At 60.6% G+C, this 57671-nt stretch carries 50 protein-coding genes and 3 pseudogenes (1 of these 53 running past the window's edge); 29 read left to right on the top strand and 24 right to left on the bottom strand.

What is annotated here, in order from left to right; translation table 11 throughout:
• Positions 1–1159, bottom strand: the 5' portion of a protein-coding gene (locus tag AC0L2P_RS23680; protein ID WP_473504548.1) for a bifunctional 2-C-methyl-D-erythritol 4-phosphate cytidylyltransferase/2-C-methyl-D-erythritol 2,4-cyclodiphosphate synthase. It extends 62 nt beyond the left edge of the window; only the first 1159 of its 1221 coding nucleotides appear in the window; it begins with the start codon at positions 1157–1159; its stop codon lies beyond the left edge, outside the window.
• A 180-nt stretch (positions 1160–1339) separates the two neighbouring features.
• Here AC0L2P_RS23680 and dusB point away from each other — a divergent pair, with 180 nt between their 5' ends.
• The 8 genes from dusB to hflX all read left to right on the top strand — a co-directional run bounded on the left by dusB (position 1340) and on the right by hflX (position 11457).
• On the top strand, positions 1340–2365 hold the full coding sequence (gene dusB, locus AC0L2P_RS23675) for a tRNA dihydrouridine synthase DusB (protein WP_473504546.1): 1026 nt from the start codon (positions 1340–1342) through the stop codon (positions 2363–2365).
• Complete coding sequence (locus AC0L2P_RS23670) at positions 2362–3501, top strand: two-component system sensor histidine kinase NtrB (RefSeq protein WP_473504544.1); 1140 nt, start codon at positions 2362–2364, stop codon at positions 3499–3501. The genes dusB and AC0L2P_RS23670 overlap by 4 nt, the downstream gene beginning before the upstream one ends.
• On the top strand, positions 3498–4958 hold the full coding sequence (gene ntrC, locus AC0L2P_RS23665) for a nitrogen regulation protein NR(I) (RefSeq protein ID WP_352466165.1): 1461 nt from the start codon (positions 3498–3500) through the stop codon (positions 4956–4958). Before AC0L2P_RS23670 ends, ntrC begins: the two co-directional genes overlap by 4 nt.
• Positions 4959–5085: 127 nt before the next feature.
• Entirely contained in the window at positions 5086–7371 is a 2286-nt protein-coding gene (locus AC0L2P_RS23660; protein WP_473504542.1) for a sensor histidine kinase NtrY-like, read from the top strand.
• Positions 7361–8722 (top strand): nitrogen assimilation response regulator NtrX, encoded by a 1362-nt coding sequence (gene ntrX / locus AC0L2P_RS23655; protein WP_473504540.1) that lies wholly within the window; start codon positions 7361–7363, stop codon positions 8720–8722. The genes AC0L2P_RS23660 and ntrX overlap by 11 nt, the downstream gene beginning before the upstream one ends.
• A gap of 88 nt (positions 8723–8810) precedes the next feature.
• Entirely contained in the window at positions 8811–9674 is an 864-nt protein-coding gene (locus tag AC0L2P_RS23650; protein WP_473504538.1) for a D-amino-acid transaminase, read from the top strand.
• Positions 9675–9819: 145 nt separating this feature from the next.
• Positions 9820–10065, top strand: coding sequence for an RNA chaperone Hfq (gene hfq, locus AC0L2P_RS23645; protein WP_006202172.1), 246 nt, complete (start codon positions 9820–9822; stop codon positions 10063–10065).
• Entirely contained in the window at positions 10066–11457 is a 1392-nt protein-coding gene (gene hflX / locus AC0L2P_RS23640) for a GTPase HflX (RefSeq protein ID WP_473504536.1), read from the top strand.
• A gap of 6 nt (positions 11458–11463) precedes the next feature.
• Here hflX and mazG read toward each other — a convergent pair whose 3' ends face one another.
• Together mazG and AC0L2P_RS23630 are read right to left on the bottom strand one after the other, a co-directional pair.
• Positions 11464–12288, bottom strand: a complete 825-nt coding sequence (gene mazG, locus AC0L2P_RS23635) for a nucleoside triphosphate pyrophosphohydrolase (protein ID WP_473504534.1) — start codon at positions 12286–12288, stop codon at positions 11464–11466.
• A gap of 160 nt (positions 12289–12448) precedes the next feature.
• Positions 12449–13633, bottom strand: coding sequence for an amino acid aminotransferase (locus AC0L2P_RS23630; RefSeq protein WP_473504532.1), 1185 nt, complete (start codon positions 13631–13633; stop codon positions 12449–12451).
• 228 nt (positions 13634–13861) lie between these two features.
• Here AC0L2P_RS23630 and AC0L2P_RS23625 point away from each other — a divergent pair, with 228 nt between their 5' ends.
• The 4 genes from AC0L2P_RS23625 to AC0L2P_RS23610 are packed head-to-tail and all read left to right on the top strand — an operon-like array spanning position 13862 to position 16472.
• Positions 13862–14383, top strand: coding sequence for a sigma-70 family RNA polymerase sigma factor (locus AC0L2P_RS23625; RefSeq protein ID WP_473504530.1), 522 nt, complete (start codon positions 13862–13864; stop codon positions 14381–14383).
• Positions 14380–15153 (top strand): anti-sigma factor family protein, encoded by a 774-nt coding sequence (locus tag AC0L2P_RS23620; protein ID WP_473504528.1) that lies wholly within the window; start codon positions 14380–14382, stop codon positions 15151–15153. Before AC0L2P_RS23625 ends, AC0L2P_RS23620 begins: the two co-directional genes overlap by 4 nt.
• A 24-nt stretch (positions 15154–15177) precedes the next feature.
• On the top strand, positions 15178–15885 hold the full coding sequence (locus tag AC0L2P_RS23615; RefSeq protein ID WP_473504526.1) for a Bax inhibitor-1/YccA family protein: 708 nt from the start codon (positions 15178–15180) through the stop codon (positions 15883–15885).
• Positions 15886–15917: 32 nt separating this feature from the next.
• Positions 15918–16472, top strand: coding sequence for a DUF2076 domain-containing protein (locus AC0L2P_RS23610; RefSeq protein WP_473504524.1), 555 nt, complete (start codon positions 15918–15920; stop codon positions 16470–16472).
• A gap of 102 nt (positions 16473–16574) precedes the next feature.
• Here AC0L2P_RS23610 and AC0L2P_RS23605 read toward each other — a convergent pair whose 3' ends face one another.
• The 10 genes from AC0L2P_RS23605 to AC0L2P_RS23560 all read right to left on the bottom strand — a co-directional run bounded on the left by AC0L2P_RS23605 (position 16575) and on the right by AC0L2P_RS23560 (position 27131).
• Positions 16575–17165 (bottom strand): hypothetical protein, encoded by a 591-nt coding sequence (locus AC0L2P_RS23605; RefSeq protein WP_473504522.1) that lies wholly within the window; start codon positions 17163–17165, stop codon positions 16575–16577.
• Positions 17166–17415: 250 nt separating this feature from the next.
• Complete coding sequence (locus AC0L2P_RS23600; RefSeq protein ID WP_473504520.1) at positions 17416–18234, bottom strand: MBL fold metallo-hydrolase; 819 nt, start codon at positions 18232–18234, stop codon at positions 17416–17418.
• Between the two features lie 3 nt (positions 18235–18237).
• Positions 18238–19032 carry a TatD family hydrolase gene (locus AC0L2P_RS23595; protein ID WP_473504518.1) on the bottom strand — a complete coding sequence of 265 codons (795 nt, stop codon included), beginning with the start codon at positions 19030–19032 and terminating at the stop codon, positions 18238–18240.
• Positions 19032–20618: a methionine--tRNA ligase gene (gene metG / locus AC0L2P_RS23590; protein WP_473504641.1), complete on the bottom strand. Its 1587-nt coding sequence runs from the start codon at positions 20616–20618 to the stop codon at positions 19032–19034. The genes AC0L2P_RS23595 and metG overlap by 1 nt, the downstream gene beginning before the upstream one ends.
• Before the next feature lie 121 nt (positions 20619–20739).
• Positions 20740–21795, bottom strand: a complete 1056-nt coding sequence (locus AC0L2P_RS23585) for a DNA polymerase III subunit delta' (RefSeq protein ID WP_473504516.1) — start codon at positions 21793–21795, stop codon at positions 20740–20742.
• Positions 21792–22466: a dTMP kinase gene (tmk, locus tag AC0L2P_RS23580; protein WP_473504514.1), complete on the bottom strand. Its 675-nt coding sequence runs from the start codon at positions 22464–22466 to the stop codon at positions 21792–21794. Before tmk ends, AC0L2P_RS23585 begins: the two co-directional genes overlap by 4 nt.
• A 64-nt stretch (positions 22467–22530) precedes the next feature.
• Entirely contained in the window at positions 22531–23691 is a 1161-nt protein-coding gene (locus tag AC0L2P_RS23575) for a D-alanyl-D-alanine carboxypeptidase family protein (protein WP_473504512.1), read from the bottom strand.
• 96 nt (positions 23692–23787) lie between these two features.
• Positions 23788–25011 (bottom strand): septal ring lytic transglycosylase RlpA family protein, encoded by a 1224-nt coding sequence (locus AC0L2P_RS23570; protein ID WP_473504510.1) that lies wholly within the window; start codon positions 25009–25011, stop codon positions 23788–23790.
• Positions 25012–25574: 563 nt separating this feature from the next.
• Positions 25575–26000: a hypothetical protein gene (locus tag AC0L2P_RS23565; RefSeq protein WP_473504508.1), complete on the bottom strand. Its 426-nt coding sequence runs from the start codon at positions 25998–26000 to the stop codon at positions 25575–25577.
• 987 nt (positions 26001–26987) lie between these two features.
• Entirely contained in the window at positions 26988–27131 is a 144-nt protein-coding gene (locus AC0L2P_RS23560) for a hypothetical protein (protein ID WP_473504506.1), read from the bottom strand.
• A gap of 1015 nt (positions 27132–28146) precedes the next feature.
• On the opposite strand from AC0L2P_RS23560, the gene AC0L2P_RS23555 reads away from it, so the two are divergent.
• From AC0L2P_RS23555 to AC0L2P_RS23540, 4 genes are read left to right on the top strand one after another with little or no spacing between them, the layout of a single operon-like run.
• Positions 28147–28473 (top strand): hypothetical protein, encoded by a 327-nt coding sequence (locus AC0L2P_RS23555; RefSeq protein WP_376704475.1) that lies wholly within the window; start codon positions 28147–28149, stop codon positions 28471–28473.
• Complete coding sequence (gene hxsB, locus AC0L2P_RS23550) at positions 28430–29923, top strand: His-Xaa-Ser system radical SAM maturase HxsB (RefSeq protein WP_473504504.1); 1494 nt, start codon at positions 28430–28432, stop codon at positions 29921–29923. Before AC0L2P_RS23555 ends, hxsB begins: the two co-directional genes overlap by 44 nt.
• 1 nt (position 29924) lies before the next feature.
• Entirely contained in the window at positions 29925–31088 is a 1164-nt protein-coding gene (gene hxsC / locus AC0L2P_RS23545) for a His-Xaa-Ser system radical SAM maturase HxsC (protein WP_473504502.1), read from the top strand.
• Between the two features lie 9 nt (positions 31089–31097).
• On the top strand, positions 31098–31661 hold the full coding sequence (locus tag AC0L2P_RS23540; RefSeq protein WP_473504500.1) for a class I SAM-dependent methyltransferase: 564 nt from the start codon (positions 31098–31100) through the stop codon (positions 31659–31661).
• 1413 nt (positions 31662–33074) lie between these two features.
• Here the strand turns inward: AC0L2P_RS23540 and AC0L2P_RS23535 are convergent.
• Together AC0L2P_RS23535 and AC0L2P_RS23530 are read right to left on the bottom strand one after the other, a co-directional pair.
• Positions 33075–33209 carry a hypothetical protein gene (locus AC0L2P_RS23535; RefSeq protein ID WP_473504498.1) on the bottom strand — a complete coding sequence of 45 codons (135 nt, stop codon included), beginning with the start codon at positions 33207–33209 and terminating at the stop codon, positions 33075–33077.
• Between the two features lie 542 nt (positions 33210–33751).
• Positions 33752–34480: a major capsid family protein gene (locus AC0L2P_RS23530; protein WP_473504496.1), complete on the bottom strand. Its 729-nt coding sequence runs from the start codon at positions 34478–34480 to the stop codon at positions 33752–33754.
• Between the two features lie 1388 nt (positions 34481–35868).
• Between AC0L2P_RS23530 and AC0L2P_RS23525 the strand changes: the two genes are divergently transcribed.
• Entirely contained in the window at positions 35869–36573 is a 705-nt protein-coding gene (locus AC0L2P_RS23525) for an excalibur calcium-binding domain-containing protein (protein WP_473504494.1), read from the top strand.
• Between the two features lie 209 nt (positions 36574–36782).
• Here the strand turns inward: AC0L2P_RS23525 and AC0L2P_RS23520 are convergent, their stop codons facing one another.
• Together AC0L2P_RS23520 and AC0L2P_RS23515 are read right to left on the bottom strand one after the other, a co-directional pair.
• Positions 36783–37406, bottom strand: a complete 624-nt coding sequence (locus AC0L2P_RS23520; protein WP_473504492.1) for a glutathione S-transferase family protein — start codon at positions 37404–37406, stop codon at positions 36783–36785.
• A 314-nt stretch (positions 37407–37720) separates the two neighbouring features.
• Positions 37721–38413, bottom strand: coding sequence for a recombinase family protein (locus AC0L2P_RS23515; RefSeq protein ID WP_473504490.1), 693 nt, complete (start codon positions 38411–38413; stop codon positions 37721–37723).
• A gap of 637 nt (positions 38414–39050) precedes the next feature.
• Here AC0L2P_RS23515 and AC0L2P_RS23510 point away from each other — a divergent pair.
• The gene (locus tag AC0L2P_RS23510) at positions 39051–39902 is read left to right on the top strand and encodes a hypothetical protein (RefSeq protein WP_473504489.1); all 852 of its coding nucleotides are present in this window, start codon (positions 39051–39053) and stop codon (positions 39900–39902) included.
• 95 nt (positions 39903–39997) lie between these two features.
• Here the strand turns inward: AC0L2P_RS23510 and AC0L2P_RS23505 are convergent, their stop codons facing one another.
• The gene (locus AC0L2P_RS23505; protein ID WP_473504487.1) at positions 39998–40531 is read right to left on the bottom strand and encodes a methyltransferase family protein; all 534 of its coding nucleotides are present in this window, start codon (positions 40529–40531) and stop codon (positions 39998–40000) included.
• 619 nt (positions 40532–41150) lie between these two features.
• Positions 41151–42644: pseudogene (gltS, locus tag AC0L2P_RS23500) on the bottom strand (sodium/glutamate symporter).
• 672 nt (positions 42645–43316) lie between these two features.
• On the opposite strand from gltS, the gene AC0L2P_RS23495 reads away from it, so the two are divergent.
• Together AC0L2P_RS23495 and AC0L2P_RS23490 are read left to right on the top strand one after the other, a co-directional pair.
• A complete protein-coding gene (locus AC0L2P_RS23495) occupies positions 43317–43508 on the top strand; it encodes a hypothetical protein (RefSeq protein ID WP_473504485.1) in 192 nt (63 codons plus the stop codon).
• 99 nt (positions 43509–43607) lie between these two features.
• Positions 43608–44051, top strand: a complete 444-nt coding sequence (locus AC0L2P_RS23490; protein WP_473504483.1) for a hypothetical protein — start codon at positions 43608–43610, stop codon at positions 44049–44051.
• A gap of 469 nt (positions 44052–44520) precedes the next feature.
• Here the strand turns inward: AC0L2P_RS23490 and AC0L2P_RS23485 are convergent, their stop codons facing one another.
• Positions 44521–44820: a hypothetical protein gene (locus tag AC0L2P_RS23485; RefSeq protein WP_473504481.1), complete on the bottom strand. Its 300-nt coding sequence runs from the start codon at positions 44818–44820 to the stop codon at positions 44521–44523.
• Between the two features lie 897 nt (positions 44821–45717).
• Between AC0L2P_RS23485 and AC0L2P_RS23480 the strand changes: the two genes are divergently transcribed.
• Entirely contained in the window at positions 45718–47397 is a 1680-nt protein-coding gene (locus AC0L2P_RS23480; protein WP_473504479.1) for a SulP family inorganic anion transporter, read from the top strand.
• A gap of 46 nt (positions 47398–47443) precedes the next feature.
• Positions 47444–47567: pseudogene (locus AC0L2P_RS23475) on the top strand (glucoamylase family protein); the annotation flags it as partial.
• 80 nt (positions 47568–47647) lie between these two features.
• Here the strand turns inward: AC0L2P_RS23475 and AC0L2P_RS23470 are convergent.
• Positions 47648–48475 carry a universal stress protein gene (locus AC0L2P_RS23470; RefSeq protein WP_473504477.1) on the bottom strand — a complete coding sequence of 276 codons (828 nt, stop codon included), beginning with the start codon at positions 48473–48475 and terminating at the stop codon, positions 47648–47650.
• Between the two features lie 472 nt (positions 48476–48947).
• Here AC0L2P_RS23470 and cax point away from each other — a divergent pair, with 472 nt between their 5' ends.
• From cax to AC0L2P_RS23455, 3 genes and pseudogenes are all read left to right on the top strand, one after another.
• Entirely contained in the window at positions 48948–50033 is a 1086-nt protein-coding gene (cax, locus tag AC0L2P_RS23465; protein WP_473504475.1) for a calcium/proton exchanger, read from the top strand.
• Between the two features lie 20 nt (positions 50034–50053).
• Complete coding sequence (locus tag AC0L2P_RS23460) at positions 50054–50761, top strand: VIT family protein (RefSeq protein WP_473504473.1); 708 nt, start codon at positions 50054–50056, stop codon at positions 50759–50761.
• A pseudogene (locus tag AC0L2P_RS23455) lies at positions 50758–50898 on the top strand (SulP family inorganic anion transporter); the annotation flags it as partial. The gene AC0L2P_RS23460 and the pseudogene AC0L2P_RS23455, both read left to right, overlap by 4 nt.
• A gap of 91 nt (positions 50899–50989) precedes the next feature.
• Here the strand turns inward: AC0L2P_RS23455 and AC0L2P_RS23450 are convergent.
• Positions 50990–51259: a hypothetical protein gene (locus AC0L2P_RS23450; protein ID WP_473504646.1), complete on the bottom strand. Its 270-nt coding sequence runs from the start codon at positions 51257–51259 to the stop codon at positions 50990–50992.
• A 203-nt stretch (positions 51260–51462) separates the two neighbouring features.
• Here AC0L2P_RS23450 and AC0L2P_RS23445 point away from each other — a divergent pair, with 203 nt between their 5' ends.
• The 3 genes from AC0L2P_RS23445 (at position 51463) to AC0L2P_RS23435 (ending at position 52340) form a co-directional block, all read left to right on the top strand.
• On the top strand, positions 51463–51684 hold the full coding sequence (locus tag AC0L2P_RS23445) for a hypothetical protein (RefSeq protein ID WP_473504472.1): 222 nt from the start codon (positions 51463–51465) through the stop codon (positions 51682–51684).
• A 148-nt stretch (positions 51685–51832) separates the two neighbouring features.
• Positions 51833–52045, top strand: coding sequence for a hypothetical protein (locus tag AC0L2P_RS23440; protein WP_473504470.1), 213 nt, complete (start codon positions 51833–51835; stop codon positions 52043–52045).
• Between the two features lie 4 nt (positions 52046–52049).
• Entirely contained in the window at positions 52050–52340 is a 291-nt protein-coding gene (locus AC0L2P_RS23435; protein WP_473504639.1) for a hypothetical protein, read from the top strand.
• Between the two features lie 137 nt (positions 52341–52477).
• Here the strand turns inward: AC0L2P_RS23435 and AC0L2P_RS23430 are convergent, their stop codons facing one another.
• Together AC0L2P_RS23430 and AC0L2P_RS23425 are read right to left on the bottom strand one after the other, a co-directional pair.
• Positions 52478–52849, bottom strand: a complete 372-nt coding sequence (locus AC0L2P_RS23430; protein ID WP_473504468.1) for a hypothetical protein — start codon at positions 52847–52849, stop codon at positions 52478–52480.
• Positions 52850–53513: 664 nt separating this feature from the next.
• Positions 53514–56150, bottom strand: coding sequence for an SH3 domain-containing protein (locus tag AC0L2P_RS23425; RefSeq protein WP_473504466.1), 2637 nt, complete (start codon positions 56148–56150; stop codon positions 53514–53516).
• Positions 56151–56619: 469 nt separating this feature from the next.
• On the opposite strand from AC0L2P_RS23425, the gene AC0L2P_RS23420 reads away from it, so the two are divergent.
• Positions 56620–57309, top strand: coding sequence for a CBS domain-containing protein (locus AC0L2P_RS23420; protein ID WP_473504464.1), 690 nt, complete (start codon positions 56620–56622; stop codon positions 57307–57309).
• The last annotated feature ends 362 nt before the right edge of the window (positions 57310–57671 follow it).

The following is a 57671-nucleotide window of genomic DNA, read 5'->3' as shown; positions in this document are numbered from 1 at the left end:
CACGGCCGACGAAGCCGAGCCTCTCATTGGTCGTCGCCTTGATCGAGATGCGATCGCGCGAGATTCGCAGCATTGCCGAAAGCGCTTCGGTCATCGCCTCGCGATGCGGGCCGACGCGCGGCGCCTCGCAAATCAGCGTGATATCGGCGTTGGCGATGCGCCCTCCGCGCGCGCGCACCAGCTTGGCCGCGTGTTCGACGAAGATGCGTGAAGCGGCCCCCTTCCACTGCGGGTCGGATGGCGGGAAATGCGTGCCGATGTCGCCGACGCCGCAGGTGGCGAGCAGCGCGTCGGTTAACGCATGCAGGCCTACATCGGCATCCGAATGGCCGGACAGCTTCTTGCCGTGCGGTATAGCGACGCCGCACAGGGTGACATGGTCGCCGGGCTCAAACGCATGGACGTCATAGCCATTGCCGGTTCGGATGTCCGGAAAACGTGGGGCGTTGGAAAGCCGCTGATCCGCCATTGCAATATCCCGTGCCCAGGTCAGTTTGACATTGTCCGGAGAGCCGGGAACGATTTTCACCGGAATATGTGCCCATTCGGCGATTGCTGCATCGTCGGTGAAATCCGCTTTGCCCAGATGATGAGCCTTTTCATGCGCAGCCAGGATTGGCCAGAACGGAAAGCCTTGCGGTGTCTGTGCGGCGTGGAGCCCGGCCCTCGACACCGTTTCGCCGATCATGCCTTCGGCCGTTTCGCGCTTGAGCGTATCGGCAACGGGCAAGGCAGGCAGTGCTCCCTGGCGCTCGCCAATGGCGGCGATCGTGCGATCTATCAGTTCCGCGTCGACAAACGGCCGAGCCGCATCATGGATCAGGACCCGGCCCGGCGCATGGCTTCTCAACGCCAGCAGTCCAAGGCGGACGGACTCCTGCCGTGACGTACCACCGGTCACAGCGACGACACGGTCGGCATTTGCGCCGGCGGCGTGATGGAAAAGCGCGCCGTCATCGGCATGGATAGCAACGACGACAGGTCCAATCTTCGGGTGCTTCAGAAAGGCGTCGAGCGTGCGTGCGATAACGGCGCCGCCGCCAATCTGCTGATACTGCTTCGGCCCATTGGCCTGTCCGGCGCGCGCGCCGCGACCGGCGGCAACAATGACCACGGCGACCTTGCCATCCGCAGCTTGCTTTTCGCTCACATCTCTCATGCGAGACGCTTAGCGCATGATCCCGAAAAGTGGTATCGCTTTCAGAAGACCCAGGATTGATGCCGATCCGGCGATCCGTTTTTTCCCAAATGCGCCTTAATGTCACGACATTGCGCGTTGCACATTGCCGTCGTTCTGGCTAGAGAATGTGCAACAACCGAACGTGCTTGGTTTTTGTGCATGCTTGATGTGACCAAATTGGCTTCGCCGCTGGACGTGGGTGGGGTGAGAATCCGCAACCGCGTGTTTCTCGCGCCGATGTCGGGCATCACCGACGAACCGTTCCGGCAGCGCGCCCATGCCCATGGCGCCGGGCTGGTCGTATCGGAGATGGTGGCGAGCGGCGAGCTTGCAAAGGGCAGGGCTGGTTCCGGCCTGCGCATCCGTCATTCCGGGCTGCCTGTCCACATGGTCCAGCTTGCCGGCCGCGAGGCGGTGCACATGGCCGAGGGCGCGCGAATCGCGGCCGGCGAAGGCGCCGACTTCATCGACATCAACATGGGCTGTCCAGCCAAGAAGGTGACGGGCGGCTATGCCGGTTCGGCACTGATGCGAGACCTCGACCACGCGCTGTCGCTGATCGAAGCGCTAGTCGGGGCGGTCGAGGTGCCGGTCACGGTCAAAATGCGGCTCGGCTGGGACGAAGGCGCGCTCAACGCGCCGATGCTGGCGCGACGCGCCGAGCAGGCCGGCGTCAAGATGGTGACGGTGCACGGCCGCACACGGTGCCAGTTTTATCAGGGCAAGGCAGACTGGCGTGCCATCGCACGTGTCAAGCAGGCCGTCTCGATCCCGGTCGTCGCCAATGGCGATGTCGGCTCGCCGGCGGAGGCGGCGTCGATCCTCGACCAGTCTGGCGCCGACGCGGTGATGATCGGCCGTGCGCACTATGGCGCGCCGTGGATTGCCGGCAGCATTGTAGCCGCCGCGCTGACCGAGCCGGTAGCCGGCATGCCGGACAGCCCGCAAGCGCTGAGCGACTACGTCATTGCCCATTACGAAGACATGCTGACGCTCTATGGCGTGGAAAGCGGATTGCGCCAGGCGCGCAAGCATCTCGGCTGGTATCTCGACCGCCACGCCGCGACAAGCGACGACCGGCGCAGAGCGATACTCACGTCCTTGGAGCCTGGGCGTGTCATTGCCTTGCTGCGCGACATGTTTTCAAGCGCTCCCGAAGCGGCGAACCTGCGGAGCGCGGCATGAACGCCACCGTCACACAGAGCACGGATATGGCGGACGCCGCGCACATTGTGCTCAACACCATTCGCCGGCCGGTGATCATGGTCGATCCGCAAGGCTTCATCACCTTCGCGAATGCCGATGCCGAGGATTTTTTCCGCTCGAGCGCCACGATGCTTGCCCGAAACACGCTGCACAAGCTCATTCCTTTCGGCAGTCCGCTGCTGACGCTTGTCGACCAGGTGCGCGAGCGGCGGGCGCCGGTCAACGAATACCGGGTCGACGTGTCGTCGCCACGTCTCGGCATCGAGAAGGTAGTCGATCTCTACGTCGCGCCGGTGGCGGAATTTCCAGGCTCCGTCGTGGTGATGTTCCAGGAACGCTCAATGGCCGACAAGATCGACCGGCAGATGACGCATCGCGGTGCGGCGCGCTCGGTCACCGGCCTTGCCGCGATGCTTGCCCATGAGATCAAGAACCCGCTGTCCGGCATTCGGGGTGCCGCGCAGCTGCTTGAACTGTCGGCGTCCGACGAGGATCGCGCACTGACCAGGCTGATCACCGACGAGACCGACCGCATTGTCTCGCTGGTCGACCGCATGGAAGTTTTTTCGGACGAGCGGCCGATCGACCGCTATCCCGTCAACATCCATGTCGTGCTCGACCATGTCAAGGCAATCGCCAAGAACGGTTTTGCCAAGCGGATCAAGATATTGGAGGACTATGATCCATCATTGCCTCCGGTTTTTGCCAATCGCGACCAGCTCATTCAGGTGTTCCTCAATCTGGTAAAAAATGCCGCCGAGGCGATCGGCAGCGATCCGCAGGGCGAAATCGTGCTGTCCACCGCCTTCCGTCCGGGCATCCGCGTTTCCGTGCCGGGGACGCAGGACCGCGTATCACTGCCATTGGAATTCTGCGTGCGCGACAACGGTTCGGGTGTCTCCGAGGATATTTTGCCGATCCTGTTCGATCCCTTCATCACCACCAAGCCGAACGGCTCCGGTCTCGGTCTAGCGCTGGTCGCAAAGATCGTCGGCGAGCATGGCGGCATCATTGAATGCGAATCTACCCCGCGCGGCACCACCTTCCGCATCCTGATGCCGGCGTGGAAAGAAACCCAGTTTGGCACCGACGACGGTGAAGGAGACCGCAAATGACCGTTCGCGGCAATATTCTCGTCGCCGACGACGATGCGGCCATCCGCACTGTCCTCAACCAGGCGCTTTCGCGCGTCGGCCACGACGTGCGTGTCACCTCCAACGCTTCGACGCTGTGGCGCTGGGTTGCGGCGGGCGAGGGCGATCTGGTCATTACCGACGTTGTCATGCCTGACGAGAACGCCTTTGACATGCTGCCGCGCATCAAGAAGGCGCGGCCGGAACTGCCAGTCATCGTGATGAGTGCGCAGAACACGTTCATGACAGCAATTCGTGCCTCCGAAACCGGGGCCTACGAGTACCTGCCGAAACCGTTCGACCTGACCGAGCTGCTCAACATCGTCAACCGCGCGCTTTCCGAGCCGCGGCGGCCGAAGATCGATACGCGTGCCGACGAGCCGCCTGAAACGATGCCGCTGGTCGGCCGCTCGGCGGCGATGCAGGACATCTACCGCATGCTGGCGCGCATGATGCAGACCGACCTGACGGTCATGATCAGCGGAGAGTCGGGTACCGGTAAGGAACTGGTGGCGCGCGCGCTGCATGAATACGGCCGCCGCCGAGGCGGTCCCTTCGTCGCCATCAACATGGCGGCGATCCCGCGCGACCTGATCGAATCGGAGTTGTTCGGGCACGAGAAGGGCGCCTTTACCGGCGCGCAGAACCGCTCCACCGGCCGTTTCGAGCAGGCCGAAGGCGGCACGCTCTTCCTCGACGAGATCGGCGACATGCCGATGGAAGCGCAGACGCGGCTGCTGCGTGTGTTGCAGCAGGGCGAATACACCACGGTCGGCGGCCGCACGCCGATCAAGACCGACGTGCGCATCGTCGCTGCCACCAACAAGGACCTGCGCACGCTGATCAATCAGGGGCTTTTCCGCGAGGACCTGTTCTACCGCTTGAACGTTGTGCCGCTCAGGCTGCCGGCGCTGCGCGAGCGGTCGGAGGACATTCCGGACCTCGTCCGGCACTTCTTCAAGCTCGGCGCCAGTGAAGGCCTGCAGACCAAGCGCATTTCCACCGGCGGCATCGAGCTGATGAAGCGCTATCCATGGCCCGGTAATGTGCGCGAACTCGAAAACCTCATCCGCAGGCTGGCTGCACTGTATTCGCAGGACGAGATTTCCGCCGAGATCATCGAGGCGGAGTTGAAGACCGGCGAAAGGCCTGTTGTTCCAGGTGGCGGCAACCTCATTCCCGATGACCTTTCCATCGGCCAGGCGGTGGAGCATTTCCTGCAGCGCTATTTTGCCTCGTTTGCCGGCGACTTGCCGCCGGCCGGGCTCTATCAGCGAATCCTCTCCGAGGTCGAATATCCGCTGGTCCTCGCCTCGATGACCGCAACGCGCGGTAACCAGATCAAGGCTGCCGAACTGCTGGGGCTCAACCGCAACACGCTGCGCAAGAAGATTCGCGAACTCGGCGTCAACGTCTACAAGTCCTCCAGGCAGATCTAGACGAACCCCTTACGAGCGCTTTCCAGGGGATCGCTCGTCGAAAGATTTCCGTCTCGGCCACACTTGTTGCATAATCGCCACAATGCGTTGCATAGATCCGACGCAATCACTGGCTCCAGACGGCGACATGGCCCTGCACGCACCGACACTGAGCAAACCGCTTTTCAGCAATACCGGCGCGCGCGATGGTCGCCGGCTGCTTGCGCTGCCCGGCGTGATCGCCGTTGCCGGTGCTCTGGTGACGGCGGCGATCTCCTTCGCCATTCTGGTTGGCGCGACCCCGATCACGCCCGACGCGAGGACGACGCTGGCGCTGATTGCGCTTAATGCGGCGTTCGTCCTGTTTCTGATTTTGCTGGTCGGCCGCGAGGTGCATCGCATCCTAATGGCACGCCGGCACGGCAAGGCTGCGTCGCGCCTGCACGTGCGCATCGTTGCGATGTTTGCGCTGGTCGCCGCCATTCCCGCGATCATGGTGGCGATCATCGCGTCGATCACGCTCGACATCGGCCTCGACCGCTGGTTCGAGATCCGCACCAAGACGATCGTCAATTCGTCGTTGTCGATCGCCGACGCCTATGTGCAGGAAAACGCACGAAATCTTCAGGGCACGACGTTGTCGATGGCTTACGACCTCGACGCTTCGCGCACGCTCTACGGTCTTGATCGCACAGGTTTCCTCGACCTCATGAACAAGGAGGCGGTGGGACGTTCGCTGGCACACGCAGCGCTTATCAAGCCCGATGGTTCCTTCGTCATGAGTGCCAAGACCGACGCGGACTTTGCCATGCCGGAGCCGCCTGAGGGCGCCGTGGCAAGCGCTGCCGATGGCAAGCCAGTGCTGATAGAGCCGCGCACCCGCAACATCATGGGTGCGATCGTCAAGCTGCGCGAGATCGACGGGCTCTATCTCTACACCATCCGCCTCGTCGATCCTGAGGTGATCAAGGCACGGCAGATCGTCAAGTCCAATACCGCCGAATATCGCGGTCTCGAAGACAATCGCCGCACCTCGCAAGTGGCTTTCGCACTTCCCTATCTGTCGCTGACGCTGATCATCATTCTGTCCGCTATCTGGACTGGCATTGCGGTGGCCGACCGCCTGGTGAGGCCGATTCGTCAGCTCATCGGTGCGGCCGATGAGGTCGCTACCGGCAATCTCGACGTAGCCGTGCCTGTCCGCCCCTCCGATGGCGATGTCGCCTCGCTCGGCGACACATTCAACAAGATGCTGATGGAGTTGAAATCGCAGCGCAACGAGATCCTGTCGGCCAAGGATCTGATCGATGAACGGCGGCGCTTTTCAGAGGCGGTGCTTGCCGGCGTCACCGCCGGGGTCATCGGCGTCGATCCATATGGCATCGTCACCATCGTCAACCGTTCGGCCGAAACGATGCTGGCCATATCCGCCACGGCAGCGCTTGGGCAGAACCTTTCCGCCGTGCTGCCGCATGTCGGCCGCGTCTTCGAGATCGGTCGCAAGTCGGGCAAGCCGGTCTATCGCGAACAGGTCACCTTCTATCGTGCCGGCACTGAACGAACCTTCAACGTGCAGATCACCATCGAAGCCGGCGACGACGGTTCGGAGGATAAATCCTACGTCGTGACAGTCGATGACATTACCGATCTGGTCCAGGCACAGCGTTCCTCCGCATGGGCCGACGTGGCGCGGCGCATTGCCCACGAGATCAAGAACCCGCTGACGCCGATCCAGCTTTCGGCCGAGCGCATCAAGCGCCGGTACGGCAAGGTCATCACCGAGGACCGTGAGGTTTTCGATCAATGCACCGACACCATCATCCGGCAAGTGGAGGACATCGGCCGCATGGTCGACGAGTTCTCGGCGTTCGCCCGCATGCCGAAACCGGAAATGAAGGCAATCGATCTGCGCGATTCGTTGCGCGAGGCCTCGTTCCTGGTCGAAGTGAGCCGCGCCGACATCACCTTCCAGCGCGTCTTCGGCAGTGAGCCGCTCAAAGGCACGTTCGACAGCCGCCTGATGGCGCAGGCGTTCGGCAACGTCATCAAGAATGCTGCCGAAGCCATCGACGGACTTGATGCAGAGGATCGTCCGCACGGCATAATCCGGATTCAAGCCGGGCGTCAGAATGGCGCGATTCGAATCGACGTCATCGACAACGGCAGGGGCTTGCCGCGTGAAAACCGGCAGCGTTTGCTCGAGCCGTACATGACGACGCGCGAGAAAGGCACCGGGCTTGGCCTCGCTATCGTCAAGAAGATCGTGGAGGACCATGGCGGGCGACTCGAATTGCACGATGCACCAGCGGACTTCCACAATGGGCGGGGTGCAATGATCAGCATCATCCTGCCGGTTGCCGCCACCGTTCCGATACGCGGCGACGGCAAGACGGAACACGAAAAAGAAACTGAAAAGGTCGGTAATGGCGTCTGATATTCTCATCGTCGATGACGAGGAAGACATCCGCGAACTCGTCGCCGGTATCCTTAGCGACGAAGGGCACGAAACACGCACGGCGTTTGATGCCGACAGCGCGCTGGCGGCGGTCGCCGACCGCGCACCCAGGTTGATCTTCCTCGATATCTGGCTGCAGGGCTCACGGCTCGATGGCCTGGCCTTGCTGGACGAGATCAAGACGATGCACCCGAACCTGCCGGTGGTGATGATCTCGGGCCACGGCAATATCGAAACGGCAGTTTCGGCCATCCGCCGCGGCGCCTATGATTTCATCGAAAAGCCTTTCAAGGCCGACAGGCTGATCCTCATTGCCGAACGGGCGCTTGAAACCTCCAAATTGAGACGCGAGGTTTCGGATCTCAAGCTGCGCAGCGGCGAGACTTTCGACCTCATCGGCATGTCGTCGGCAATGAGCCAATTGCGCCAGACCATCGAGCGCGTCGCGCCGACCAACAGCCGCGTCATGATCATCGGTCCCTCTGGCTCGGGCAAGGAACTGGCGGCGCGCGCCATCCACGCGCTCTCGGCGCGCAAGAGTGCACCGTTTGTGACACTGAGCGCCGCCAACATCACGCCAGAGCGTATGGAAATCGAGCTGTTCGGCACCGAATCGAACGGCGTCGAACGCAAGGTCGGTGCGCTGGAGGAGGCCCATCGCGGCATTCTCTACATCGATGAAGTGGCCGACATGCCGCGCGAGACGCAGAACAAGATCCTGCGCGTGCTGGTCGAACAGCAGTTCGAGCGGGTAGGGGGCACCAAGCGGGTCAAGGTCGACGTGCGCATCATCTCGTCAACCTCGCAGAACCTGGAAGCCATGATCGCCGACGGCCGTTTCCGCGAGGACCTTTATCATCGCCTGGCCGTGGTTCCGGTCGTGGTACCGGGACTGGCCGAGCGTCGCGAGGACATTCCTTACCTGGTGGACAATTTCATGAAGCAGATCGCTCGCCAGGCCGGCATCAAGCCGCGCCGCATCGGCGACGACGCGCTGGCGGTGTTGCAGGCGCACAACTGGCCGGGCAACGTTCGGCAGTTGCGAAACAATGTCGAGCGCCTGATGATCCTGGCGCGCGGCGACGATGTCGATGCGCCGATCACCGCTGACCTCTTGCCTGCCGAGATCGGCGACGTCATGCCGCGCACTCCAAACAAGTCCGATCAGCACATAATGGCGCTGCCGCTGCGTGAAGCACGCGAACAATTCGAAAAGGATTATCTGATCGCCCAGATCAACCGTTTTGGCGGCAACATCTCGAAGACGGCAGAGTTTATCGGCATGGAACGCTCTGCATTGCACCGCAAGCTGAAGTCGCTGGGCGTCTGACAGCCAACGGTAGTGGCCCACGCAATTATCGGTTACGGCGGCCTTGGAATCGCATAAGAAAGCTGGGACTTCTTCCAGGGGTTTAGCCATGCCGCGCATTGCCTATGTGAACGGGCGCTACGTCGCTCACGCCGAAGCTTCCGTGCATATCGAGGACCGTGGCTATCAATTCGCCGACGGCGTCTACGAGGTCTGCGAGGTGGCACGAGGCTTCATCGTCGACATGCCGCGCCATCTCGCCCGATTGAACCGCTCACTTACCGAACTCTCGATCGATTGGCCGATCACGCGCGGCGTGCTGCCGCTCGTCATGCGCGAAGTGGTGCGCCGCAACCATGTCGTCGACGGCCTGGTCTATGTCCAGGTGACACGCGGTGTCGCCAGCCGCGAGTTTTTCTTCCCGCCGGCGGGCACGAAGCCGTCGCTGGTGGTGACCGCCAAAAAAGCCGATCCTGCAGCTGCCGCGAAGCGTGCCGAGAGCGGGATCCGGGTTATCACGGTGCCGGAGAACCGCTGGGATAGGGTCGATATCAAGTCGGTCGGCCTATTGCCGAACGTGCTGGCCAAGCAGAAAGCCAAGGAAGCCGGCGCTCAGGAGGCCTGGTTCATCGATGTCGACGGCACCGTCAAGGAAGGTGGATCGTCGAACGCCTGGATCATCACCAGGGACGGCGTGCTGGTGACGCGTCCCGCCGAGCACGGCATCCTGCGCGGCATCACCCGCACGACGCTGTTCGATGTCGCCGCCAAGCTCGGCCTGAAGATCGAGGAGCGCGGCTTTTCGGTTGCCGAGGCCAAGGCCGCACGCGAGGTTTTCATCAGCTCCGCGACCACGATTGCCATGCCGGTGGTGGCGATCGATGGCGCTCCCGTCGCCAACGGCCACCCGGGCTCGATAACAGTTTCATTACGGCAGGCCTTTTTTGACGTTGCGGAAAAAAGTCCAGCCTGATAACCGCACAGATGGAATGAACATCAATATATCTCGTTCTGCTTGTCGTTACTGACGGCAAGATGGTGTTTGCGTGCTTGACATGTGCCGGCTAATTTGGCGCATTGGCCTGCAAACCGAAGGGGATCGGCGAAAGACAAGAACAATGGCGGAACGATCGCAAAATCTTCAGGACCTGTTCCTGAATTCAGTTCGCAAGAGCAAAAACCCACTCACCATCTTTCTCATCAACGGCGTCAAGCTGACCGGCGTGGTCACTTCGTTCGACAATTTCTGCGTTCTGCTGCGTCGCGACGGCCATTCCCAGCTTGTCTACAAGCACGCTATTTCCACGATCATGCCGAGCCAGCCGGTTCAGATGTTCGATGGTGAGGAAAGCCAGGGCGCCTGATTGGCACGTGAGAAAGACGCGGACCGCAGCGTTCGCGGAAAACCAGCGCATCAGACCGGGACAGAGGCCAACGGTCCGACCCGGGCGGTGGTCATCGTGCCGGTGCTTACCCGACAGCTGCGTGGCGACGACGACACCAACCGCCCGCGCCTGACCCGTTCCGCCGACGCTCGTCACGACGAAGCGGTCGGCCTCGCCAGCGCCATCGACCTTGACCTGGTCCACACGGCGGTGGTGACCGTCAACGATCCACGCCCGGCGACCTTGCTCGGCAGCGGCAAGGTGGCGGAGTTCGTCGAGATCGTCAAAGGGGCTCACGCGGAAGTGGTCATTGTCGATCATCCGTTGACCCCGGTACAGCAGCGCAATCTCGAAAAAGAGTTGAATGCCAAGGTGCTCGATCGCACCGGGCTGATCCTGGAGATCTTCGGCGAGCGCGCCCGCACCAAGGAAGGCACGCTGCAGGTCGATCTTGCCCATCTCAACTACCAGAAGGGCCGCCTTGTGCGGAGCTGGACCCACCTTGAGCGCCAGCGCGGCGGCGCCGGCTTTCTCGGCGGTCCTGGCGAGACCCAGATCGAGTCGGATCGGCGTGTGCTGCAGGACAAGATCACCAAGCTGAAGCATGAGCTCGAAACCGTGCGCCGCACCCGCGAACTGCACCGCGCCAAGCGCAAGAAGGTGCCGTTTCCGGTGGTGGCGATCGTAGGCTACACCAATGCCGGCAAGTCGACGCTGTTCAACCGGCTGACCGGAGCAGGGGTGCTGGCGGAAGATATGCTGTTTGCCACGCTCGACCCGACGCTGCGCCGCGTGCGCCTGCCGCACGGCACGCCGATCATCCTTTCCGATACGGTCGGCTTCATTTCCGACCTGCCAACGCATCTGATCGCGGCCTTCAGGGCGACGCTGGAGGAGGTGGTCGAGGCAGACCTCGTTATTCATCTGCGTGACATCTCCGACCCCGATACGGCCGCGCAGGCCGAAGATGTCGAGCGCATCCTTGCCGATCTCGGCGTCGATGCCCGTGATAGCAAGCGCGTCATCGAAGTATGGAACAAGATCGACCGACTCGACGAAGGCAACCGGGCGCGGCTGCTTGCCGATGGTGCTGACGGCAAGAAGGCGCCGCCGATCGCCATATCGGCGGTGACCGGCGAGGGCATCGATGCCCTGAAGGCCATTATCGAGACGATGATGTCGGGCGAACTGGAGACGTTCACCGTCACACTCAAGCCCGACCAACTCGGCGTCTCCGACTGGCTTTACCGCAACGGCGACATCGTCTCGCGCGACGACAATGAGGACGGCAGCGTGACCATCGCGCTCAAGGCCACGCACAGCGCCCGGCAGGAGATTGAAAGCCGATTGCGCCGTCACAACAACGGGTAGGGGCGTTTACTTCGTGCTTTTTGCCTGCTGCCAGAGCGCTTCCATCGCGTCAAGTGTCGCTTCTTCGAGGCTGTTCCCCGACGCTTGCAGCGTCCGCTCGACATAGTGGAAGCGCGACCGGAATTTTTCATTGGTGCCGCTGAGTGCCGCTTCGGAATCGATTTCGAGGTGCCGGCCGAGATTGACGATCGCAAACAGCATATCGCCGAACTCGTCCTTGATCGGCGCGCTGTCGCCTTTGGCCAGCGCTTCGCGTAATTCGCCGATCTCCTCTTCGATCTTTTCGAGGATCGGTGCCGCCTCGCTCCAGTCGAAGCCGACGCGGGCGGCCTTTTCCTGCAGTTTGAGCGCCCGGGTCAGTGCGGGCAGCGCGACCGGCACGCTGTCGAGAAAGCCCTTGCCATGGTCTTCCGGGTCGAGCCCACGGGTGAGGCGCGCACTGCGCTTCTCCGCCTTTTCCTCTGCCTTGATCTTTTCCCACATGCCCTTTGCCATGCCGGCGCTGCGCGCCTTGTCGTCGCCGAAGACGTGTGGATGACGGCGGATCATTTTTGTGGTGATGGCCTGGACCACATCGCCGAATGAAAATTCGCCGGTCTCCTCGGCCATTTGCGCGTGGTAGACCACCTGCAGCAGGAGATCACCGAGTTCATCGCGCAGATCGTCCAGGTCGCCGCGCGCGATGGCGTCCGCCACCTCGTAGGCTTCCTCCACGGTGTATGGCGCAATTGTCGAAAAGTCCTGCTCGATATCCCACGGGCAGCCGGTATCCGGCGCCCGCAGCGCTGCCATGATCTCGATCAGTCGGGAAATGTCTTTCGAGGGTTTCATCTGGAAAAGGCTATCCTGTACACGGCTGTGCGGCGAACGGCTTCAGCCGGCGAGGGCGTCTTGTCCACAGATGGGCGGCCAGGCCATGTCCCAAACCGAAGGACCGCGTCAGCGAAAAGTGGAAGCCCGTTTCGGAAAAGATCATGGCCAAGCAAAACTATCAGTCGAGGACGGAGACGATCGCCTTGGCGAGTGCATCCATGCCGTCCTCGGGCAGGCCGGCAACGTTGATGCGGCTGTCGCCGACCATGTAGATGGCATGCTCGGCGCGCAGCCGCTCGACTTGCGCTTCCGATAGGCCAAGCCGGGAAAACATGCCGCGATGGCTGGCGACGAAATCGAAACGGTCGGAGTTGGACTGCCGGCGCAACGCCTCGGCGAATTGGACGCGCAGCCGTAGCATACGCAGCCGCATCTCTTCAAGCTCAGCCTCCCAGTCGGAACGCAATGCGGGGTCTTCAAGTACGATGCGCACCGCCGCAGCGCCGTGGTCCGGCGGCATCGAATACATCGCGCGAGCCGCCGACAGCATCTGGCCCATCGCCATATCCGCCTGCGCGCCGTCTTTCGCCATGATCAGCGCTGCACCGACGCGGTCGCGATAGACGGCAAAATTCTTCGAGCAGCTCGAGGCAACGACCATTTCCGGAACTTTCACCGCCAGCAGGCGCAAGCCGGCGGCGTCCGCATCAAGCCCCTCGCCAAAGCCCTGATAGGCAATGTCGACAAAGGGCAGCAGACCGCGCTCAACGACAAGATCGGCAACGGCAGCCCATTGCGAGATGTCCAGATTGGCGCCCGTCGGGTTATGGCAACAGCCATGCAACAGTACGACGTCGCCGGGATTCGCAGTTCTCAATGCATTCAGCATGTCGTCGAAGCGAACCGCACCAGAAGCAGCGTCGAAATAGGGATATTCGCGTATCTGCAGGCCAGCGGCGCGCATCACCGGCATGTGGTTCGGCCATGTCGGGTCCGACAGCCAGACGGTCGCGTCGGCGCGGGTCCTTTTCAGCAGCTCTGCCACCAGCCTCAGAGCGCCTGAGCCGCCTGGCGCCTGCGCCGCACGAATGCGTCTCATGCCGGCGGTTTGGCCGAACACCAACTTGGTCATCGCCGCGTTGAAGGCGGTATCGCCGGCAAGGCCGAGATAGGTCTTGGTATCCTGGCCTTGCAGCAGCCGCTTCTCGGCTTCGCGCACCGCCCGCATCACCGGCGTCCTGCCGTCGCGATCCCTATAGACGCCGACCCCAACATCGACCTTGTCGGGACGTGGGTCGGCACGATAGAGGCCGATCAAGGCAAGAATCTTGTCGGCGGGCGCTGACTGGAGATTTTCGAACATCGATAAGGTTCCGTTGGCGGCGGAGTGATACGCAAACCGGCCGTGCTTTGCCAGCGGTTTATATGCGCCAACTCGGCGTCGGTTTGCCTCAAGGACGGCCGATACTATCTGCCGGCGAAGGCAGGCGCGATATCTTCCAACAGACCGCAGCGAGCCGCGCACGAAAAAATTGAGGAGGAACGGGATTAAAATCCCGACTGGCTCCGTAAACAGGGCATGAAACGGCCGATGCCACGCTTTGATGTTCTGGGACAGCTCGGTTCGCTGCGCCGCTATGCACGCTCGCTGACACGCGATAGCGCCGATGCAGAGGATCTGGTGCATGATGCATTGGTGCGTGCCTATGAGCGACGCGGCAGCTTCCGCTTCGGCGGAAACCTTCGCGTATGGCTGCTGTCGATCGTCCATAATGCATTCATCGACGGCCTGCGGTCCCGCAAATCCGAAGCAATGCGCATTGAACAGGCCGGGTATCTCGCCGAGGCGAATGTCCAGGCTCCGCAGGAACATTCGGTCCGTCTGACGCAGGTGCGCGACGCTTTTTTTATGTTGCCGGAAGAGCAACGTTGCGCGCTGCATCTCGTCGCCATCGAGGGGCTTAGCTACAGCGAGGCGGCCGAGGTCAGTGGCGTGCCGCTTGGCACGCTGATGTCGCGCGTCGGCAGGGCGCGTGCGGCCCTGCGCGAGATGGAGGATGCGGCACCGGTATGCGCGAAAGGCCATCTGAAGATCGTCGGAGGTGGATCATGAATCAACTGCGCGATCCCGTGACCGACACCGATCTCGACGCCTATGTCGACGATCAGCTGGACGTGGCTCGTCGTATCGAGGTCGAGGCGTTCCTTTCGGCCCGCCCGGAAGCGGCCGCACGGGTAATGTCCGACCTGCGGATGCGTGACGAATTGCGCGTGGCGCTTGCCGGATCGAAAGGCATGGCGCGGCCCGCGACGGCCGATGCGGCGCGGCGGCTGGAGCGGGGATTGGCGCGCGGCCGCGTCCTTGGTGCTTTGCAGCGAGCGGCGGCGGTCGCTGTTTTCGTCGCCGCCGGCTGGCTTGCGAACGTGCTCATCGGGCCGATATCGGTGACGGAAGTCGTCGCTTCGACCCATCCGCCCGCCTATGTGGAAGAGGCGGTGCGGGCGCACCGGACGACACTCATGCGCGAGGCGATGTCGTCGCAAGCCGAAGCGCCCGACTACAATGCCGACGAAATCCGCGCCGCGACGGCGATCATCATGCCATCGCTGCCAGCGGACTGGACGGTCCGTGACGTGCAGATCTACCCGTCGCAGTTCGGCCCGAGTGTCGAGATGGCTGTCGAGACGAAGGAGATGGGGCTGGTCTCGTTGTTCGCGATCAGGCCCGGAACATTCGACGTCGTCAAGCCGACTGTCGTTCCCTCGGGCGAAGTTTCCTCGGCCTATTTCCAGATCGGCGAGGTCGCCTACGCGGTCGTCGCAAGTAGCGACATCCAAGGCATAGATCGCACGGCCGAAGTGCTCTCCAAAACGCTTTACTGATCGACCTTCCAGAAGGAGAACCACATGAACAATCTCGGATATATCGGGGCTGGAGGCCGAGCCGCAGCCGTCTACGACGAAGGCCTGCGCCGGCACATGCTGCGAGTCTATAACTATATGGGCCTTGGCCTCGTCGTTACGGGCGTGATCGCGTTCGTGGTGGCTTCCACGCCCGCTCTTTACGTGCCGATCTTCTCCACACCGCTGAAATGGGTGGTGATGCTGGCACCTCTGGCCTTTGTGCTCTTGTTCTCGTTCCGGATGCAGACAATGTCGGCAGCCGGTGCTCAGGCGATGTTCTGGGCGTTCTGTGCGGTGATGGGCCTGTCGCTGGCTTCGGTGTTCCTGGTTTTCACCGGCACCAGCATCGCGCGTACCTTCTTCATCGCCGCCACCATGTTCGGCGCGACCAGCCTTTACGGCTACACGACTAAACGCGACCTGACGCAGTTTTCGTCGTTCCTGATCATGGGCCTGATCGGCGTGGTGATCGCGAGCATCGTCAACATCTTCCTTGGCTCGACCGCGCTCCAATTCGCGATCTCGGTGATCGGCATCGCCGTCTTCATCGGCCTCACCGCCTGGGATACCCAGACTATCAAGGAACAGTATGCGGAAAACTTCGGTGCGGAATCGCAGCAGAAACTCGCTGTCTTCGGTGCATTCTCGCTTTATCTGAATTTCATCAACATCTTCCAACTGCTGTTGAACTTCACCGGCGAGCGCGAATAGCCGGCGTTGGACCAAGACCGGAGTTGGACATCATGGACAGAAACGATCAGCAAGCGATCGGACAGCTCTTCGAGAAGTTGGCAAGTGTCGAGCGCCAGGCGCCGCCGCGCGATGCCGAAGCAGAGCGCTTCATCCAGGACCAGATCACCCAGCAGCCTGGGGCGCCATATTACATGGCCCAGACGATCGTGGTGCAGGAGCAGGCCCTGCGCGCAGCGCAGGCACGCATCGAAGAACTGGAAGAGCAGACGCGGCAGCCGGCCGGCGGTGGACCGCTCAGCGGCTTGTTCGGCCGCAGCGGCGGCAGGCGCTCAGGCTCGGTTCCGCGGGTGGGGCGCACCGCCTCCGTTGCAACTGAAGGGCTGGAAGACACGCAACAGCGGGCAGGCGGCGGTTTTCTTGCCGGCGCCGCGCAGACCGCGATGGGCGTGGCCGGCGGCGTGCTGCTCGTCAACGCGATCGCCGGCATGTTTGGCGGCAGCGAAGCCAAGGCAGCCGAACCGCCGACCCCGCAGCCGGACGAAGCCGATCAGGCAGGCAATTCCAACTCCGATAGTGGCGGGGACTTCGGTGATATGGAGTTCTGACGAGCGACCCAGACCGTGCCTGTGCTGGCGCTGGTGACGATTGCCGGTCAGCATAGGCGAGGGGGCGAGGGCAACATCCGGGAAGCGAGCCCTCGCCGGCGGCTAATAGCCCAGGTGCGTCAGTTCAGCCTTGACCGCCGCGATCGTCTTAAAGCGGAAATGCTTCCTTGTGCCGTCGCGCCAATGGCAATCGCATGTGGCATCGAACTTCCGGCTCGCTTTCAATTGGGTCAGCGCCTTCTGGCCCGGCTTGGGACCATCGAACATGCGAACTTCGTAGAGCGTTCCTTCGACATCGTAGTGCATCTGAGCCCAGGAAAGTATCACGACCAGTTCCTTTGCCGGGTCGTGGTCGGCGTTGGCCAGGCCGAGCGCTATGTCCGGTGTGTCGCCCTCTTGTTCACCGACCGTGACCTGGATTGCGCGATACCGGTCGTCAGCTAGCCGTTGCAGCGCGACGAGCGGGCGCTCCGGATAGTCCTCTGCGGTCTGATAATCGACGAAGAGCGTCTGAATGCCGTTCCAGGTCACAGGTGTGGTGTGCGGATCAGCATTGTCGGTGAACCCGACAACACGTTTCGCGAAAGCCAGGTCGGTCTCGCCTGCAGCACGATCAAAGTCCTGCGCTCGCGCGTCGGCGAGCGCGCAGGCGAGAGTTAGGACAAAACTTGTAAAATGCCAAAGTCGCTTCATGATTCGCAACCCTAGCATGCCGGTTGCGAATCTTCGCGCCTGGCCGTTGCTTCAGCAGCGGACAGAAACTTGTCCGGCCACCATGCTCCAAAACCTGCCGTACGATGTTACCGATCACATTGAGCACTCAAGGCCAGATCCGAAAGTCGCATAAGATAGATTATGGAACTGTCATGGCCGATTGGATGTGGCGTGAAAATGGCACCTCGCGAGATCCAACCCGGGAACCCAGCCGTAAAAACTTGGTCCTTCACGCTGATTCGTAAGGGATTTCGATCGTCATGCCGTCATAAGCAGGCTCGACGTTATCAGGCGTCTCGGCCATTACCGTAGCGTAGTCCAGTGGCACATGCATATGCGTCAGCACCGCGTTCTTCGGCGCCAGTCTTTCGATCCAGCCAAGCGCCTGGCCAAGCGACAGATGGCTCGGATGGACGGTGTATTGCAGCGCGTCGATGACCAGCATGTCCAGCCTGCGCAAACGCTTGGCGGTCGCCTCCGGAAAGTCGCTGACGTCAGGGCAATAAGCTAGCCCGCCGATGCGGAAACCCAGCGAGGTGATGTCGCCATGGAGCTGCAGCAGCGGTTCGAGGGTGAGGGCGCCGCCCTCGCCTTCGATCACCACCGGCCTGTCGTGGTCGATGATATGGGCGTTGACGATCGGCGGATACGAACTGCCCTTCGGTGTTTCGAAACAGTAGCGGAACGCCTCGCGTAGGCGCAGCATGGTGGCCTGATCGGCATGGATGTCGATCCGGTGGCGCTGCTCGAGCACGAAGCCGCGCAAATCGTCTATACCGTGGATATGGTCGGCATGCGGATGTGTATAGACCACCGCATCGATGCGCTTGACCGATGCCAGCAGCATCTGCTCGCGGAAATCCGGGCCGGTGTCGATGACGACTGTGGTCCGGGCGCCATTCGCCGCGATCCGCTCGACGAGCGCTGCGGTGCGCGTGCGCCGGTTCCGGGGATTCGCGGGATCGCAATTGCCCCAGTCGCCGGTGATGCGTGGCGTGCCCGGCGATGAGCCGCAGCCGAGGACGGTAAGACGCAGCCGGTCGCTCATGCGTCAGAGGCCCGGCGCGCTCGGGCGCGGCATTTTCCTGAACAGCCGGAAGAAATTATCCGTGGTGATATCAGCGATCTCGGCCTCGCTGACGCCGATCGTCTCGGCCAGCACCTTGGCTGTATGCGCAACGTAGGAAGGCTCATTGCGCTTGCCGCGAAACGGGATCGGCGCAAGATATGGCGCGTCGGTTTCGACCAGCAGACGGTCGCGCGGCACATCGGCGGCGACGGCGCGCAGCTCGGCCGAGTTCTTGAAGGTCAGGATACCGGAAAACGAAACGTAGCCGCCGAGCGCCACACCAATCTCGGCTAGCCTGCGTCCGGACGAAAAACAGTGCAGGATGAAGGGGAAGGCGCCCTTCCCTGTTTCTTCTTCGAGGATATCAGCCATGTCATCGTCGGCGTCGCGCGAATGGATGACCAGCGGCAGACCGGTCTCGCGCGCCGCGGCGATGTGGGTGCGAAAGCTCTGCGCCTGTGCGTCGCGCGGCGCATGATCGTAGAAGTAGTCGAGCCCGGCCTCGCCGATCGCCACCACTTTGCGATGAGTAGAGAGCCGCACCAGGTCATCGACAGTCACATCAGGCTCTTCAGCCGCATTGTGCGGATGAGTACCGACAGAGCAATAGACTTCATCAAAAGTTTCTGCAATCTCAATGACTTGGTTAAATCGCTTTACCCCCGTTGAGATCGTCACCATTCGGCCGATGCCGGCCGCGAGGGCACGGGCGACGATGGCCGCCCGCTCCTCGGCGAAGTCCGGAAAGTCGAGATGGCAGTGACTGTCGACCAGCATCAGGCGCTTGTATCCGTTTGCTCGACATAACGTGGAAATACCGGTTCCGGCGCCGGCAGAGCCGTGCCTGAAACCAGCGCGTGAGCCTCGGCGACATGCGCGAAGTCGCGGCTGTCTGGAGGCACTGCCAGCAGGTCGAGCAGCTTCGCCGCCGAAGTCGGGACCACGGGCTGGCAAAGGATCGCGACACGCCGGATCGCCTCAGCGGTCGTCCACAACACCGTTTCCATGCGCGCTGGATCCGTCTTCTTCAGCGCCCATGGCTCCTGCCCGGCGAAATAGCGGTTGGCTTCGGCCACCACGCCAAAGATCGCCGCCAGAGCCAGATGAATACCCTGGTCGGCCATCGTCCTGCGCGCCGTGACAAGGGCGGTATCTGCCTGATCGAGGATCGCCTTGTCCGCATTGCTCAATTCGCCGCGCTTGGGCACCACGCCGCCACAGTTCTTGGCTATCATCGACAGCGAGCGCTGCGCCAGATTGCCGAGATCGTTGGCGAGGTCGGCATTGGTGCGATTGACGATGGCATCATGGCTGTAGCTGCCGTCCTGGCCGAACGGCACTTCGCGCATGAAGAAATAGCGCACCTGGTCAAGGCCGTAGTGCTCGATCATCGCGAACGGATCGACGACATTGCCGACCGACTTCGACATTTTCTCGCCACGGTTGAACAGAAAACCATGCGCGAACACGCGCTTCGGCAATTCGATGCCAGCCGACATCAGGAATGCCGGCCAGTAGACCGCGTGGAAGCGGATGATGTCCTTGCCGATGACGTGGACGTTTGCTGGCCAGAAAGACCATCTCTCATTAGCCGGATCCGGATAACCGGCGGCGGTGATGTAGTTGGTTAGGGCATCGACCCAGACATACATCACATGCTTCTCATCGCCGGGCACCGGCACGCCCCATTTGAATGTGGTGCGCGAGATCGACAGATCCTTCAGGCCGGATTTGACAAAGCTGATGATTTCATTGCGCCGCTCCGCCGGTCCGACGAATTCGGGGCTGTTCTCGTAGAGCGCGAGCAGTCTGTCCTGATAGGCGGAAAGGCGGAAGAAATAGCTCTCTTCCTCGGTCCATTCGACAGGCGAGCCGAGCGGTTCGCGGCGCACGCCGTCGTCACCGACCTTGGTTTCGGCCTCGTCGAAATAGGCTTCCTGCCGCACCGAATACCAGCCGCTGTAGCGGTCGAGGTAGATGTCGCCATTCTCAGCCATACGCGTCCAGATCGCCTGGCAGGCCTTGTAATGACGCTCCTCGGTGGTGCGTATGAAAACGTCGTTCGAGCAACCGGTCGCTTCGAGCATCGAGCGGAAGATCGCCGAGTTGCGATCGGCAAGCGCTTTCGGCGTTAGGCCTTCGGCGTCCGCCGTCTGCTGCATCTTCAAACCGTGCTCGTCGGTTCCCGAGACGAAGAAGACGTCCTTGCCGTCGAGCCGCTGGAAGCGGGCCAGCGTGTCGCTGGCGATGACATTGTAGGCATGGCCGATATGCGGCTTGCCGTTCGGATAGAAAATCGGCGTCGTGACGTAGTATTTTTCGCGTGCCATGGATGAGCCGTCATGAATGTCTGAATGAAAGATGTCGCGGTGAGATATCGCATCGAAACGGCAATTGCCATCCGACGCCAATGTGGTGGCTTCGAAGTTCCTGCGATTGATTGGGATCAATGCTCAAGGGACTTCAAAGCCACGCCAGCGGCCGTCACATTCGCATTGCAGAATTCAGGCGGTCGATCATGGTCAGGGCGTGCTGCTTTTTGTCGAGATTGTAGGTCTCGGTTTCAGATATAGCGTTCAAAGCCTCGTGCCAAGTATCCGACAGCGTTTTGGCCTGCGCGAGGTCGCCGGCCAGCGCGGCCTGGCTGGCGCCGGCCGACAGCAGGTCGAGCGCGCGGCGATTGAATATCTCGAACGGGATCGCCTGGTCGCGGCCGGCGACCGCCTCGGCAAGACGGTAGGCGCCTGCGACATCTATCTTGTTGGACATCACCAGGGCGTCGAGGGTGGCGGCGATCTCAAGCCCGCCATACTGCGTCAACAGGATCGCGTTGCGCGCGCTGCCCCCTGCCCGCTGCGCCAGCGCCGCGCGCGCCGCAGGATCCTCCGGGGGCGGCGGCTCGATGCCCTCCAGAACCGTCATCAAGCTCTCGGCATCGAGCGGCGCCAACCGCACCATCTGACAGCGCGACCGGATCGTCGGCAGCAGACTGCCCGGCGCATGGACGATGAGGATGAACAAGGTGCGCGCCGGCGGCTCTTCAAGATTCTTCAGCAAAGCATTGGCAGCATTGGTGTTCATGTCGTCGGCAGGATCGACGATAACCACCCGGTAGCTGCCGTCGTGCGACGTCAGCGACAGAAAACGGCTGACCTTGCGGATTTCGTCGACCGTGACCACTGTCTTGAAGCTCTTGGTCTTGTCGTTCGCGGGGCGTGTAAGATGCAGCACTGAAGGATGTGCCCCGGTGGCGATCTGGCGAAACAGCGACGAAGCCGGATCTGGAACGGCAAGGCTTTCCGGCGCCTGCGCGAAGGCCGGGTGCTTCAACAGATGATGCGCCAGGTGAAAGGCCAGTGTCGCCTTGCCGATGCCAACTGGTCCTGCAAAGATCAGTGCGTGCGGCAGCTTTCTCGAGCGGTAAGCGGCGGCGAGCATGTTGGCCGCCTGCAGGTGACCGACGAGACGCGGCGTTTCGGATGGCTCGGGCACCCCGTCCAGCGTATCGTGCTGTTCGGGCGCGATGCGTTCGAAAATCATGCCGGCGCCGCCTGCCTTCTTTGCGCCGGCATCATCCTCTCGAGAGCCGCGAAGACCGTGGCGGTAACGACATCCTCCACCGCATCTAGGTCGGCTGACGCATCGACGACGACGCAGCGTTCGGGTTCAGCTGCGGCGATCGCGAGAAACGCCTCGCGCCGGCGTTGGTGGATGGCCAATGTTTCCTTCTCGAAGCGGTCCGGTCCGTCACTGCTGCCCCGCCTGGCGGTAGCGCGCCTCAGGCCCTCGGCAGGGTCGATGTCGAAGATCAGTGTCATGTCCGGCACCATGCCGTTGATGGCGACCTTCTCCAACGCGTCCATGAATGCCGGGTCGAGGCCGCCGGTGACGCCCTGGTAGACGCGCGAGGAATCCATGAAGCGGTCGCAAAGCACGACTGAGCCGCGCTCGACTGCCGGCCGGATGACCTGTTCGACATGGTCGGAACGCGCAGCGGCGAAAAGCAGCGCTTCCATCTTGGGGCCGAACGGCTCGGCTGCGCCTGAAAGCAGGACATGCCTGACCGCCTCCGCGCCGGGCGAGCCACCCGGCTCACGCGTCACCAGCACATCGTATTTCTTGGCGCGCATCTTCCTTGCCAGCCGCTCGATCTGCGTCGACTTGCCTGCTCCTTCGCCGCCTTCAAAAGTGATGAAAAATCCGCGCGCCAAAGCCTTTGTCCATACTTCGGGGACCGTATAGTCCCCGCGGGAAAAAAGGTCCACCGCGACGGTGCTAACGCAGCCAGCCGACGGCCAGTTCCTTGGCGGCATCGAGCGCGCGCTGCGGCAGCGAACCGACACCGATCGACTCGGCGGCAAACAGCGGCGTTTCCTGGCTCAGCGTATCGCCGATCCAGACGCGCAGCGCACCCACCGGCTGCCCCTCCTCCACCGGCGCTGCCACCGGTCCGTCATAGACGATCCTGGCGGTGAGCTTGTCGCGGTTGGTGATCGGCAGGAATATCTGCACCGGTCCTTTTGCCTTTAACGCGACACCGGACTTGGCGCCGCCAAAGACCTGGGCTTCGCCAACCACTTCGTCCTTGGCGAATATTTCAGTCTTCTCGAAGGAGCGAACGCCCCAGTCGAGCAGCTTTCGCGCTTCCTCAGCACGCTCGTGGTCGTTTGCCAGGCCGCTCATCGCCGCGATCACCCTTGTGCCATTGTGGCTGGCCGAGCCGACGATGCCGAAGCCGGATTGCTCGCTGGCGCCGACCGCGAGCCCGTCGGCCCCTATATCCATGGCCAGCAGCGGATTGCGGTTCCTCTGGGAAATCTTGTTCCAGGTGAAATCCTTCTGGCCGTAATAGCGGTAGAGATCCGGGTAGTTGCGCCAGATATGGAGGGCCAGAAGCGCGAGTTCGCGAACGTTCGTTTGCTGCCCATCGGCCGGCAGACCGGTGGAATTGACGAAGGTCGATTTCTGCAAGCCGATCTGGCGGGCACGCTCGGTCATCTGCGCCGCGAAGTTTGCCTCGGACCCGGCCATCCCTTCAGCGATGACGATACAGCCGTCATTGGCCGCCTGCACGGTCACGCCCTGGATCAGGTCTTCAAGCCGGATCGTCGACTTGAGCTTGGCGAACATGGTCGATGTCCCCGAAGGAGCGCCGCCTTTGCGCCAGGCGTTCTCGCTGACCACGAAGGTGTCTTCGAGCGTCATGCGCCCTGATTTGATGGCGTCGAACACCACTTCCATCGTCATCAGCTTGGCCAGCGAGGCCGGCGGGATCAACCTGTCGGCGTCCTTCGAAAACAGCACGGTTCCGGTTTCGGCATCGATCATGAAGGCCTGCGCGGCCTTGGTCTCGAAAAGCTGTGCTGAGGCCGGCGCAAGCGAGAGCAGCAGCAGGCCGAGCGCCATAAGCCCGGTGAAAGGGTGCAAAAATTTCATCAGGTTCGACCAGTGAGACGGCGCTTTGCAAGTTGGCAGAAGCTATCAGGCTTTTGCCTGGCGGATCAATCGCGCACGAAAAAACCAGCCCCGAGCTCAGTTGCGTACAGCAAGCGCATCCGGCGCACCATGCGACCACGCTGCCTGCAGCATCTCGTCCAGGCTGCCACGGCCGTCGGCATAGAGGTTGACCGAGTACCAGTCACTGCCGTCAAGTTCCGAGCGCTGGATCTCGGTCTTGCCGAAGCTGGAAAGCTGGGCAGCCACCTGCTCGGCTTCGGCGGCATTCTCGAACGAACCCGCCGCGACATAGGCAGTGGGGGACCCGGCTGGAGGAACTTGCTGCTTCCACGATTGAAGAATTTCGGCGGGCGACATGCCGGCGCCATCCAGCCCGGCAAACGCGTTCGAGGCGCGCTGCACGCGCTCGTCGGCATAAGACAGCGACGCCACGGTGAACGGCGATTGCGCCGGCAGGTTGATCTCCGGACGCTCCGGCACGATCGGGCCGAAATCGGGCAGTAGAATGTCTCCCGAGGCTGATGCTTGCACCGCCATGACAGGCCCTGAATCGGATACCTGCCCGGAATTCGTCAGCTGACCGGGGAACGGCACGGCAGCAGCGCTCACCGGCAGGCTTGGCGACGGCCCATTCATTGCGACCATGACACCGCTGGGCAGACCGTCCGACGGATCCGGCGCCCTGTTGCCCGGACGATACGAAGCCATAAGATACTGCCCGTCATTGCCTTCGAGCGGCGCACGGCCGACATATTCGACCTTCACCTCGGCCGTACCGATATTGGCATAGTCGAGCATTTCAGCAGCGCGCTTCGACACATCGATGATGCGTCCATCATGATAGGGCCCGCGATCGTTGACGCGCACGATTACCGAGCTGCCGGTCTCCATATTGGTGACCCGCGCATAGCTCGGCAGCGGCATGGTCGGATGCGCCGCCGTCAGATCTGCCATGTCGTATACTTCGCCGTTGGCGGTCAACCGGCCGTGGAACGCCTCACCGTACCAGGACGCGAGGCCAACCTTAGCGTAACGTCTGTCTTCCTTCGGATAATACCACTTGCCGCGCACCTGATAGGGCTTGCCGAGCTGGTCGCGTCCCCGAGACGTCTTGAACATCACGCGCGGGCTGGCTTTCACGCCATACTCGGCTTCGGAAAAATATTCCTTGGAGCGAGGTTTCTTGTTGATCATCGCCTTTTGCTGCGGCGCGGCACACGCCGCAAGAAAGGCTGCCGATAAGGCAAACAGCGCGAAAGCGGAAGCGCGACGAAGACGCGGGCGCGCCGTGGTCTGCATATTTGATTGTCCCCTATAGTCTCGACGAAAGCACCGTAGCGTGAACGTCAGCGGTGCCAAAACACCCACGCCAGAAACGCCGGCGACGCCCTACCCCAATCCTTTTTGTGCGCAGGAATTGTTTATTACCGTATTAACCGATTGTGGTCGGAACCGGGCGAGATTGTGGCGCGAACCGTCTCGCCGCTCGGCGTGAAAGTCAGCAACGCCATTCGTGGCGCGCTTTGCCCCTGGCTTGGCCTGTCCGCGAGCGCAGATTCATGGACCGAAGATCACAAGCTCGGTGAACGTCAGATCTCCAGGTGCGGGTGGTCTGGGACCCCTAAAATATTTCAGCCCCTTGTTGGGCCGGTACCATCCCACCAAATCTGGAATCGGCTCCTTGGCGTCGACAAAGCAAAGGAGGATTCCGCTCCGCAAAAGAAAGCGCCCTATGGCCCCGGCGCAACGGCTCAAATCCGCGAGCGAGCGACAATAGATAACCTGATGGCACCGGATAACACCGTGCAACATTCGGCGCGGCATCAACACCAGGGGGAACGCTGCTCCGTCGCAAATGCAGATCAAGACAGGCAGCCCAGCGCGGCGTGTTCCGAGAGTATGTATCTCTCGCTCTCGGACAGCATCGCCAATTCCGGAAGATCGGGACGCACTTCGCGCACTCGACTTGACCGCTGCGCCGAACTCAAAGCCGGCAAGAAGGTAAATTGTCCGCTGGAGAAGAGCCGAAAGCCGAGCGCCCGGTTGGCTTTCAATGTCGCTTGTGCCGGCGAAATGTTCGTGTAAGTCACGTCCTTCCGCTTGAGAACCGCCGTGACCAACATGGCGCCATACGGACGGAATTCTGCGTCGACTGTCCAGCTTGAAATATTACAGCGGATTTCGTCGCCCTCCGGCCCTTGGTAGCGAGCGTAAAGTGTGAGCACAACACCGACGATCTGACCGGCGTGCTCCAAAGCAAAACCATATTGTGGGAACTCGGCAACCACAGGCCGCTGCGACAAGCGGGTCAGAGCGTGTATCCAGTAACTGCGGCTACGCGCCGGAAAGCCCCTGCACAGGCAATCGACCACTCCCTCCCAATCGGTTTCGCTAATTGGTCTACAGCGAAGACCGGGCGGGAGAGCGCCAAGTACGGCCAAAATCAACTCCGGAATACGATGTACTTGCATGGGCTTAATGCGCCCAACATATCAGCCCACAACGATTAATAGTCCGTGCGGGTTTAAAAACGATTTTCGACACTCAGCACAAAACACAGCTCGCCATGACGCTCCTCACCGTCCTGAATCGCGCCGAAAGGTGCGGCCGCCACGGTTGACTTGGCGTTGAATGCGGCTTTACAGGAATGGAGCGCGAACCGGTCGGGGAACGTCTTGGTACCAATTCGGTACCGACAGCTCGAACCCGCTCCTCTCGCGATATCCTAAGTGATTGAAAAATCACCTTGGAGGGATGGCCGAGCGGTTTAAGGCACCGGTCTTGAAATTCGCTTGCATTGATCCCGAGCCGTCCCGCAGCATCCCTGCAAAGCCTTCTCCGTCAACGGTTCGAACGCTCGGAAGCGCCGTTTGTGACACGTCGTCCCGCCCGATACCGTAGCGTTGAGTTGCAAAAAGCGTAGCAGTCTGTTCTCAGGCTGTTCCCGCTCGCGGTTTCTGGGAATTCCTGCGAATATCGGCGAGTCCATACGACATGGGAACGCGACATGGGGCGGCGACCTGCCGCGATCGTCATAGACGCTTGTATTTCGGACGCTGATAAAGTTCGGTTCATCGTCTTCGTATTCGTCATTGGGATCGTATGCCTTGCCCATGACGAACGACATTCCGACACCGTCAACGGCCACCTTACCGATACCCTTCTCGACAATAGGTGCCGGTGCCCCGTCAAGTGCGGAGGCACTGCCTACCCCCAGGGCAACGATAGCAAGAGCCGCGGCAGAAGCTTTGAAGATCGTCATGCGTGCGTGGCCCTCAGTTTGCCAGACTGAGCCAAGCGGCGTCGGGATAGAGTTGTTCACAAAGGTTTTCGGGCAGCTTGTCGCTCCACGTGCGGATCAACACGCCTGTCTCGTGCTGCATTTCGGAAGCGAGACAAGTCGTGCCGTTTGTGGTCATTGTCCTATTCTCAATACCACTTTGCGCCCATCGGAAAGGGTTCCCGTTCCTGTGCCAGTTGGGGGTTGTCTGCTGGTCAGCGAGAACACGAATCGGGTTGAGAATTGTCCGCAAACCATCCTTCCTTCTCCGTGCGAAAAGGTAAGGCTGACAGTAGTCGTCCCTCGGCATTCGACCCCGGTATTGGTCTGTCCGCGGATAGTTCCGCGCCGTGTAATACTGTTGACGAAAGCCGTCCCCGAAAAAAAGAGCGCCCCATCAACAGTATGACCGGAGACTGGTGCGGTGATGGTGAGTGGATTTTGCGCCTGCGCATAGCCGGCAGCGTCTGCGACACCACAGGCAATCAACATAGTCGCCAAGATTCCCCGGAAAGTACGGCGCATTTGGACAGTTCCTTTGAGACCGCTGCAAGGCAGTTCGCGAGGGGTTTGGTATCTCCGCGCTATCCCAGAATGCTAATGACATAGGCGCGCCAACAAATTCGCAGCGCGCATCCCAAGCCCGAAATCGGCAAAGGAATGCTCGCCACCATCGAGCGAAAAAGTACACTCCGCAAGAAATAAAAACTGTTGGTCCTAGGCTAAACAACTGACTTTGCTATCGGAAACCGCTGTCGTGAATGGCCGCCGCGGTTATAGTCAAGAGAATGCTAACCCTTTTTAGTTGAAGCCGCTCAGAATCACTTGCGTTCCGCGCCAGGGTGCTTTAAGTCCAGATACCTGGGGATGGGTGGGAGGCTTAAATGTCAAAGCGCAGTTTTCTGTCGCCGGTTGCTCTGTCGGCTTCAATAATCTTGGGCACGCCACAGGTACAGGCGGCGGTTTCAATAGATTCCCCTGCATCGAATGCCACGGAAACCGGCGCGTCGCCTCGCAATGACGGGTTCGGAGTGGTCCTTGACCGTTCGAGCGGCAGCGAAGTCAGGATGGCATATCATTCTAGCCATTCCAGCCATTCGTCGCACGCCAGCCACGCTTCCCACTGTTCCGGCTACAGCTATTGCTAAGTGCAAATGCTCGCCGAAGCCGTGGCGACGGCCAACTCCGCAGAACTCCGATTCGATCTGAAGGTCTTCACGTTGGATTGCGTGAAGCGTGCCGCCTATAGAGTAACCGGCGGTTCGTCAGTGGATATTGCTATCGAGGACGGCTTCGCCAAGTGCGTGCTTCACTTCAGCAAGCCCGTCTCGGGTGAGCAGGCTGATCGCGCGATTGAAGCGCTTCGACTTGAAGTCCTAGACCAGGACCTGCGCGGGGTGGTGGCCGACGAAACAGCCTCCGTCAGAAACGCAGTGCTTGCCTTGGCATTTTCTAAATCCGGCCTTCAATCCGTTGACTAAGTTCGCTCCACCTGCCGAGTTTCGAAAACCTGTCGAAGCCACGTATCAACTGGCCTTCTTTCGCTTTTCACCGCTGGATGGCGACCGTTACGTGCTCAGCAATCAGGCGGGAGAATATCTGGTTCTGCCACGATCGATATTGTCGTCGTTCATTCGACACAAGCTGTCGAGCGCCGACCCCTACTACTCGCGCCTTCGGCACCGACACTTTCTCTTCGACGCCTCATCGAACCTCGGCAAAGCTCTGCTGGCCAACAAGGTTCGAACCAAAGCAAAGCGGTTAGAGAACTTCACCTCTCTCCATATCATGGTGGTCTCTCTTCGCTGCGAGCATTCCTGTCCATACTGTCAAGTTTCGAGGCAGAGCGAGGACCGCTCCGCGTTCGACATGACCGAGGACACCGCTGCAAAGGCCGTGGCGTTGGTTTTTCGCTCGCCGAGCCCTTCCATTAAGATCGAGTTTCAAGGGGGCGAGCCATTACTGAACTTTGAGTTGATCCGTTACGTCGTAGGACGGGCGGAACAGATCAACTTATCGGAGCAAAGGGACCTGCAGTTCGTAATCACGACAAACCTCGCCGTCGTCGATGACGCGATTCTCGAGTTCTGCAGCTTACACGACATTCTCATTTCAACGTCATTGGACGGACCTGCTGACCTTCACAACTCAAACCGCCCACGCCCTGGCAGGAACAGCTACGAATTAGCCGTTGCCGGAATCGAGAAGGCGAGGAAGGTACTCGGGCACGAACGGGTTAGCGCCCTCATGACGACGACCAAAACGAGCCTCTCTATGGGCCGTCAGATTATCGATGAATACGTACGGCTGCAATTTCCGGGCATATTTCTTCGACCCCTGTCGCCATACGGCTTCGCTGTCAAAACCAAATCGTATGCGGCTTATGATGTCGACCGATGGTTGGATTTCTACTTCGATGGCCTGGAATACATTATCGATCTGAACCGGAGAGGTTTGCCTTTCAAGGAGCTATACGCGTCAACCATTCTGACGAAAATGCTCACCCCATTTGAGCCAGGGTATGTGGATTTGATGAGCCCAGCCGGAATCGGGATTTCGGCGGTCGTGTACAATTACGATGGCGATGTGTACGCCTCCGACGAGGCTCGAATGCTAGCCGAGATGGGCGACAAGACGTTCCGTATCGGCAACGTCCATGACAACAGCTACCATGAGATCTTCGCGTCAGACGCACTACTTGACCCGATAGAGCAATCTTTTGCTGGCTCTGCCCCGATGTGCTCGGAGTGCGCCTTTGAGCCCTATTGCGGGTCCGATCCCGTCTTTCACATGGCCACACAGCGTGACTTCGTAGGGCTGAAGACAAGGTCCGCCTTCTGTCATCGGAATATGACGATTTTCAAGAGGCTCATCAGCCTGATGGAAGACAGCCCAATGATGCGCGAGTTGTTCTTACAGTGGGCGAACTAAGATGCTCCAGCTCAGCGGCTTCGCCAAGACAGACAACCTAACGGCGAGCCTTAGGCCCGTTATACTCCGGCTGATCGGCGCAGATAAGGCGGGGCGGCATATCGCCTCTGAGCACGACGCTTGCCTCTTCACAGGCGGCAGCCCAATAGAAGGTTTCGAATGGGTTATCACCTTCGAAGCTCACAAGGCGGAAGCTGCGCACATTGCTGGCGACAAACACCTTATCGTTCTGCCGGACCATTTTGGCTATCTTGGCGATGGAGACGTAATAAGGTTCGTTCCCGGCCGGAACGCGATCCGGGTGCTCTTCCGGGTGACGGCTAGCGCGAACTATTTCTTGTTAACGGAGCGCTGCAATCACTACTGCCTTATGTGCTCGCAGCCCCCAAAAGACATAGATGATAGCTGGCTCGCTGTAGAGATGCAGCAACTGCTGCCGCTTCTGCCGGCCAGCACGCCATTTCTGGGCCTGACCGGGGGCGAACCAACTCTGCTTGGGGAAGATTTTTTTGATCTCTTGTCCGCAGTCAAAACGCTGCTCCCGGATACGGCGGTCCACATTCTGTCTAACGGTCGGGCCTTCCAAGATTTCGAGTTTGCGTCGCGCTATGCAAGGCTAGATCACAGACAGCTGTCGCTGGGCATTCCTCTTTATTCGATTGATCCTGAGGTCCACGACTATGTCGTTCAATCCAGGGGCGCTTTTGACGAGACCGTTAAGGGCATTTTGAACCTGGGAGCTCTTGGACAGAAGGTCGAAATACGTGTTGTCGTGCATAAACAGACATGCCAAGGGCTGCTGGAGCTCTCGGAGTTTATCTTCAGAAACTTGACGTTCGTTGACCACGTCACGTTCATGGGATTGGAGATTACCGGATTCACCCGCGCAAACATGGACAAGCTCTGGATCGACCCTTTCGAGTACCGGGAGGAGCTTCGGTCTGCAGTTCAGTTTCTGGCGGCGGCCAAGATGAATGTCTCAGTGTACAATCATCAGCTGTGCGTGATTGATCCGTCGATTCATCGGTATGCTAGGCAATCTATTAGCGACTGGAAAAACGAGTACCTCGACGAATGCTCCAACTGCAGCCGCCGCGGCGAATGTGGAGGCTTCTTCTCCTCAAGCAAGCTCGCGCATAGTGCCCACATTGCGGCGTTCCCGTAGAGCCACTTGGTGCCAGAACAACTTGATCGCCGCGCCCGATTCCCCACCGAGCTAGATCTGTCGCCATACGTCCGAAGCTGCCTCAGATGCTTGCCAAAGGCGTGCGGGCTCGATGTGCTAGATGTCCCATCCGGATTTGGTAGGCATTCATTGTTCTTAGCCGCCCAGGGGAATCGGGTCGTGGCGGCTGATATAGATCAACATAGACTCGACCAGTCGATGGCAAGCTGGCGGACCCTGATGCCACGCCAAGGGAACTTGCAGTCAGTCTTGGTCGACGCCGAACAGTCTTTGCCATTCTCCCGGGAGGCGTTCGATCTCGTGCTGGTTGTCCATTACGTTTCCGACAAGATCATTGAGGGGGTCTGCCCTCTAATTCGCACAGGTGGTTTTCTCGTATACGAGACGTTCGGAGCACACGGTCTAAATTGGGAAAATCTTCCGATTGCGGGGCAAACTGCAAAACGAGCTTCGGGATTTGAGGTGTTGGATCTGAGAGAGAAACCAGTTCGCACTGCAGCCGGGGAGATAGTTACAGTCAAGATGCTGGCGCGAAAATTACGGGCTGCATAAGGCCGCTGGCCTCTGGTCAAACTCATCAGCTGGCCGTGGCCAATGGTCGAGATTGAAAAAGTCCGGCGCACAGCAAAACACTGCGCGAAATCCGGCTATTCGAACACGCGATCTGGATGACCCGATTTGGCGAGAAATAGGATCTGGTGTTGCTTGCGAAGCGAGGGGCAGACACTCGTTCTGTACTGGTTAAATTGGTTATCGAAACATTTGGCCAACGTTAACACACTGCTGCATTCCGAACACGGATTTCGCTTTATTTACCCCACCCGACAGGCTAGGAGGCGAAGGGGGATGTGAGGAAACTCGTTAAGATCAGGCGGGGAACACGCGGGCGGGCCGATCGGTGGAGAGACTTGCTGCGTTAAGATGAACCGCCGCGCCGGTCGGGTGTTACGGCAGCAAAAAAGTCCCGCCGCACTGGCAGGACGGCGGGACCCGATCAAGCGACTTGCACCAAGCTAGGGACTTCGGGGGTTGGGCTGGTGCGCGCGATCAGGTGGACTTTAGGCGCATGAGCTGTAACGCGTCCACCAACCGACGGTTTTAGTTCAGGGCCGGCGTGCGTCCCGGCCTGAAACCCTTCAGCGCTGCGGCGATGCCCATTATCACTGATTGCTCGGGGTGATCGAGAATGCGCACATGTTGCGCAAGCGGCTTGGATTGGAAGTCGATCAAGAATTGCCGGCTCTCTTTGCCGTATTGCTGTATGCGCTTGACCAGCGAGAGCAGGAGATTGCTGAGGAGCCCTCGGTACGCCTCGAATTGATCCTTAAGACTACGGTAGTATCATCGAACCCTTACAACCGGGGGGTTGGATGGGCGTTGCAAGGATCGATCCAGTGTTGGAGGAGGCAATTAATGCGGTCCTCAACAGGGCTGACCGAGAGGACACCATATCGATATCTGGCGCGCTACGCCGGGTTCGGGAGGCGGCACCTCATTTGGTCGCGACAGACCAAGAGATTAGGGACGCCATAGTCGAAGTTGCCGATGCCCTTCGGCTGCCAGTAGCGGATAATGACACGTAGAGGCATTGGCGGGCCGAGCGTCACCAAAAGAGGCACGTATGGCCCTTCGAGGCTGCTAAGGAGGAGGGATGCTACGGCCCTCTGTTCAGGGCTCGGTGTGCCCGATGTTCGGTCTCGCCTCCACATCGTGGCGCGTGCCCCTCATGGGAACATCGCTCAGGACGGATGAGCACCGCGCGCCGCAGCCTTCCGACTGATCCTTCGCGGCAATCGCCGTCACGACTAAACCGAATGCAAGCGAAATGGCGAAGGCGACACCCATTGGGAGATGATGCATGCCTGCCCGCCTATCGAGCGCTTCGAAGACGGTCGATGAACGTTTGGAGACAGTCCATCACGGCCTCAAATATGCCTAACGAACCGTTATGCGGCGTCAGGAAGGCTATTGCAGAGCCGGGGGATTGGCTACCCACAGAAGCAGTGCAACGCCGATCCCGTAGGGAACCAGAACGACCGCCAGCGCAACCCAAAAGCCGGGGTCCGCCAAAACAGCCATTTCACTGCGAAGCTGTTCCATCGGGTGTTTCCAAGGAGTGTGTGTTTCCAGCCCTCAGCCGCTGCTCCCGGAGCCGAGCGGTCTTTGCGTCTCGGGCCGCGCGCTCAACATCGATTAATGACCGTGCAGCATCTGACGTGCGCTGCTGTCTCTCATCTCTTTGTGTCCAAGTGGCCAAGGCGGCGCTCTCCTAAAGTGCATGCCGCCGACCTGGCGGCACGGTGCCGCTTGATCGAACCATGGTCGCAGGCGAGTGTTCCACCAAAGCAGCAAAAAAGCCCGCCGCACCTTTCGGCGTGGCGGGCTTTGTTAATTTTTGCGACCAGATCGGAGAGCGGCCGCGGGGTTAAGGCGGTTCAGACGTTAATGTAGCTGGTGTGATGGTGAAAACAGCGGAAGGTGCAGAAACGACGATCGGCTTTGTCAGCTTGTGCCAGAGATTGCAGACGTACGAAAAACGGGCATCGTAGCGCGGCTTGCCCACCGCGGCCGCGAGCGGGATCGTGACGGAACGCTGATAGCTTTCCCGACCTTCCGGGGGGTAGCCTTCGCTCAGCGGAACCTCAGGGGTCAAAACCGTCACCCGTTCGAACGTGGTCGGCGGATCCCTGTCCAGCACTGACGAGATCAGGCTGGCGAGGCCTGCCCCGGCAAGCCCGGCCATGATGAACACTGTTGCCGCCGATATGTCGACCTTGCGCCAGAAGGAGAACCGGACCGCTGGTGGTGTTGATGCCGCGCGGGCCGGCCTGGTTGTTGGTGACTTTCATCATCGCCTCCTTAAATGCCGTCGAGATAGCGAATCGACTTCGGCCGACGGATGTCGACACGCCGAGCCGGAAGATCCCGGGCACGTCGAATTTGATCGGCCCGGTCTGCCATGCCGGCAGGAACCGGAACGGCATCAGGCTGTGGAACTTCAGCACCTCCGGCGAGCGGCGATAGGCCACCATGCGCTTGGTGCCTCCGGCGCCCGACGTGTCGAGGTAACCGAAGACGCCGCGGATGGTGAGTTCACCGCCGGTGGTCAGGGTGTAGATGTTATTGCGCTTCACCCATTCCAGAATGGTAGTCTGGTTCACCGCGTCGATGCGGCGCGTCGAGATGTCGAGCAGCACCGAATACGGCAGGAGCAGCGTATCCGCGATCTCGGCGCCCAGCGTGCCGGTGAAGATGCCGGTCAGCTGGCCGTTGATGTTCTGGCGTATCGTGCAGCGATACTCTTCACATGTGGGATTGCTTGAAGAATGCCCCCGCGTAGTGCTGACCGGATAGCCTAAGAGTTCCCGCAAGCGCTCCGTCGGATTGCATGACGAAACTGACGTCGGCGCCATTCGGGAGGCGTTCAAGCTTCAGCCTGTCCCCCACAATTCTTCCAGCGCCGGCAGCCTCTCCCGGAAAATTATCGGCTAGGCGCCCCCAGGCAAAATTGGCTGTCACTTTTCCATTCGCAGCAATTGTCTGGACGGTCAGTTCGGCTTCATCCATTCCCTCCAGTCGTCCAGTCCAGATGCCCGAGAACGCTGCATACTTGGCTGGAACAGCCTTCGTGGGAGGAACGACTGTGACCGGCTGGTCCGGAATTGCGGAGGCGGCGGGCATAACGGCGAGAGCCGAAGTTGGAGCAGAGGTAGCAGGCGACGATCCCGTGGGAGGGGCCGATTGGCACGCGGCAAGTCCGAGCGCTGCTAAGCCAAGCATTGCGTTGAATCGTGCGCGTTTCGACAGTGTGCCGGAACACCGCAAGCAGATGACAATCCAAGCCGGAGGGCCAGCAACACTACCCGTCGATGCGTTCATTTGCCTTCTCGGAAGACGCCGGCACCCTTGCTGTAACCTTGCCGTAACCTTGACACTAAGCTGAGCATTTCGACACCCGCGCATGAGGCCCAGTACACGCAATGGCGCGCGCATGGTCACTTCTTAGCGCCAGATGCGTGCCGACGCAAAACGGTCCCACGTCGGCCATTTTGGTCTTTACTGCGACGCATCTGCGCGAACGAAATAGACCGACCGTTCAGAAGAGATAAAACCCCTGGACTCGCGAGCCGGAATTGCCTCATTATTTGTTGGGGGGAAATTTCAAATGAGAAAACGATCGCTGCTTGCGAGTGCAGCCCTGTGCATCAGCGGCTGCTCTACAGGCCCTAGCCTGTCCAACAGCGATCTCACGGCGATGAATACCGTGACGCTTTGCCATGTTCTGGCTAGCAGCACTGACGAGCAATATCGAAGCCGAGTGGCAGCCCTTTTAGTGCGCCGAGGTGCAACGGCCGAGAAGTGCATCAGGCTCATACAAACGGACAATAATGTAGCGACTGGAATAGCGCTCGCAGCTGTAGGTGGAGCAGCAGTAGGAGTCGCTGCCAACAACGGTGGGGGTGGGTACTACGGACCGCGGCCGCAGGTCTACGGCGTAGCGTGGGACCAATTCTACGGTCAGAACTACAGCGTGATCTGGCGCTGCCGAGACCGGTCTACAGGGCGGTTCGTTGACGATTACTACTGCGCCGGCATGCCTATGACCGACAGCGCTTGGCCGGGTTGGTCGGCGTAGCGGATGGACCGGTCCCCCCACGATATCCGATCCGATCGGTGGCGGAAACGCACCGGCGCCAGGCTGTGGACACGCCAACTCGCTAGCATGCCGCCAACGCTCGTACTCCTGGCGGTGGCGGCCATGGCAGCCTGCTCGGCGCCGTCGGGCGCGCAGCGCGGCGAAGTATCAATGGTCAGCCCGCCAACGGCGACCGGAGCGGAAGCAGCCGCGCTTACCGGGGCAGCCTCAGTAATCGACGGCGACACGATCGAGATCCACGGACAGCGGATCCGCTTCAACGGCATCGACGCGCCTGAGAGCCGGCAGTATTGCAGCGACGCAAAGGGCTTTGAGTATCCCTGCGGGCGTCGTGCGGCGGAAACGCTAAACGCCTTCCTCGCGATGTCCCAGCCGGTGCGGTGCGCCTTCGTGACGTGGGATCAATATCGACGCTATGTCGGCGACTGCACAAGGGCCGACGGTGCAGGCGTTGCCTCGTGGATGGTCGAGCACGGTCAGGCGTTAGACTGGCCCCGTTACAGCCGTGGGGCCTACGCGGGTCAGCAGGCGAAGGCGCAGGCAGCAAACTTGGGTCTATGGGGCGGAACGTTTCAGGCGCCTTGGGAATGGCGCACCGAGCATTCGGAAAATCCGCGACCGGCGATCAGCCAGCCTCTCGGCATCATCAGTGACCGGCAGCTCGCGCAGGGTTATTCATGCCAACCCCGGCGAACTTGCTCCCAAATCAGCTCATGTGATGAAGCGAACTGGTATTTGGGCAACTGCTCGTGGGGTGGGAAGCTAGACCGCGACAAGGACGGCATAGCCTGTGAAACCCTGTGCTGAAATGCGCGGCACCTAACGTGCCAACGCGACGTCCCGCAGAATGCTACTGCTGCGCCGTATCTAGCGGTATATTTTGCTGCAAACGCCAGCGTCGCATGTCAAGATGAGGCCGTAGCGTTGGTTTCCCGCTAAACAACGCTACCAAACATTTAAACACGACCGCGTAGGATCGATGGTCTTGCGAATTTTTGGATTCGGCAACACGACAGCTACTCCCAGAGGGATATTCCCTCCTGCGTTAAGGCTCGTTGCACAGCCGCCCGCTCCTCCAACCGACGTGCATGAGAGGTCCAAGCGGGGTAGGTATTTCGCATGTCAACGGCCATACGATTTCCCCACCTGTAGAATACGAGCAAATACGGATCAACGATTGAATAGGCCTCTCCTATGGCCCAATCTCGGTCCGTCAACTTGGATTCTATAAGCGCAAACGCGGAAGCCAAGTGCTCTTTTCCTTTATGAACCAAGGGCGCGTACATCGATTGATCCGGTAAGAAAAAGTCGGCGCGCCAGATCATTCGGACGGCGACGGCGTGAACCGCACTCGATAGCCAGTTAAACCATTCGATGGAACGGACGATGTTTTCGGCATCCGCTCCCAGGAGCCGCGCGCCTGGATTCGTCAGGCCCAGGTGAAATAAGATTGCCGGCGCTTCAGTGAGAGTGAAATTCTCGGCAATGAGAACAGGGATTCGCCCTTTCGGGTTTAAGCGGTGAAATTCGTTGGTCTTGGCTTCGGGATGGCCTGGCGACATCAACGCCAGCGAATATGGCCTTCCAATCTCCTCCATGACGATGTGGGGCGCAAAAGGAACACGAGCCTGGCGCAGCATGAAGTGTGTAATGCATCAATTCCTCCGAAAACCGCGTCTTACCTGTTTCAATCTGTACTGAGTTGCCAAAGACGTCTTGCTGGATTTGAAAGACGCTCAAGTTGGGCGGCTGATGCCCAGCCGGCGCATTTCCCGATAGATGTCTAGGCTTCAATTTTGACGGTCCGAACAAGATGTGCGCCATGCTCGACAGCGTGACATCATCGTCTCCTTTCAAGGGGGTGACGTCTAGCGTTAAAGCCACCCGCAGTTGAATTGGCACCGGGGCGTTTCGCGGCGGATCGGCGACGCCGTGATGATAGACCTCACATGCCCTACGCACCATCTGGCTTGCGCCCTTGGACCCCGTCGCGCTTTAAAATATCACTGATCTGCGTTGCCGCCCATGTGCCACCACGAGCCGTAGGGATTCCACGCGCATTGAGAGCGGCGGCCGTTTTCCGCATGGACGCGCCCGTTGCCTGAATTTCTCTGATGATGGGCAGCACGTTGGCTGCGAAGTCTTCGGCGATGGCGGTACGGCGCTCTGCAGCCGCTTCCTGAGCCTGGCGGATCTGCGGATTACCGAGCCGCACGCCACGGGCCTTGACAGCTGCGAGCGCCTCTTTCGTGCGCTGTGAAATCATGGCGCGTTCCTGTTCGGCAACGGCTGCATAGATGTGCAGCATGAAAGGCGATACGTCCGCGCCCAGTTCTGCGACAATGAACGGCGTCCGCTTCGCCATAAGAGCCGAGATAAAGGCCACATCACGGGACAGCCGATCGAGCTTGGCGACGACAACCGCGCAATCGTTGCGCTTGGCATCAGACAAAGCAGCTGCGAGTCGGGGGCGCTTATTCAAAGCATCCGCGCCTTTGCCTGTCTCGACTTCCTGAAATTCGGCGATCAGCTCTAAGCCTTCGGCTTCAGCAAATTTCGCAATCGCAACCCGCTGCGCTTCGAGGCCAAGACCCGACTTGCCCTGCTGTGCTGTCGAAACGCGGATGTAAGCGACGGCGCGTTTCATTAGCCTGTGTCCCTTCCTGTTGTGTAAGGACACTATACGTCTGTTTAGAAAACTTACAATAGGCGCCTTTTGCCACTTGCCGCCTGCTAACCATTGCAGCGCAAGCCTTTGAACGGTCGATGAGGAAACCGAGACTTCTAGGCGGCGTGGACAAATTTGAGCCAGTATCTGGCGGTGGCGAGATGGACTATGCCGAGAATGGCGCGCTCGATATGGCGATGTGCTGACATGCACCGGATCGGATTTCCTTCGATCCAGGTCTTGGTCGCGCAGTGCAAACGGCGGGGCTGTGGCGACACTCTGGCGAGGTTTTCTTGCCTTCCGGCTCGCCGTACTGCTTGATTAGCATCGCCGATATCGGCCCAAAGGCTTCCGGGACCGCATTTAAATAGGCGCGGTGACCGTCCGTCGTAAGCTGGACGCGATTGGCAACATGGTCCTTAACGTCGTCCATGGAGGCCAGCGCATATTCAACATCGCGACCGCCAACGACCCGGCCAAGACGATAGGGCGAATTCCCGATCGGGAGATCATGATGTGATTGGCGGCATTCAGTATGCTCTGCGTGACCCTGGCGGCCCGCAGATTGAGAAATACCTCTGTTTGCCTAAGATGTGACGCAGGGAGGGCGTCCGGCATGGCAAAGCGAATTCTCGGGCTGATTGGGATCGGTCTATCGATTCTCGTTATCTACGGGGTGAAATCAGCCTTCAACGTATCGGTTCAGGCGTTTTCGCTGGCAGTTGTAGCAGCGCTGTTGTTGGTTTTGGCGTTCCAAGTTTCCAAGCGGCTTGATGCTGTTGAGGAGCGCGTCGTGCATAAGGACTTCGACGGGATCAAAAAGGGAATCGAAGACGGCGAGCGACATCCTCCTAAGCACAAGCAGCCGAATGCATTGGCCGAAGGCGGCGTGAAAACATACGTCACCCGTGCCGACGAAATAGTCTTCGACGACTTCCAATGGTTCGGCACAATGATGAATCGGAACGTCGCCGGCCCTTGGGCCATCGAGGAGATGGAGGATACTGAAATCCGCGACGTCGGATCGGAAGCGCCGGAATACGGCCGTCGATATCGGGTCTATTACAACGCGTGCGACATGGGGACCCTACAGGTTTGCTCTGACGGCCTCGATGTCCTGAACGACGAACGGTTTGCGGCGAACCGTAGAGCCGCGGCCCTGCTTGAACTCCACAATCTGCGTTTTGTCCCCTATGACGATGCACTCAGCCTTGTAAGGGCAGTCGTTTTTCATCTCGGCCCGTTCGAAGATCGCGAGACTGCATGGGACACGGCATCGGCTAAGGCGGCTGCAACCCTGTCCGGGCATCTCTGGGAAACAGTCAGGGTAGCGGATACCGTTATGACATTCGATCACCGGACGAGCGGACCATACGAGCTTGTGCGCCGGACTACCGACCATTGGAAGACGTGTGACATCGACCCGTTTGAGAAATGGGGTGGCGACCGCCCCCAAAGCACTGTGTGACATGTTCCGGAAACTGTAAGGGACCACGGCAAAAATTAGCTGCATTGGCAGGCCGCGACGACCTTCGAAGCACGCTTCCTAAGGAGGTTTGGCTCTCACCAAATACCCGGGAGAAGCCGCCATCGGACCCGCGTGGCGTAATCCGAATAGCCCGCAAGCTCCGCGCGAAGAATTCGGTCCTCCGTGATGGTGCGGTAGAGCAGAAACGGCAGGCTAAAGAGCACAACGAGCGCAGCCGCAAGCCACGATCCGAGCGCGGGTCCGCTTGCCGCTATGATCAGAAATCCAGCGGTGTAACCAGGGTGGCGGACGAAGGCATAAGGCCCCGTGCTGACGACGTGCTGGCCGCGGTCGGCCTGGATGCGAATGACTGAGGAGAAAAACCGGTTCACACGCATAGCCCATAGTGCAAGGGCGTAGCCGGCCGCGACCGTGAATAGGCAAACGCCCTGAAGCCAATCGGGCACGTTGTCGCTCCAATGGAAACGGCCACGGTCAAGCCCCGCAACGATCCAATGCATGAACAGGACGAGCGAAAAGACCCTCAGCGAGAGGGGCGGCTTCTTGCCACCCGGCCGCATGCGTTCGCGCAGGAGGTCCGGATCGAGAGCCGCGAACGAAACGATCATGACGACAGCGAAGATTGCGAGATAGGCCCAAAAGCGCGGACAGCGATCGTGCCGGCCGCTGAGAACAATGCGGCGGCCGCGGCGACCACAAACAAACCTGCCTTGAAGTAAGCCAAGACGGGCATCCGCTACCTGCCACCTCAAAGGAGAAGCGAAGTACGGTGTCCAGTTTACCCCGATGTCTGGCTTGGGCCAACAGGGGACGGTGGCATTTGCCACTTGCGGCGGCATCGACTGGCTAAAGCGAACGCTGGACACTCTGCGCGGGTGGATGAAATGACCTTTCATTCGATCAGGCCGCAAGCTAAAGGACGCAGGCACAACGCCAGAATGAAGGCCGCGGCGAGCAGCATGGCGACTAGTCCCCAGTTAATCCGATAGATCATCGATCGTCTGCCGACATATCCGCGCCATTGCCTGGACAACCGCCAAGGCTGCCATTGTGCGTTTGGTCCTGCCTCCGTTGCGATAGTTGCCGTTCCGCTTGCCTTCAGGTGCGCCACCGCCCGCACCGTGCATGCGACAGACTGCGCTGCCCCTCACCGCTGGCGATCGACACTGGCAACCTGTCCGCTTCGACCGAGCATGACACCGAGGCGCTAGGTTCATGAGGTTGACGTTATTTTTTTCCGTCACCCTGCCCCCCATGCGAGACGTTGCCGACAATAGCTTGGCCGCCTTCGTTCACCGTGACGTGCTTCACCGTGACGTGCTGCTGGCCGCCCGTGCGGTATTTCTTTAGGGCTTCCACCTGGGCCGCGAATGTCCTGGTGAGCTTGTTGAAAGCACGTTCGGCGCTGTCTTGCTGCGGGATAGTTTCGCAGTGAGCAAGGCGGCGGGCGAACGTCATTGTCGCCATGTGCACCGCAGCCATCTGCGATGCCAGCATAGCTTCGATCTGATCCTGCGGTTCGATGCCTTTCACAATCGAGGCGACAAAGGCCGTGCCCTTATCGTCTGGCGTTTTACCGTGGCTGAAGGCGTTCGTTGCCGGCCCGTAATGCCGCGTGATAGCCGACATGGAGGCGATGGCGGTAGGAGTCGAGCCGAGCGACAGCCCAGTGAACCCTCCAGACAAGACCGCCGCCTGATAGTCGCGGCCGAGGCTCGGGAAGACCACCAAAAGGATATAGGCCGCAGCAACCACCGTCTGCACAGCCACGATGACGAGCAGCGGCCCGGCGACGCCGGCCAGCGTCCAAAGCTGCATGCTCATTAGCGACATCGCAAGAAAGATCGACAGCGCGTAGCCGGAGATCAGATCAAGGGAGGCTGTGCGCGCCGGCCAGTTGAGCCGCGGCAATAGGATCGGCACCGTATTCGACAGAACGATGCCCATTATCAGGCAAGGCACAAAGAGCGGCAGCTTGATCGAGCCAAAGCTCGAGATCCAGCTGTGCACCAGATAGCCGAGGATGACCGCTACGTTGACAACGAGCATCGCGCGCATGATCCCCATCTTGTCTATCGGCGCCGCATCTGCCTCCGGCGGCAATTCCCCGCGCGGCGAAACTTCTGGCGAAGGCGCGAGGCCGTGGCGCTCGATCAACAGCTTCGCGATGGGCCCTCCGAGGACGCTGGCGATGATCAGCCCAAGAGTTGCGACAGCGATGCCCATCTCGAGTGCGGCAGGAAACCCGTGATCGGCAGCGATCGTAGGCCCCTAGGCAATTGCGGTGCCGTGTCCCCCAACAAGCGAGACCGAGCCGATCACAACCCCTGCCGACAACGGCAAGCCGAACGCCATTGCCCCGATCGTGCCGACGCCGTTCTGCAGAAAGACAAACACGACCGTGATCAGGCAGAGCGTCGCTAGCACCCGCCCACCGGCCGCCAAATCGGTCAAGCGTGCGTTCACCCCGACGGTGGCGAAAAAGATCACCAGCAGTCGGTCGCGGGTCGTCATGTCGAAGCCGATCTCCAAGCCGAAGACCTCGTAGACCGCCCAGAAGGCCAAAGCGGCGACAAACCCGCCAGTGACCTGCTCGGGAATGTTGTAGGTGCGAAGGAACGATACGCGCTGCGTGATCAGCACACCGACGAAGAAGACGACGATGCCGACCGTGAGAGCCAAGAAGTCCGGTGCGACCAAGCTCGCTACCTTCTCCGGCATGTCAACCTCCTTCGTTCCCGCGGTGCAACACACTCTATCCGATCACCAACGTTTTGTTTGCGTCGTCGATGAGCGGGCGGGCCGTTCGACTTGTTCGAGGCCGCAGATCCCCATCTATTGGCTGTCCATTTCCCTTTCACGGCGGTAACAGGGGTTCGGATTCCCCTTGGGCGTACCAGCAATTTCAATAACTTAATGATAATTCGAGATCTGCGGTCCCGATAAGTGACCCGAAATGCACTGCTGGCCGGGCCATTTCTGTGCCTAATCCGGCCCAGACGAGCCCAATGTTTGGTGCAGGACTCGAAGGCAGATCTTCGCCCCATTGCCGTCGCGGGGGTGCAAAATCCTCCCACATCAATCCGACTGTGGATGGGGAGGCGGAGGCGTGCGAACCGCTAAGGCCTCCTTGCAGCTCTTTAGCATCAGTTCGTGCAGAAATGGGTCGGCTTCAACCATAGGGAGGTCCGCAGCGTCGAAACTCAGTGCGTCTACATGAGCGTCAACAGCTTTCGTACCCGCTGCGTATTGTCTGACCTATGGTGGACGAAACTCACTTGCGGATTGCTCTGGCTTGCCTTTGCGCCAGATCGGCGCGATGCTGCCCTTGGGAGTTGTCAAAGGAGAGATCTCCAGCAGCACACCGCTACCAGGAGGTAAGCGATGGGTCCTATGGAAAAGCCGCCTTATGTGCCGACAGAGATTCATGTCGGAACGGTCACGGACAAGATCGGCAATCTCGGAATCCTCTCAATCCAGACGACAGAAGGCCGCCTGGATGTTGGGCTCGACCGCCAGGCAGCGGAGGCGATCGTCAACGCCATTAGCGCAATTCGGAGGAAGCTTGCATCGAACCAAAGCTAGTGGCCTAGTCGTTCAACATTCTGCCGGTAAAAGCTTTCTAGTGACTTCCGCTTTTGCGGTTGGAGGGGTCATCAACTGAAACCGCTTTGGAGATTCCTGATGCACCTCGTCATAGCAGCACTGAGATGGCGGTCCAATCGTTCGAAGGCAGCACTGCTCCTGGGATCGGCACTTTTCGCCGCTAGCGCATCCGTAGCATGGGCCGATGCTCTTGAGGTTTTGCAAGGCGTCTGGGTCGGGGAACGCACCGACTGCACGAGGGTGTTCGAGAAGATCCAGGGGAAAGTCCGCTTCAAGGACCGTACCTATGCGTCCGAGCACGGTTTCATCATTACCGGCAACAAGGGAAAGGGCCCGGTTGGGGGCGCCTGCACGATCTCGCAAGTCAACGAGGAGAACGACCGCTTCTCCGCCCTATTAACCTGTGCGGACGCTGTTGTATCCCGGAACTTTTCATGGTCATTCCGCATCATCGACGCAACCCACTTTGAGCGCTTTGATGCGATGGTTGGTGCCTATAAATACAAGAAATGCGCGTTCTGACTAAAGCGTTGAACAAGCCTGCCCGACACCCACTCATGGAACCGAGTCTAGGCTCATCCGATTTGAGGGCTAGAGGAACCGAACACAGCCGTTTTGCTAAGTCAGCAGCGATGCTTGAGCGGCCTACAGTCTTCCCAGCCGGCGAACCTACCCCGTTTGCTGGTTAGGCCCGGCGGCCGGCTGTTGGTCACCCCAATAGTGGCTGTCGGGCCGCTCGAACTTGCGGTGATGGCTGAAATGCAAAAAGCCCCGCCGCTCCATTTGCGAAGCGGCGGGGCCCCCCACTCGCCCCGATGCTGACCATGCAATTGCGGTGCCAGCAGCAAATGACCCACTGTGGGACAGGCCCACGGGCGCCGTGGTTTAATCACGGAAGCCCAGGCGTCCGACTGAAGGCCAAGCCGTGATCGTGGATGATCTGGAGGCCAAGGGCTACCTGCCGAAAGGCGCAGCAGAATAGCTATGCTCGTCACCCTCGGTCAGGCGGAGTGGAGAGCGGCTCTCTGCAGCGATGAACCAAGCACTGGCCATCGCGCGTCGGCACAAACTTTACCGCTGGGATTAACGGCGAGTCGCACGCATTGCTGTACTGGCGGACGTAGAGGGCATAGGTGTTCGGGCCGGTGGTCAGCACCGCCGAGCCATGGCTCTGGATTAGCGCCTGCGTCTGTTGGCAGGTCATGGCGCGGGTGTCCGGCCTGGCCTGGGCGAGGGTTGTGAAGGCAAGCGTCACCGCTGCCGAGGTCAACGCAATCCGGCGAATGGACATGACGAGACTCCCATAATGAGCCAGTTGGTTGACAGACTCGCATGTCGCAGGGCGGCTGTGCAATGCCTGGGCAGGATCGACGGGAGGGATCTGGCGATGACGTTGTGGAAAGGTTCAGGCAGAAGACAGGCGAAGGACGAACTGCTCGGCGGGCTGTCCAAGGTGAAACAGTATCCGGCCGACCTGAGCCTGTCGCCGCCGGAGTTGAAGCGCGAGAAGCGCGACCTGGCGAAGTTCAGGCGCGAGGCTTTCCGAGCGCGAACGCTCCTGGTCGCTCGAGGCCCTCGACCCGTCGAAGCTGAGCCAGGACGAGCAGAAGGTGTACTACGGCTGGAGGAGCGAGCGCGAGGCGGCCAACCGGGGTCAAACGTCTTCAGGACGAAGGCTACGTGCAGCCGAAGAAGAAGGACTGAGCGAAGAGCTCAAGACACTCGCGGTCAAGAACGCATTCACTCCAGGCTATTCGCCGTCTGGGGAAACGGTGCTCCGCCTGTTCCAGCTTAAGGAGAAACCTTCGCCTCAAAGCGAAGACCTTGGGGTGAGCGCACCACCCAGCCAAGAGCCTTCGCCGGGGCGGGAGGTAGGCGCCATGAGTGACCCCGCCGATCCGCGCCCCACGAGAGGGCGACCATCTCAGGATCAGTCCGTTCGTCTCGATGTCGTTTCGATCCACGCTCCCGCGAGAGGGCGTCCCCGGTCGGCCAGCGCCTACCATTTTCGATCCACACCCCGCGAGAGCCCATGGTCCAGGACCCGCGATCACGGCCATCGATCCTGTCGGCGCGACTTGGAACCAGAGATTGCAGCACGTGGCGAACGTAGCTTAAAGTCGACCGGACGAGCATGTTCCTGCGGCGATCATGGCGCCAAATCAGATAAAGAGGCACTCTGGTGGTTATGCCGACGCTACCCTTCCTATCCAGTTTGAAGGAATATCGTGGCGAATGGCTCCGTCACGACCTGACTTCAGGGCTGGCTATCGCCGCAGTCGGATTGCCAAGCGCGATCGCTTATCCGGCCATAGCCGGATTGCCTCCTGAAATCGGCCTCTATGCGAGCATGGTATCGCTGGTCGGCTATGCCTTGCTGGGCTCGTCGCGGCAACTCATTGTGGGACCCGACGCGGGTACAATGACGGTTCTGGCCGCCGTGCTGCTGTCTCTCGGCGTATCGTCGGGCGATGACCGCATCGTGGTTTCGGCCGCAATCGCGGTCATTGTTAGCCTGCTCTGCTTTCTTGCGAGTGTCCTGCGCCTCGGCTTCATCGCCAACTTCCTGTCGCGCCCGGTCCTGGTCGGGTTCATGACAGGGATTTCACTTTCGATCCTCGTTGGCCAGATCGGGCGTCTTACCGGTATCAGGATCGTCAGCGACGGTTTCTTCCGGCCGCTGGTCGAACTCGCCATGAAGGCGAGCCTGATCCACTGGCCTTCGCTGATGTTGGGCTCCGCGCTTTTCGTGCTGCTCCGCCTGATGGGCGCTTGGCTTCCGGCAATACCAGCCCCGTTAGTCGCCGTGGGACTTGCTACCGCATTGTCGGCAGCTTTTGATTTTTCCGGGCTGGGAATCCGCGTTGTCGGCAATATTCCCTCGAAATTGCCGTCTCCGATGCTGCCAATCTCGCATGGCGTCTCGATCGGCGACCTGATCCTCGGCGCCGCGGCCGTGCTGATCGTGAGCTTCGGTGCGGGCATAGTGACCGCGCGCAGCTTCGGCGCGAAGAACAAATATCCGGTGGATGCCAATCGGGAGCTTCTGGGTTTCGGAGCGGCGAACCTCGCCTCTGGATTGTTCGGTGGATTTGCCGTGACTGCTTCGGATTCTCGAACCGCGATCAATGACTTGATGGGCGGCAAGACGCAGCTGGCCGGTATCGTCTCGGCCGTCGCCCTGGCGTTTACGGTTGTATTCCTGAGCGATGCGCTGTCTTTCCTGCCAACACCGGCCCTTGGTGCCGTTCTTGCTTCGGCCGCCATTGGCCTCATCGATTTGCAGACGTTGCGCGAATTGTGGCGGATCAGCCGGATCGAGTTTGTGTTTGCGCTTATCAGCATTGCTGGCGTGCTCGGCCTCGGGGTCCTGAACGGCGTCATCGTTGCCGTTGGCGCCACATTGCTGTACTTGCTCATGAAGGGCCTGCGGCCGCGCGACGCCATGCTGGGCCGCATTCCAGGACGCGAAGGTTTCTACAAGTTGCACCGGCATCGAGAAGCGAAGGCGATTCCCGGGCTGGCCATCTACCTTCTGCAGGGTAGCCTCCTTTTCTACAACGCGGACTACGTCCGGAGCAGGATCGAGGATATTCTGTCCAGACTAACCTCGGGGACAAGGTGGTTCATCTTCGATGCCAGTGCAGCGGCCCAGATCGACAGCACGGCGGCGGTCATGCTCGAGGACGTGCGTGCCCTCGCAGCGGAGCGGGGCGTGAGGTTTGGTATTGTCGAACTCCACAGCGAGCCGTTAGAGATACTCGAACGATCGGGCGTGGTGGCAAAAGTTGGCCCCGATATGATTTTCGATGATCTCGAGGACGTCGTTGGCGCATTCTCCGCGGACCTCAGCAAGCCCGCACCTTGACTTCAGACCGTGGCCGCGGCGTGGGCGATCGCCGGCTCAATGCTTGATCCTGTATCGATGGCAAGGCTATGACGAGACTTTGCTACTCTGTCCTCGGCCTCGGCTCGCCGACGCACCCGTTGCAGCGCGAGAGCTATTCCGCCTACACCGCAACCTACGAATGGAGAAATTGCGCCGAGCCCGTTTCCCTGGGTGGTGGCTATAAGCCGATCGCAATGAAAAAACGCGCCTGCCGGGGGCCGCGGTGCATTCAATGAGACACGAGAACTGGCAGTTGCAGATCTCGTAGAACGTCCTTGGTTGCCCCGCCCAATACGAAGTCGCGAACGCGCGAGTGGCCGTAGCCGCCCATCACCAACAGCCGCGCCCCTCGCTCGATTGCGTGTTCTTGAAGGCTCGCGCCGATGGGGCGATCCTTTGCGGTAATGGAGAAAGCTTCGGCGGCAAGGCCGCGTTTCCTTAGCCCATCGGCAAGGTGCTCCGCGATGTCCCGTTGTTTGAGAGATTTCTCGTCGACAACAGTCAGGACTGAAATCCGGGAGGCCTGTTCGAGAAGCGGGGCTGCGTCGGCAAGCGCGCGCGCCGCTACCCGGCTACCATCCCACGCAATCGCGATGTGATCGATCGTATCGACCGCTGCGCGGTCCGGTAGCAGAATGACGGGGCGGCCCGATCCGAAGATAACGCCTTCGGCCATGGCCCTTGCTGTTGGATTTCCCGCCTCCCATCCAAGGACGACAAGATCGAAGTAGCGCGCCTCGGCTGCTGCCGACTCACCGAGGAGGGCGACGGAAGCAGATGATCCACCAGTTGTCAGCTTGACCTCTTTTCGCGCCGCTGCCTCACGCACTCTCGCCAGCAAGTGTTCGCCGCGGCTTCGATTGATTGCCTCGGCTTCCGTGACCAGCTTAAGCACACGCTGCGAAAGGGCTTTTTTAGCCTCAGGCTTTCGCGCGTTTAGCGTCGTGACGTGCAAGTCCGCCTTGAGGTGAGCAACAACGGCGACCGCATTTCCAGCGATGGCATCGGCGTTCGCATCGGGATAGGTGACGAGCGGGAGAAAGGCTTGCTTTTTCATCCGACGGGCTCCTTCGTCCTTCGCGAATCGCGACAAAGACACCGTAGTCAATTAGGGGCGCGTTACGCAATCGAGCCCGTGAGGTGCGGCTTTCACACCCATGTTGCCCGGCAGGTCATTGTTTGGAGTTTCGGTCGGACGGGGGCACCACCTCTCAAAACGGAGCCGGGTCCCTCGTTGGGAGTCCATAAGAAACCTCCGTCGCAGAACCCAGTGAAATGATTGTCGGTGGTCGGAGGTCGAAAACGAACCGGGTCCCATCTGGAGGGAGAAAGACCGCGGCCCTGAGCCGACCTGCGCGCCAACCAGCCTCCGCCGGATTGAATCCGAACATCGGTCGGTTGTACTTACTCTGCCAGGCGGACGTGTTTTCCACAAGAAAGAGGGTTTGCTCAAGAGAAAAGAGGCCTTTCTGGAGCAGTTCGCGTTCATTGTCCGCATACAGTACGAAGAGGCGGAGCAGCGAACAGACATGAAGCGTATTTTGAGCGAGATGCGAAAGTCACGGTTACTCTGGCTCCTGGTGTTCGTTCCCGTCGTTCTGGCCGGTGAGCGCTTGTCGCCCGAGCGGCATACTCTCCTCTTCCTGCTCTCGGTTCTCGCCATCGTTCCTCTGGCAGCCCTCCTGAGCCGCGCGACGGAGTCGGTGGCTGAGCGGACCGGGGATGCGGTCGGCGGTCTTCTCAACGCCACGCTCGGCAATCTCACCGAGCTTGTTATCGCGCTAACGGCCCTGCAAGCCGGTCAGTACCTGCTGGTGAAGGCCTCGATTGCCGGTGCCATCGTCACCAACACGCTGTTCATGCTGGGGGGCTCCTTCCTGATCGGCGGCCTCAGGCACCACGAGCAGCAGTTCAACCGCGTTGGCGCCCGCTTCCAGTCGGGCCTGCTCTTTCTCGCAACCGTGGGCCTGCTCGTGCCTTCGCTCGTCTCCCAGGCGGACGGCCGGGAAGCCGTTACCCAGCCCCTCAGCCTCGGGCTCGCCGTGCTGTTGATCATCGCATACGGGCTCTCAATGGTATTTTCCTTGAGAACCCACAAAGAGGCCTTCGCCAGCGTCGGTCATGGCGAGGCCGGCGAGACGCCCTGGCCGATCGGGGCCGCCCTGGTCATTCTCGCTGCGGTGACAGTGCTCGTCGCGCTCGTCAGCGAGGTCTTCGTGTCTTCGGTGCAGCAAGCGGCCGAAACCCTCGGGATGTCGCCTGCCTTCGTCGGGTTCGTCGTCGTCGCCCTGGTCGGCGCCGCCGCCGAGATGACGTCAGCCTTCTCCGCGGCAGCCAAGGATCGGCTCGACCTCAGCGTCGGCATCGCGCTTGGCAGCGCGGCGCAGATCGCGCTCTTCGTGGCCCCTCTCCTCGTGGTCCTGAGCTACGTTGTCGGCCCGGCGCCGATGAGCCTGCAGTTCTGGCCGGGCGCCATCGTGATGATGCTGATCGCGACGATGGCAGCGGCGCTGATGACCAACGGCGGTCGCTCCGCGTGGTTCGTCGGCGTGATGATCCTGATGGTCTACGCGATCTTCGGGCTGACCCTCTTCCTGCTTCCGCCTGCTGCATGACGCCGATGGAGCACCCTCCCGTGGAAGCCGGCCTGGACGAGGCCCCGGCGACGCGCCCCGGGTCGTCCCGCGGTGTGCTCGACCCGGTGTGGCGCGCCAGCGAGATCCTGTTCGGCCTCATCATGGTCCTGACTTTCACCCTCTCCCTCACCGCAACCGAAGCCGGCCGGGCCGACGTGCGGGCCGTGCTCATCGGTATGCTGGGCTGCAATCTTGCCTGGGCGATCATCGATGCCGTCATGTATCTGATGGGCGCGAGCGGCGAGCGCCGGCTGGCCATCTCCACCGTCCAGGCGATCCGCGATGCTGAAAGCTCCGCCGTTGGAAGGGCGATCGTCGCCGACCATCTCCCGCCCGCCGTCTTGCCGGCTCTGACCGTCTCCGACCTCGAGCGAATCCGTCTCCATCTGGGCAGCCTGCCTCCCGAGAGCCTCGAGACCAGGTTCGGCCGGGAAGACTATCTCGCCGCCGTCGGCGTCTTCCTGCTCGTCTTTCTGTGCCTGTTCCCAGTGGCCGCCCCCTTCCTGCTCGTCAACGATATCGCGCTCGCCTTGAGACTTTCCAACGCCGTCGCCGTCGGCATGTTGTTCCTCACGGGCTTCACCTTCGGCCGGCAGGTCGGGAGGGCCATGGCGCACAGGCCTGCTGATGGTGACAATTGGCATTGCAATGGTTGCCGTCGCGATGGCTCTTGGCGGGTGAACTGGCCTGATCGACTTAACGAATGAAACGGGACACCATGGCCCACTTTTTCAAAGAGATCGCTCCCAATCGCCTTGACGTGGTCGCAGGCCTGACTGCCGCAGCCGTCGTCCTGCCCAAGGCGATGGCCTACGCTACGGTTGCGGGCCTGCCGGTGAGCGTCGAGGCCAAGTCGGGCGCATGGTCAAGCTGGCGTTCTTCACCCAGCTGCCGTTGCGCACGCTGGTCGACGGCATCATCCCGCCGCGCTACGTCTACGGGATCGTATCGGCGATCGCGATCAGCCCGAGCAGCTTGCCGGATCGTGCCACATGGATGACGGTGCGACCTTCGCCCTTGAGCGTTTCGGCTTTTTCGCCCAGCGCCAGAAGATCGATCTTCTGCTCGTCCATGAGGCGCCGGTTGCCGAGGAAAACCGGCGCTCGATCGAGGGCGGCACTGGCACCCTTGCCCTCGATGTTTAGGAAACCGATACCTTGGGAAAATCCGGCGAATGGACATTCGGGACTCCCATAATGAGCCATTTGGTTGACAAACTCGCATGTCGCAGGGCAGCTGTGCAATGGCGGCCTGCCTACCTGCTGCTGCGCCCAGTTCCGGTATATTAGCGACATCTTGACTAAAATGCCGCCCGCTCCAGACTCAAAAATTCATGGCGCGGGGAATTGGGATTGGAGATCTGGTGGCGATCACGGCCACCGTCCGGAGACGGGTCACTGAGGACCGCGTGAGCGTGTCCATCCCCCCTTACAATTTCCCGCATTCGATCATTGACCAGAAAGGCCAGCCGATCGAGCTTACCGGCGAGGTCACGCGGATCGATGAGGATGCCGGGAAGGTGACTGTCGATCTAGGGCCTCTGGTCACCGTCGACAGCGACAAGGTCAGGCTGGTCGAGAAGTACCGGCCGGCGAAACGCAAGAAGCCCCTGCGTGACATGGTCGATTAGTTCATCGGTGGGCGAACTTGCGTTTTGCGCGACAAAGGAGAAAGCTCCCCCGTCTTCAACGCAGGGGAGTAATTGGGATGCGTGGTCTTCGGGTGCTACTTGTCTTGGCGATTTGGTTTTGCCCGCCGCTCCTGCAGGGAGCAACTTCATGGATAAGAGCACATGCCTGCAAGGCGCTACAAGGATCATGCGTGACCTAGCCGACCACATCAATGGGGTCAGTGAACGCCTCGCTGCCTGCGTCAGCTACATTAACGATCGGGAGGTCGAGAACCACAACAGCCAGCAGGATTTGCTCCGCGAGCTGGCGGGACAGATTGCATCATTGGAGGATAGGCTCAGTGACCTTGAACGGCGCTAGCAGAATGACCCGCCAATCTTTTGCCGAAGAGCTTGAAAGCGCTGCCGATCGCATCGCCGATATGTCGCGCGCGGATCTGCAGATCATCCTGCGGCGGGCTGCATTGATACTCAGAAACGTCTCCGGCGTGCCGCTAGAGCCCGCAACGGAGGACGCTCTCAACTCCATCGCGGCCGAAATGAAAATTGGCCGGTCGGACCTCATTCAGATCGTGCTGCGCGAATGGCTGGAAACCAACGCCTATCTGCCAGTGTGCGGAATCGATGAAGAGAGCGAAACAGACGGGAGCGCGTAGGATTCAGTCTACCGCTCTCGCGTAATTACCGGATTCGCCAAGCTATTCACGGCGGCGGACCCAATCCGCCCGGCCGGCGCCATTACAGGGCAATCTAACCCCTAAGCGGCGCCGGCCTTCCCTTGTGGCGTTGCCAATCAGCAATCTTCGGTGGTCTTCTTCATTTGGCCGGGGGCGGCGGTCTTGGCGTCCGTGTCCTGCTGACCAGGTGCGGCCTCCTGCGCGCTGCCGGTCTGCTGGCCAGGAGCGCAATCCTTGGCCGAGTTCGGGTTCGTGCCGCTGGTGGTGGTGGTGTCGGTTCCCTGATCGGTTGTAGTGGTTGTGGCTCCCTGATCGGTGCTGGGCGTGGTCGTAATCGTGGTCGTGGAGGTTCCGCCCGAAGTTCCGCTCGTCGTCTGGGCAAAGGAAAGCCCGGCGGAAAGCGCCAACACGGCCGAGGCTAAAGGATTCGTTTCATACTCTTTCTCCTGTCTTAAGCGCACGACGCGCTCAGAAACCAACACGCGCACAGAAGGAATGTTCCAGTGATGGTGCTCACCCTCGGAATCTTTCTGTGTGCCAGTGGAGCCTGGCGGATCTGCGGATTACCGAGCCGCACGCCACGGGCCTTGACAGCTGCGAGCGCCTCTTTCGTGCGCTGTGAAATCATGGCGCGTTCCTGTTCGGCAACGGCTGCCTAGATGTGAAGCATGAAAGGCGATACGTCCGCGCCCAGCTCTGCGACAATGCACGGCGTCCGCTTCGCCATAAGAGCCGAGATATCCCACCTGAGAGCATACGTGAGCTTAATATCTGCACTTGCTGCAGGAAAACCGGCTCTGGCACACCAACGACTGCAAAGGCCGATGGAGATGACAGTGATCGTCATGCCTGCAGCCATGCCCTTGAACACGCCAGCCTGCTTATCCGTCAACAAGATCAACATCCCTCGCAAGCGGGCCCAAATAGTCAATCGTGCAACGAAGAACCCAACATGCGCCATAAAACACTTCGACACGAGTGGGTACAAGATCGAGTTGGTGCCCAGTTGCCCGCTCTCTGATGGCGACCACGTCCACTCTCGCCGTCTGACAGATGTTGTCAGCCACCGCTGATCGAATCCGCGAAATGCCGCCAATTTCCACCAGCGGCCAGCGCCTCGATGCCGAGCTTCGCGAAGGCTCCCCGCGAGCCTCAACGGCGGCCGCCGCCGCGACCACCGCCACCGCCGAAGCTGCGACCACCGCCACCGCTGAAGCTGCGACCACCGCCACCACCGAAGTTGCCGCCACCGTAGCTACGGTTGCCATAACTGCCGCCGGTCGGCGGGATATAATGCCGGCTCGAAATCTGCCGCTGATTGCCCCGATACCGCGCCTGTACATCCCGATTAAGATTGGACGGCAGCTGCCGGCTCGCAGTCGGGCGCTGCGTAGACGGCCGTCGCTGTCTTGTGTTCCGAGTTGGCGGGCGCTGCTGCGCCGCCGGTCGCTGGGATGTCCTCTCCTGTGCGCGGTCACGAACCGCGGCGCCAGCGCCCGCTCCGCCGACCCCTGCAAGTGCCTCCGCGCCCACACGCTGCTGGAGCCGGTCGCGCGCCTCGGGCGAGAGACCCCGAAGCCCTTCGCCCGCCGGCAGCAGCTCGCCGCGCTCGGGCGGCTTCACGTCCTGCCAACCGCCGTCGAACACCTGCCAGCCGTCGCCGGTGTTCCGGTAGACCTGACCGTTTCGGCCAGCATACATGTCCCCGCGCCGTCCCTCATGGACGAACCCCTGGCCGGCGGAGGTCTTCCAGCGCAGCGTCGAGGTGCCGCCGGCACCGGTGCGCGCGGTTATCCGCGCCCACTCGGATCCGCTTTTGACCCCAGCCGATTTCCACGCCCCATAGACGTTACGTCCACCTGCTACGTAGCCGGCCTTGTCCGTGCGCGGATTGGCCGCCGCGACGAATCCGGCCGAGCCCTGCGGACCCCAGACTGCCCCGGCGCGGCCATAGGTGCCGGTGCTCGGGTTCCAACTCCGCACGCCTGCAATGCCGCGATACGGGCCATAGGCATAGCCGTAGCGACCGTATACCCCTCGGATCGGGTTGTAGTAGGCGCCGATGCCCCAGGTTACGGGGCGCGGGTAGTAGATCGGGTAATCGTAGTCAGGCGAGTCGTACCAATATGGGGGATAGTACCAACCGGTCCCATAGACACAGGAGTCCCAGGCCAGGAAGCAGTTCAGGTAGCCCATCGTATAGCGGTACCAGACAGCGTCCGGCTCGGTGTCGTGAACGCGGACATAGGTGACATTGTACAAGGGCGAAGAGGGCGGAATTTCGTAAATCTCCTCCGCGACCTCGGTGGCCAGTTGCCACGGACCTTCCGGGCTGTCGCCCACGAACCAGACCCCATCCTGAAGCACGAAATATTGCGAACCGACTTTGATTACGGTCTCGGTGGTGTTTGTCGCATAGGCGAGATCGGTCCCCTCGATGGGCGCGAACTGCGCCTTGCCCGCATAGGCAACCGTCGGTGTGATCGATCCCTTCTCTACGCGAGCCGTGGTCGGGATGCTTGCCCTGAGCCGCGCCTCCACGCTTTCCGAGGTTCCCGGAACGGACGCCCTGACTGCGTAATAGGGCGCATCCTGGGGAATGTTCAGGAAATCGGCAGGGAGCTCCGGCGTCGCGAAGGTCCACGGCCCTTTCAGGTCTGGAGAGCGGAACCAGCGGCCGGACAGAAGCACGTACCATTGCTTCCCGGCTTTGTCGAAGAAGACGTCCGTCTCGGTGTTCGATGCCCACTGCAGCGAGGTGGCGGGAACTTCCACGAGCGCCCGCTCGCCCACGAACAGGATCAACTCAGAAGGCTGATTGGTGGTGACAATCGTCGGCGCTCCCCCCTGCGGATACGGCTCGGGCGGTAAGGCAGCGCGCGCATCGTCCCAGTTGCCGTCCTTTGGCAAGTCTTTCAGCAGCGGCGGCAGATCGGTGACCGGCCTCCACGGGCCGTCGACTGCCTTTGCAGTCAGCCAGTGCCTGTCGTCTCGCAGGAACAGTGCGCCGCCTTCGTCGACCCGGAAGAGGTCCCAGTTCGTATTGACCAGGAAGGAGAGCCCGGTCTTCCCCTTCACCGGGGCAAAGATGGGGGCCCCGTCGGTCTGGAGGAGGAGCGCCGGGATCGTTGACAGGAATATCCGCGGCGGATCCGCCTTGAGCCCTGGCACATCGGTCATGCGCTTCTGCTCGGTCAGGCTTGCCGTCACGCGGGATTCCGGGACGGTGATCGGGCCGGTCGGCAACAGCTTTCCGGTGTCGACCGACAGCGCCGTCAACTCATCGCGGCTCAGGCTCGAGAAGTCCAGGCTCGATATGGTGATGTTGGTAATAACAATCTCATCGGCGTCCTCGTCGTAGGACGTGTCGCCCTTGAGGCCGATGACGCCGAAAACTGGCTGGGCATCCGGCGTCTTCACGTACTCGGCCGCGACCAACGCCTCGATCGTCTTGAAATCTGTCCAGTCGGTGAACTGCGGCTGATATAGAACCATGCGGCCCTTGCCCGTTTCATAGACGCGCGGCCAGGCTTCCGGGTCGTCTGTCTCCTTCAGGTATTGGCCGCTGGCGAATCCCTTTTTTCCCTCCACCGTGACGGCGCACCAGGTGCCCGCGTCATCGCAGTCGCCAATGTCGATGCTGGTGCCAACGGGGAGTGTTCGCATGGCTGAGTAACTCGTCCCAGGCCCCGAACGGAAGTTCACGTTGGTCGTGGTTACACCTGGTGCTGCGATCGCCACGGCAGCGACAGTGGTCCATATAAGTGCGAAAACGACAACTTTGCGCATGAAGTTTCCTCCCGCAGCCCTTGTCAGGCTGCCTCCCAAGCACCCTCAGATCGATCCGCCTCGACTTAGCCTCACTTCACTGCATTCCACAGTAAGTATATCTTCCGGCGAAACTCACGCGCCCCCAACCTCTGCTTGCACCGTGTTCCAACCTATAATTTGCAACGGCGGAACACAAACGGCTTTGTACTTTCAAGAAATCTTCCTTACATATGCCAGCTAGCGTCGGCCATGCGGTCGCCGGCCGGCTCGCGCACAACCAGCCCTAGCAATGCCTGCCCTTGCGTGATCCTGTCACGATAGACTTGGCGCATGATGGCCCACAACTCTCCCGTGGGCAACCGCGGGATGGGAATCCGGCACCCTGACCCGAGCAGCTTGTTGACTGTTGTCGGATGAAGACAACGGGCTTACGCTTGTTGATGCTGGGTAATCTGACGGTGCTAAGCGAACCAGAGCAGGAGCCGAGATGAATACCAACGATGTCATGACCAAAAACGTTGTCACGGTTTCGCCTGATCACGGCGTCAGGCACGCAGCGACTATCATGCTCGCCAATCGTGTGAGCGGGCTTCCGGTGACCGATGACGAAGGCCGGCTGGTCGGTCTCATCAGCGAAGGTGATCTCTTGCGCCGAGTAGAACTCGGACTTGGGGCTATTGCCAGTTCGGCCGAGCTGGCTCATTCGGTCAAGGAACGCGCTCGTGCCTATGTCAAGTCCAATGCGTGGAAGGTCGCCGATGTGATGAGTTGCGATCTGGTCGTCGTGGACGAAGAGACCCCGCTGGCCCGAGTGGCCTTCTTGATGGCACAGCATCGGATCAAACGCATACCTGTCATGCGAGGCAGCGCACTGGTCGGCATCGTGAGCCGCGCTGATTTGCTCCATGCGATAAGCGGTGCCAAGCCGGATGAAACGGCTGCCGGGGACAAAGCGATCCGCCGCAGCATAATAACCCGCCTCAATGAGCAAACCTGCCTCGAAGGAAAGGCTGTGACCGTGACCGTGACCGACGGCCTGGTTCATCTTTGGGGAAACGTCGATACGGATGACTGCCGGAATGCCGCACGCGTCGTTGCGGAAAGCGTGCGCGGTGTGAGGGGTGTCGTCCAACACTTTCCACAAGAAGAGCCGGACAGTCACCGCGACGGAGGGTAAAAAAACTTTCTATGCGGCGTACACCGCGACCTACGAATGGTCGGCGACCGGGCCGGTTTTCTGATGACCGTCGCGACCTCGGTCCTGTCTACGACGAGGCCCAGGAGCCGCGCCTTCCCAAGGATCGCCGCCACGCCGGCAGCGGGGAGCTTTTGCCGCATAGCGAGTTGCAACATCTCGTCAAGCTCTTGGATGAAACAACCCTTCATTCGATCAAGGCCGCAAGCTAAGGACGCAGGCACAACGCCAGAATGAAGGCGGCGGCGAGCAGCATGGCGACTAGTTCCCAGTTAATCCGATAGATCATCGATCGTCTGCCGACATATCCGCGCCATTGCCTGGACAACCGCCAAGGCTGCCAT

The sequence above is a fragment of the Mesorhizobium sp. WSM4836 genome (assembly GCF_055811815.1).
This window is presented reverse-complemented; position numbering and strand designations above follow the sequence as displayed.

Excerpts from the sequence above, each read along its gene's own strand:
- AC0L2P_RS23440 (WP_473504470.1), top strand. The coding sequence starts at position 51,833 with ATGGATAAGAGCACATGCCTGCAAGGCGCTACAAGGATCATGCGTGAC.
- AC0L2P_RS23515 (WP_473504490.1), bottom strand. The coding sequence starts at position 38,413 with ATGAAACGCGCCGTCGCTTACATCCGCGTTTCGACAGCACAGCAGGGC.
- AC0L2P_RS23660 (WP_473504542.1), top strand. The coding sequence starts at position 5,086 with ATGGCCCTGCACGCACCGACACTGAGCAAACCGCTTTTCAGCAATACC.
- AC0L2P_RS23495 (WP_473504485.1), top strand. The coding sequence starts at position 43,317 with ATGGAAAAGCCGCCTTATGTGCCGACAGAGATTCATGTCGGAACGGTC.
- AC0L2P_RS23630 (WP_473504532.1), bottom strand. The coding sequence starts at position 13,633 with ATGTTCGAAAATCTCCAGTCAGCGCCCGCCGACAAGATTCTTGCCTTG.
- AC0L2P_RS23585 (WP_473504516.1), bottom strand. The coding sequence starts at position 21,795 with ATGATTTTCGAACGCATCGCGCCCGAACAGCACGATACGCTGGACGGG.
- AC0L2P_RS23490 (WP_473504483.1), top strand. The coding sequence starts at position 43,608 with ATGCACCTCGTCATAGCAGCACTGAGATGGCGGTCCAATCGTTCGAAG.
- AC0L2P_RS23505 (WP_473504487.1), bottom strand. The coding sequence starts at position 40,531 with ATGATCGTTTCGTTCGCGGCTCTCGATCCGGACCTCCTGCGCGAACGC.
- hfq (WP_006202172.1), top strand. The coding sequence starts at position 9,820 with ATGGCGGAACGATCGCAAAATCTTCAGGACCTGTTCCTGAATTCAGTT.
- mazG (WP_473504534.1), bottom strand. The coding sequence starts at position 12,288 with ATGAAACCCTCGAAAGACATTTCCCGACTGATCGAGATCATGGCAGCG.
- AC0L2P_RS23485 (WP_473504481.1), bottom strand. The coding sequence starts at position 44,820 with ATGTCCATTCGCCGGATTGCGTTGACCTCGGCAGCGGTGACGCTTGCC.
- AC0L2P_RS23510 (WP_473504489.1), top strand. The coding sequence starts at position 39,051 with ATGGCAAAGCGAATTCTCGGGCTGATTGGGATCGGTCTATCGATTCTC.
- ntrX (WP_473504540.1), top strand. The coding sequence starts at position 7,361 with ATGGCGTCTGATATTCTCATCGTCGATGACGAGGAAGACATCCGCGAA.
- cax (WP_473504475.1), top strand. The coding sequence starts at position 48,948 with ATGAAGCGTATTTTGAGCGAGATGCGAAAGTCACGGTTACTCTGGCTC.
- AC0L2P_RS23425 (WP_473504466.1), bottom strand. The coding sequence starts at position 56,150 with ATGCGCAAAGTTGTCGTTTTCGCACTTATATGGACCACTGTCGCTGCC.
- AC0L2P_RS23570 (WP_473504510.1), bottom strand. The coding sequence starts at position 25,011 with ATGCAGACCACGGCGCGCCCGCGTCTTCGTCGCGCTTCCGCTTTCGCG.
- AC0L2P_RS23420 (WP_473504464.1), top strand. The coding sequence starts at position 56,620 with ATGAATACCAACGATGTCATGACCAAAAACGTTGTCACGGTTTCGCCT.
- AC0L2P_RS23575 (WP_473504512.1), bottom strand. The coding sequence starts at position 23,691 with ATGAAATTTTTGCACCCTTTCACCGGGCTTATGGCGCTCGGCCTGCTG.
- dusB (WP_473504546.1), top strand. The coding sequence starts at position 1,340 with ATGCTTGATGTGACCAAATTGGCTTCGCCGCTGGACGTGGGTGGGGTG.
- AC0L2P_RS23480 (WP_473504479.1), top strand. The coding sequence starts at position 45,718 with ATGCCGACGCTACCCTTCCTATCCAGTTTGAAGGAATATCGTGGCGAA.
- AC0L2P_RS23670 (WP_473504544.1), top strand. The coding sequence starts at position 2,362 with ATGAACGCCACCGTCACACAGAGCACGGATATGGCGGACGCCGCGCAC.
- AC0L2P_RS23610 (WP_473504524.1), top strand. The coding sequence starts at position 15,918 with ATGGACAGAAACGATCAGCAAGCGATCGGACAGCTCTTCGAGAAGTTG.
- hxsC (WP_473504502.1), top strand. The coding sequence starts at position 29,925 with ATGCTCCAGCTCAGCGGCTTCGCCAAGACAGACAACCTAACGGCGAGC.
- AC0L2P_RS23650 (WP_473504538.1), top strand. The coding sequence starts at position 8,811 with ATGCCGCGCATTGCCTATGTGAACGGGCGCTACGTCGCTCACGCCGAA.
- AC0L2P_RS23560 (WP_473504506.1), bottom strand. The coding sequence starts at position 27,131 with ATGACCACAAACGGCACGACTTGTCTCGCTTCCGAAATGCAGCACGAG.
- AC0L2P_RS23450 (WP_473504646.1), bottom strand. The coding sequence starts at position 51,259 with ATGGCTCATTATGGGAGTCCCGAATGTCCATTCGCCGGATTTTCCCAA.
- AC0L2P_RS23605 (WP_473504522.1), bottom strand. The coding sequence starts at position 17,165 with ATGAAGCGACTTTGGCATTTTACAAGTTTTGTCCTAACTCTCGCCTGC.
- AC0L2P_RS23535 (WP_473504498.1), bottom strand. The coding sequence starts at position 33,209 with ATGGAACAGCTTCGCAGTGAAATGGCTGTTTTGGCGGACCCCGGCTTT.
- AC0L2P_RS23625 (WP_473504530.1), top strand. The coding sequence starts at position 13,862 with ATGCCACGCTTTGATGTTCTGGGACAGCTCGGTTCGCTGCGCCGCTAT.
- ntrC (WP_352466165.1), top strand. The coding sequence starts at position 3,498 with ATGACCGTTCGCGGCAATATTCTCGTCGCCGACGACGATGCGGCCATC.
- AC0L2P_RS23525 (WP_473504494.1), top strand. The coding sequence starts at position 35,869 with ATGGCAGCCTGCTCGGCGCCGTCGGGCGCGCAGCGCGGCGAAGTATCA.
- AC0L2P_RS23615 (WP_473504526.1), top strand. The coding sequence starts at position 15,178 with ATGAACAATCTCGGATATATCGGGGCTGGAGGCCGAGCCGCAGCCGTC.
- AC0L2P_RS23595 (WP_473504518.1), bottom strand. The coding sequence starts at position 19,032 with ATGCTGGTCGACAGTCACTGCCATCTCGACTTTCCGGACTTCGCCGAG.
- AC0L2P_RS23600 (WP_473504520.1), bottom strand. The coding sequence starts at position 18,234 with ATGAGCGACCGGCTGCGTCTTACCGTCCTCGGCTGCGGCTCATCGCCG.
- AC0L2P_RS23520 (WP_473504492.1), bottom strand. The coding sequence starts at position 37,406 with ATGCTGCGCCAGGCTCGTGTTCCTTTTGCGCCCCACATCGTCATGGAG.
- AC0L2P_RS23470 (WP_473504477.1), bottom strand. The coding sequence starts at position 48,475 with ATGAAAAAGCAAGCCTTTCTCCCGCTCGTCACCTATCCCGATGCGAAC.
- AC0L2P_RS23555 (WP_376704475.1), top strand. The coding sequence starts at position 28,147 with ATGCTCGCCGAAGCCGTGGCGACGGCCAACTCCGCAGAACTCCGATTC.
- AC0L2P_RS23620 (WP_473504528.1), top strand. The coding sequence starts at position 14,380 with ATGAATCAACTGCGCGATCCCGTGACCGACACCGATCTCGACGCCTAT.
- AC0L2P_RS23435 (WP_473504639.1), top strand. The coding sequence starts at position 52,050 with ATGACCCGCCAATCTTTTGCCGAAGAGCTTGAAAGCGCTGCCGATCGC.